We start from the raw sequence: 57,671 nt of genomic DNA, 5'->3' as shown, positions 1-57,671 counted from the left end.
GCTTGTAGGACTTGAGCATGCTCTGATAATCCACCCCGGCCACATCGGTCAATTCCGTCCCGATGATCCCGATAATATCAGGCCGGTGCTTGCTTAACACCACATTCAGGGCCTCTTCCAGATTGCGGTTCGCGTCAAAGATCACATCCATCTCCTGCAGCGCGGAGGTCTGAACGGCGATCGGCTCACGAAAGTGACGGGTCAGCAGCGCCTTGGGAAAAGCAGAGCAGCCCTGCGAACCGTGCATCAGCGGCATGGCACGGTAACAGCCCTGCAGTGCCAGCACGGCGCCGAGCGACTGGCCGATTTTGATCGGATTGACCGAAGCTGGCTTCTTCCTTCTGTTAACGGTCATAGGGAGGCGCCTCCTTATCCCATGGGGCCGGACTGGCAGCCAGCTTCCAGATCGGATTGGCCAGGGAATAGGTCAGCTCCTTGGCGAGCCGCAAGAGCCCTTCGTAACCAGCGTAAGCCTTGTGTCTCTCCTGGTTGATATCAATGAACGGAATCTGTTCCTTCATGGCCACGTACATATTACGGCCGCCTGCGATCATAATATCCGCTTTGCGTTCCCGCACCGTTTTGAGGATGCGGCTGGCTCCGCCTTCGGGAATATATTCGGTGTCATCCCCCACACGGTCGGCAATCCGCCGAACGTCATCTTCCGTGCTTTTGTTCGTGCCAACGCCCACCACCTGAACACCAAGCTCCTTAAGTGCAGAAATAACGGACCAGCTTTTGACACCGCCGGTATAGAGCACCGCCTTCTTACCTTTCAGGATCTTGCGGTATGGACGAAGATCCTGGGTAAGACGGGCCTCTTCACGTTCGGTCAGACGGTCTACCCGGCGCTCCATTTCGCGGTCATTCATCAAATAAGCCATTTGTCTTAGCGAATAGGTCGTTTCCTTGGCGCCATAGAATGAGCCCTCAAAGTATGGAATTCCGTATCTGGACTCCATTTCCCTGGCGAGTCCCAGCAAAGCCCGGCTGCAGACAACCATGTTCACCTTCGCACGGTGCGCCCAAGTAAGCTCCTTATAGCGGGCATCTCCAGTAATACGTGAGGTTACCGAAATACCTGCATTGTTCATCAGCTTCTCGATATCCCACATCTCACCGGCAATATTGTATTCACCTATTAGGTTGATACCCATGGACATCTCGGGAGCCGGTTCTCCGGTGCCGATAACATATTGCAGCAGCGCATCTCCGGCCAGCCGGTTACCGAGATTCTTGCTGCCGACAAATCCGGGACTGTTCACAGGGATGACCGGGATGCCGAGCCGCTCGGCTGCAGTCTTACAGACAGCATCCATGTCTTCACCAATCAGAGCAGTCACACATGTTGAATATACAAATATTGCCGGAGGCGCAAAGCGCTCGGCAATATAGTCAATACTATCCTTCAGTTTCTTTTCTCCGCCAAAAATAATATCGGAATCCGTAAGATCCGTAGCAAAACCATATTGAGACAGGGAAGGGCCGCTGGACAGGGTTCCCCTGCTCTCCCAGCTGTTCCCCGCACAAGCAATCGGACCATGGACAAGATGCGCAGCGTCCATAATCGGCAGCAGTGTAATTTGGGCTCCGTCGAAGGAGCAGCCTCCAGCCGCTTCACCCGGTTTGGGCCGTGGACAGGGCTTTACTTTTGGGGCCAGGCTCCCGCAAGCCCCGGAGTCAAATTCGTCTTTTCGAACAGGTTCCATCGGCTCTTCATCTCCTTCGCAAAAAGTTGCTTGCTTCACGCAAACCTTGCGCTGCTAAGACGGCCATTCTACATGATTGCCAAATTCCCGGCCTGCCCCGTCCCAGAAATTCGGCTGAAAGAATCCTTCGCCGAAATGTAGGGACCAGAGAACGCCGGGTGAAATCATTTTACATTTATTCTGCTTCAAGTAAGAATTTCTCACCTAACCAAATCATAGTTAAAGCCGGAGTGGTTACGGTCAAGCTCATCCAGCACGGTATTCACGATCAGGCTCAGCAGGTTCAGAGTACCCTGGTAACCGATAATAGGATAACGGTGCATGTGATGACGGTCTAGAATCGGGAATCCTACCCGGATCAGCGGTACACCCGCGTCCTTGGCGGCGAATTTCAGATGCGAGCTGCCGATAGCCAGATCAATCGGATCATTCAAGAGCAGCGAACGCATATGCCAGAGATCATTGCCGATGTACAGGGTAGCCTCCGAGCCATAAGGGCTTGAATCCAGAAGAGCCTGAGCTTCATCTTTAAATTTCACATCATTAAAATCCACATCACCGTTTGAGCAGACGATATGCACGGGTTCCATCCCCACTTCGAGGCAGAATCCAATGAGTCCGATCAACAGGTCAGGATCGCCTACGAGCGCAACCCTTTTGCCGTGCAGATAAGGGTGGCTGTCCGTCAGGGCATCCACGACTCGGCCCCGTTCTTCGGTAAGTGAAGCTGGAACCGGAAGACCCGTCAGCTCGCTGACCGCTTCCAGCAGCTTATCCGTACCGGTGATCCCCAGTGGTGTAGACATTGCAGTGATCGGCTGGTTCCAGGTTCCGCTGATAAAGTCCTGTGTCTTTTTCAGGGTGTATTTTTGAAGAGACAGCGAGCCCAGCGCATTGGCCGCCAAGGGCACATCAACAAGCTTCGTACCGCCGTAATAATATTCATACTCGCCTGTTGCCGGAGAGTCATAGTTGCCGCTGTGGTCACCAAGGATCGTATATTGGGTGTCAAAGGCTTCAAGAATTTTGCGGATTTCCGCAAAGTTGCCGGTGTAAGGCTCAAAACCAAGCATTACATTCAGCTTCTCACCGGATTCCGTACCGCTTCCAGGGCTAGCCTTAATTCCAGAGCGTTCATACAGGTAGCTCAATATGCCTTTCAGCATGGAATCATAGCCGGTGATATGCGAGCCGACAAAGCTCGGTGTATTACAAAAGGCTACCGGAAACTCTTCCGTGATCACGCCTTTAATGCGGGCATTGCCAATAAAAGACGAAAGGTCGTCACCGATAACTTCAGCCATACAAGTTGTACAGAGGGCTACCATCTCCGGTTTGTAAAGGGCAATACTGTTCTCCAATCCGTCGATCAGATTGTTCATGCCGCCGAATACTGCTGCATCTTCGGTCATGGATGAGGAAACCGCAGGCGTAGGCTCTTTAAAGTGGCGGCTGAGGTGACTGCGGAAATACGAGTTGCAGCCCTGCGATCCATGAACGAATGGCAGTGTTTTCTCGAATCCGAGGGCAGCCATCACCGAGCCGAGCGGCTGGCAGGCTTTATGCGGATTGATCACAACCGCTTTACGGTCAAAGTTCTTTTCCATATATTCTGCAGATTTGGAGTAGGCCAGTGCTTCCGCTGTATTCTGCTCGCTGCAGGGTGCCTCAAATTGCTTTTTATTTGCCCGCTGCTGAACGTAGCGTTCCTCTGCAAATAGCGAGTTGTAGTCTGGAATATCCAGTTTTTCCTTACTCATACGCCCGCCCCCTCCTTCTGCGCTTTTTCCTTCTTGCTGATCAGATTCCATACCGGACTGTTCACGGTCATATCCATATCCTTGGCAAAAATCTTAAAGCCGTCAAACCCGTGATACGGACCGCTGTAATCCCAGGAATGCATTTGGCGGAACGGAACGCCCATCTTGTGGTACACATACTTTTCTTTGACGCCTGAGCCTACCAGATCGACATTCAATTTCTGAGCGAGCTCTTCCAGCTCATACGCAGTCGGGTCATCCATAATGATGGTTCCTTCCTTCATCATCGGGAAGGTCTTTTCATAGTCATCCTTATGGGCAAATTCATAACCGGAAGCTACGATATCCATGCCCAGATCTTCATAAGCGCCGATCGTATGGCGGGAACGCAGTCCTCCGATCATCAGCAGAACCTTTTTGTTTTCCAGACGCGGTTTGAATTTATGGATGATTTTATCCATTTCCGGTTGGTGTCTGGCAATCATTTTCTCACAGTTCTCCTGAATCGTTTCATCGAACCGGGCTGCGATCGCACGAAGGCTCTCATAGGTCTTAGTTGGACCAAAGAAATTGTATTCCATCCACGGAATATCGTAGGCCTTCTCCATATGCTCCACCATATAGTTCATCGAGCGGTGGCAGTGGATCAGGTTCAGCTTAGCCTTATGGGCAATTTCCAGTTCGTTCAGAGTACCGTCCCCAGACCACTGAGCAATGACGCGAAGGCCCATTTCTTCCAGCAGAATCCGCGAAGCCCATGCATCGCCGCCGATATTATAATCGCCGATGATATTGACATCGTATGGGCCGGTTTCAGCCAGCTCAGCTTTGCCAAGTACGAAATCACGAATAGCATCATTGGCAATATGGTGACCCAGCGATTGGCTGACACCACGAAATCCTTCACAGCGTACCGGAACAATCGGCATTTCCAGTTCTTTGGACATTTTTTTGGATACCGCTTCAATATCATCGCCGATCAGACCGACCGGACATTCGGATTGTACTGAGATCCCTCTGGCAAGGGGGAACATTTCTGTGATCTCACGCATAATCACTTCCAGTTTCTTATCACCGCCGAATACGATGTCCGTTTCCTGAAAATCACTGGTGATCTGCATAGCGGTAAAATTGTCGATCCCCAGCGTCCCGTTGGCATAGTTGCGGCGTGTACCCCAGCTGTACTGTCCGCAGCCGATGGGACCGTGGCTGATATGAACCATATCCTTGATCGGGCCCCATACCACACCTTTGGAGCCTGCATAAGAGCATCCGCGGGGCGTCATTACGCCCGGACGGGATTTAATATTAGATTTCAGGGCACAGGTGCCGCAGGATTGAGCTTCTTCGGTATTGATCTGGAAATGCTTTTCGCGGTCTTTCTTTGCTTTTTTGGGATAGGCTTCCAGAACCTCTTCTACTAATTTCTTATTCTCTTCGATATTCAGTCCCATTTATTGCCCCTCCTTATCGTGGTGCAGGACGCTTAAGCCGCCTGCGTGGCCATTAGCCACTGAAAGTTCATCCGGTGAAGACGTCTCTCCACTCCGTTCACCGGATGACTGGGTAATCACGGCTTGGGCAGTCTTATTGACCGGAAGCTTGCAGCTTCTTGATCGCTGCTTCTTCATCTTCGATGATACCGAATTCCATCAGCAGCTCTTCCAGCTCTTCCATGGAAATCGGAGTAGGGATGGTCAGCATTTTGTTGTTGAGGATTTTTTCAGCCAGGATTTCGTATTCCTTAGCTTGTTGATGGGCAGGGTTATACTGGGCTACTGTCATTCTGCGCAGTTCGGCATGTTGAACAATGTTATCGCGGGGTACGAAGTGAATCATTTGAGTGTTCAGGCGACGGGCAAGCTCCATGATCAGTTCATCTTCACGGTCAGTGTTACGGCTGTTGCAGATCAGCCCGCCCAGTCTCACGCCGCCGCTGGTAGCATATTTCAGGATACCGCGTGCAATGTTGTTGGCCGCGTACATGGCCATCATTTCACCGGAACAGACGATGTAGATCTCTTGTGCCTTGCCTTCGCGGATTGGCATTGCGAAACCGCCGCATACTACGTCGCCCAGTACGTCATAGGATACGAAGTCCAGATCCTGATACGCGCCTTCCTGCTCCAGAAAGTTGATGGCAGTAATGATCCCGCGTCCTGCGCAGCCTACGCCCGGTTCAGGACCGCCGCATTCTACATTGATGATGTCGCCAAAGCCGGTCTGCAGCACATCTTCAAGCTCCAGATCCTCTACCGAACCCAGTTCAGCCGCCAGTTCCAGTACGGAGTTCTGCGCTTTGGTATTCAGAATCAGGCGGGTGGAGTCTGCCTTAGGGTCACAGCCAACGATCATAATTCTTTGTTTGAATTTGGTGGCCAATTGGGCCAAAGTGTTTTGGGAAGTTGTGGATTTACCGATACCGCCTTTACCGTAGAAAGCTATTTGTCTCATGATTCATCATCCCTTCGAAATGTTTAGTTTTTCAAAATAAGAGCTGTACTTCACACTTTCGAGAATCGCTTCCTGTATTCCACCTTTACGGACGAGAGGCAAGACTCCGGTTTTGTTCAGGCTGGCACGCGGGCCATCCCCGATGCCGGAGCAGAGAAGAATGCGGCAATCACTTAGAATGGATATGATTTCTTGCAGCGTGGCGGCTTTATCACCGTTGCAGTCTGCTTTGCCTTGGCAATAAGCCTGTATCTTGCGGACACCGAGCAGCTGTACATCCGCTCCATCGGTATCGTATACCATGAATTCTGTCGCATGCCCGAAATGCTGATTGACCTTGTCGCCGCCCCGGGTAGCTACCGCGACCCTTACCTTCGAGGCATTCTCCTGCAGCCATCTGGCCTGTTTGGCCTGGACCCGCTCGCGGATCTTCGCATCAAGCTCACCTTGGAATAACGCTCTGGCCTCCTGGTTGATCACCGGGTCAGCCTCCATCCCTTCAAGAGGGAAATCCTGATTCCGGTCCTGGCCCAGCAGCCCGATAGCGTCAGCCCGGCATTGCCGGCAGTGGCGCATCACTTTCATGCCGTCGCGGCCAAGGAGTTCCTGCAGATTGTGCAGTTCCTTCGGACGGGGCGCTTTGCGGCCGTCCAGCTCGTACTGGCTGCCTGGTGCGATAATAAGCGGTGTGACGTTGTGTAGTGTAGCCCCGAGCTCTTTTACTCTTTTGGACACTGCGGGTAAATGATGGTCGTTGACCCCTGGAATCATAATGGAATTGACCTTGACGAGAATCCCCAGCTTTGCCAGCATTTCAAGACCGAGCAGCTGGCGGCTGATCAGCAGCTCCGCTGCCGCTCTTCCTTCGTAGCGCACACCTTCGTCGAACACCCAAGGGTAAATCTCTTCAGCGACCTCAGGATCAATGGCATTGATGGTGATGGTGACATGGCGGATACCAAGCTCCATAATCTCATCGATATGCCGGTAAAGCGTCAATCCGTTGGTGCTGAGGCACAGAGATACATCCGGCACGTATTCCTTAACCCGGGCGAACGTATCGAACGTCTGCTCAGGATTCGCCAGCGGATCGCCGGGACCGGCAATGCCGACTACCGAAAGCTGCATGAGCTGAGCAGCCACCCCTCTCACTTTACGTTCTGCCTGCTCCGGGGTAAGCACCTCACTGACCACTCCAGGCCTGCTCTCATTCACGCAGTCAAACTTGCGGTTGCAGTAATGGCACTGGATGTTGCAGGCGGGAGCTACCGGGATGTGCATCCTGGCATAATACCGATGGGCTTCCTCGCTGTAGCAAGGGTGGCGGCTGAGCTCCTCCTCTGCTGCACTTGATATACACGACGACGGCTGCATCATTTCCCACCTCCTAAAAGTTTTACGAGCATTGACTTCCCTGATGTGTCATCGAGTAAAACTCGCTTCGTAAGCATTTGCTTAAGTTTTACGGAGCCCTACTTCTTTGAATCAACTTCGCAGTAAAACTCGCTTCGTAAGCATTTGCTTAATTTCTAATAGAGTTTATCTGGCAGAGCCAAATGAATTAATGTTATATTACCTAACAACAAATCGTCTGACCGCTTTAATTAGTCTCATCATATTTTCATTCCAATACATCGTCAATTAGGTTTAGGCTTAAAAAGCCCTCATTTTCCTTTTGTTTGCAGTTTCGCCATATCATATGTTAGTTTATCTAACCTACATATATCATGTTTCCGTTTCCATTCTAGTCGTTATCTATTGATATTTATTCTCACAGGCATTGACAATGGCTCTCAAGTCATATATGATACTTTTAAGTCACACACGTAACCAATAAAATTTAATATATCCCGTAAAGGGGAGTAGCTGTTAGATAAAATCGTCAATACGAGAACGTGAGGATGTTCTCCGGTTTTATCGGCAATGAACTATTGTTAGCGAGACCTTTACCAATCAGGTTAGTCCTTTATTCCAAAGGCTGATCTGCTTGGTAAAGGTCTTTTTTATATAGTTTTGGTAAAAATAATGGTACCCCAGGGATTTAATGGTGGTACTTACATCCAAATGAGGAGGAAGCAGCAATGGATTGGGGATTATTATTAGAATACGGATGGGTATTGCTCGTTCTCGTAGCACTGGAAGGGTTGCTCGCCGCAGATAACGCACTGGTACTGGCAATCATGGTTAAACATCTTCCTGATGAGGAACGTAAAAAAGCATTGTTCTATGGGTTGGCCGGGGCGTTTGTGTTCCGATTTGGTTCGCTTTTTGTTATCTCTTATCTGGTGGACATCTGGCAGGTACAAGCCATTGGCGCGATCTATCTGCTGTTCATTGCCGGTAACCACATCTTCCGAAAAGTGCTGTTCAAGAAGCCCGTTACCGATGAGGCTGCCGAAAGCGGCAGTGAGAAAGCCGTTGAAAAGAAGAAGTCCAGCTTCTGGTTTACTGTACTAAAGGTCGAAGTGGCAGATATTGCCTTTGCCGTTGACTCTATCCTGGCGGCTGTTGCGCTTGCCGTTGCGCTTCCGCCAAGCGGACTCAGCAATATCGGGGGTCTTGACGGTGGACAGTTCCTTGTCATCTTCGCAGGTGGATTCATCGGATTGGTCATTATGCGGTTTGCAGCCTCCTTCTTCGTCAAGCTGCTCCACTCCCGTCCGGGTCTCGAAGTTGCCGCATTCTTTATTGTCGGCTGGGTCGGCGTCAAGCTGGCCGTCATCACTCTGGCCCATCCTTCGCTGGGTGTGCTGTCCGAAGATTTCGCCCACAGCACCTGGTGGAAGGCAACCTTCTATGTAGTGCTCGTAATTATTGCAGCCACCGGCTGGTTCATGAGCAGTCACAAGATTGAAGAGAACGTAGGCGAAAACCCGGTTCGTGAAGTGGATAAACAGCTTGGTAAATAAAAACATCGGCTGTATAGCCAAACACACAAAAGCCTGCATCCCGCCATCAGGCGGGGAGCAGGCTTTGTTGTGTTTCCATTTGCAGATTCAGCACTTCATGGACCATTAAATAAGCTATATCCATCCTGGCTATGCCTGCAGATAAAGCTAGTACTGGCGAATGTTCTGGCCGATCCCCTGGTCTACTCTGCCTTGCAGTTCTACAAGCTTCATCAACACGGTGGCGATGTCGGCTTTGGTTACGTTTTTTTGCGGATTGAATTTTCCGTTGTCTCCCTGTAATAACCCCAGCTTCACAACGAGCGCCACCGCACCTTTTTCCTTAATAGCAGCACTGTCACTAAGGCTGGTCACAGCGGTATCATTTACCAGGAACGAAGAGAGTTTATTGTATCTCAAAAAGGAGGCCAGCAGCACAGCGAGCTGTTCGCGGCTCAGCTTATTGTCAGGCTGCAGCACAGTTTCCCTGCTGATCCAGCCGTAGTTCACAGCAAAGCTTACAGCCGAATAATACTCATTGTCCGGGCTTACACCGGCAACGGCCTTGGGCTCTGTTGCATTCGAATATCCTGAATAGTTTGGATTTGAAGCTTTGGCGATGAAGTTAAACCAATCTCCTACGGTGATTTCCTGATCCGGATTTATTTTACCGTCTGCATCCGGGATAAGTACACCATACTTCACCAATTCGGTTAATGCTTTTTCCGCTGGATGGCCCTTGAGGTCAACTGCCGCAGACGCCGCTATATTCTGGCCATAATAGGTGTTAACCTGCACCCATTTACCCGTGGAGGCATCCAGGATGGAGTATTGATCTTGTTCATTGACCGGCAGTGGACTGTAGACGAGCTTAACCTGCGGTTCTACATAGACATTGTTGGTGTACATTCCACCTATACGGCTATATTGAAGCTTCAGGACATACCGGTCCTTATAGCTTTTCAGCGCCTCGCTTTGGGATATAGCCGGGGCGGGCTGCTCCTTTATCGTTACGAGATCATTGCGGCTCATTGCGGAATAGCTTTCGAGTCTGCCGTACATATCCATGACCAGCGTAATACCTGAGTCGCTTAAAGGGGTGTTCTTGTAATAACGGACAAATTGAAAACGGAAGCCTTTGCCATCCGGAAGCACACCCCACGTCCCGCCATGCTCTTCCAGCTTGAGAACGCTGCTGGCCTGATCGTACAAACGATTGACAAGTGTTATGGCTTGCTGCTTGGCTTCAGCCTGAGACAGCTTCTTTCCTCCGGCAGGCGCAGGCTGCGGCTTCACATTCGTGTTGCCGGTAAATTGCTCCAGCTGGAATTGGTAGATTTGGCCGGTTACTGCATCCACCTCAGCGTAAGAGGTAGGTGTAAATCCAGCCATGGGTGCGCTGCTGTTCTCACGCCAGGACAACCGCCAGACCTTTTGCTTCGTATTCGGGTAGACATTACCCTGCATTTGGTCGTTAAGCTTGCGTCCTGCCGGAATCGGCATTATCTGCTGTACAAGCTTTGCAGCTTCCGCGGCGGTAAGCTCCTTACCGGTACTGATCGCCTGGAATCGCTCCTTAGTCTGAGGCACAGCCTCATAGGTTACCGGTAAAGAGGAGACTTCTGTGCCTTCGTTGTCTGTTCTCTTACCGGTCTGGGCATCTATTGAATACAGCGACTGTTCCTGCGGACGCCAGCCCAATACCCATCGCTCCACAATACCATCCTTGTAAACCGGAATATAATAGAGCCCCAAGGCAAAGCTGTCCGTATACTTCTTCTGCGCCGATTCCATAGAAACGGCAGGTTTGGCCGATGGGTACGCCAGTCCGGGGGACGGCTTGTTAAACTGAGTGACATTGCCATTGCCGTCGACCGTAACCCAGAGCCGATCCGAAGCTGTAGGCAAGCCGTTTTTGAGAAGCTTGAAGGAGAAATTATATTGAACGGCTCCGAACAGGCTGCTCCCCGCCCCATTCATAGACTCATTATCCTGTAGCTGAATGTCACCTGTACCCAGGGAAGGCGCCGCTTTGGCAATAAACTTCTGCGCTTGCCCCAATGCCTCATCACGCGTTAGTTTAGGCGGGTAATAAGCATCTTCTTTCAAAAAAGGAAACGGCAGGTACGTGTTAATCAAGTCACCTGTGATCGCATCCACTTGACTCGAAAAACCATATCCCGAGTTGCCGATCTCATAACTCCACGAAATATTCCACATCATTTGATTGCCGCTGGCTGGCAGGGACCCGTCGCCCCCGAAACGGACATTGGATACGGTTGCATCCTTCAGAACGGGAAACAGCTCTCTCAGTTTGGCAACAGCCTGATCCTCCGTAATCTTGGCTTTGGAAGGATCCGGGGCTACTGCGGCTTGTCTTTGAGCTTCCGTAACCATTGGCACTGAAACGGTAGTATGGCTTGAATCCGCTGCGGCAAGTCCCCCGGGCAACAACAGAGCGAGGGCTACTGTAGTAATCAGTGCGGTTTTGACTGTTTGATGAATGAAGGGTGTACTGTACGGTTTACTTGCATGTCTATCCAAAAAATTCATCCTCCTCAATATGCTTCCATTATTCTATCTAAGTATAAGGATATGTGCATATTTTTTCCATATTTTATTTACGACAGGAAATTACAGCCTTATGCAAAAAAAAAGACCCCATCTGTCTTATCGATAGTGAGGCCTGCGTTGCGGCACAACAGATGAAGCATCGTCAAAGGATATTTATCTAGGCAGATGAACATTGAATTCCGTGCCTGAACCCAAAGTGCTGGATACGGTTATTTGTCCTCCATGAGCTTCGACAATTGCTTTTACAATGGCAAGTCCAATCCCTGCTCCCCCGGTTTTACGGCTGCGTGATTTCTCTCCCCGGTAAAATCGTTCAAAAATGTAAGGCAGCTCATCCTCAGCGATTCCTGCCCCCGTATCGGCAATACTTACTATGACCTCGGAGGGATTCTCCAAAAAGGTGATTTCTATTTGACCCTCTTTGGTAAATTTCAGCGCGTTATTCAACAAGTTGACGAATACCTGCACCAGCCGTTCATAGTCACCACTGACCCAGTGCTCCGTCTCCTCCTTCAGCGTCAAGACTACCTGGTCCAGCTCCGGTCTGCCCGCAACGGAATGAACTGAATCCCGGAGCACGTCATTCAGGCACAGGCGCTCAGACCGCAGCTGAAGCATCGGGTTCTCGGCAGCATTCAGCTTTTCCAAATCATCAATAAGCTGCACCAGCCGCAGGATTTGTCCATGACAGATCTGGAGCCTCTCAGGCGTGGCTTCCCACACTCCATCCTGAAAAGCCTCAATATAGCTCTGGACAGTGGTCAAAGGGGTACGCAACTCATGGGCCACATCGGCTGTGAGATTCTTCCGGAGCTTTTCTTGCTGCTGCAGCGTATCCGCGAGATAATTAAGTGCCTGTCCAACCTCATCAATTTCCGTCTGTCTACTGGCAGGCAGGGTAACTCTTTCCGTCAAATCTCCTTCTCTCATCCGTACCGCAATTCCCTTGATGCGCACGAGTGGCCGGCTTAGATCCTTGGCCATGTATCTGCTGTACAGATAGGCTCCGCCAAGCACCAGCAGCAGCGCACCCCATGACAGCCGATTGAACATCTGCAAAAAGTCACGGTTCTGCATCTGCTCTGCTCCGCCATTCCCCTGAATTTCGAGTGTACCCACATTCGCTCCGTTGCCCATCACCGAATAACGGCTGGCAGCCTCATCTGAAGCAACCGCCGACATCCCCATATTCCCTGTATCCCAGATGAGTTTCCCGGCCGCATCATAGAGGCGAATAGAATAATCCCGCAGCATGGCCTGATGAGACAACGACATTAACGTATCCATACTCCAGGAATTTGAGGAATCATAGGCTTGCTCCAGATCAGCCAGAAGGAATCCTGCCTCCGCGCGCTGCCGCGCCTCCACATACCTTCCGAAGGAGAAGCTCATGACCAGGTTAACCAGAAACATAATGATTAGCAAAGAGCATAAGGCCACACCTAAATGGGATAACAGGAGTTTGGTCCGTAATCCGCTTTTATTCATCCCGGTTCACCAAAAATTTATAGCCGACGCCGAATACAGTCGCAATATAGCGGGGACGCCTGGAATCATCGCCGATTTTTTGCCGCAGATTCTTGATATGCACATCAATAGTCCGTTCAAAACCGTCGAAATCATCCCCCTGGATCAGATTAACCAGCTCGTAACGGCTGAAGGCCCGCTTGGGGCTCCTTGTTAGACACTCCAGCAGCTTGAATTCAAGAGGAGTTAACATGGCAAGTACACCGTCCACTTTAACCTCATGCCGTTCAGCATCAATGGAGAGGCCGCCCCCTCCAAAGTTCAGAGCACTGCCTTGCATCTGATTCTGTGGGGGATGTGCTCTCCTGAGCAGGCTGGTTATCCGTGCCAGCAGTTCACGCGGACTGAAGGGCTTGGTCATGTAGTCATCCGCACCTCTCAGCAGACCGTCCACCAGATCATCCTCACTGCTTTTCGCGGTAAGCATAAGAATGGGAGTGCTTGAGCTGCTGCGGATCATGCGGCAGATCTCTTCACCGGATATATCCGGCAGCATAAGATCAAGAACCACCAGATCAGGCTTCACACGTTCAAAAAGCTGCAGCGCACGGGTACCGTTCTCGGCTTCGTATACTATATAATTGCTCTTCTCCAGATAGGCCCTAATGACCTCAAGAATATCCGTCTCATCATCCACAAGCAGAATGGTTGAAGTATTCATAGACGACCGTCCCTTCTATATAAAAAGACAGACCCCGCCCTTACGGGGCCGGAGGTCCATCTTCATTTTTTTATCATCAGAAATTCATCATACCGCCGCGTCCGGATGTACGGTCCATCATACCGCTCGTGTTAGTCCCTTGCCCGCTTCGGCAATGGTTCACCATATCTTTAACCTGACTGTCGGTCAGATCAGGATGCATCTGCTTTGCAAATGGCAGCATGTTTTCAAACCAGCTTTGTCCATCGTCATTGCTTGCCGCATACACGCTCGTGCCGATTCCCATAACCAATACTAATGCGATAATGCCTAACCCGATTTTTTTCATTTCGTTTCCCTCCTTCTTATGTATACAGCATATCCTAAAGTTGTGAAGAACTTATTTGCTTTTGGGGATAGACTGGACGATATTTGTGCCAAGCAAAAAACGGCTCATCTCTGAGCCGCCTTCTTCAACGCCGCCATTTCATAAACTTGTAATCCAGAACGTCCACCAGCAGGAACAGCACAAAGCCGACCAGGCTGAACAGCATAATACCTGCGTACATCTCCGGATAATCCAGCCGCAGCCAGGCATCCATGATAAAGAAGCCCATGCCGTGTTCCGTCCCGTAAATTTCGGTAAAAAACAGGACGGAAATCGCTGTTCCAAGCGAGATCCGGATCGTGCTGAGAATGACCGACAGTGCGCCGGGCAGCGTCACATTCCAGAATTTCTGTCCTGTGCTTGCGCCGATGCTGGTCAAGACATCATAAGTGCTTTCGGGGATCGCCTTGACACCGTCACGCACGGAGATGATGACCTGGAACAGCAGGATCAGCATGATCATCAGCACCTTGGAGATTTCGCCAAGACCGAAGAACAGCATGACCACCGGCAGGAGAGCAATTTTGGGAATTGGATAAGTCAGGTAAACCACCGGGTCCAGCAGCCGGTTCCACAGCTGTGAGCGGCCCATCAAGAGACCAATCAGCAGGCCGATCAGCAGCGCCAGGAGCACACCTTCGAAGATGCGCAGCAGACTGTACCCGACATTCAGCGCTACATCCCTGGCTCCCAGGTGGAACATGGCTTCATAGACTGCTCCGGGGCTGGGGAGAATCGGGTGATTCATCAGCAGATAGGCCATGTACCAAATGATGTTCATGCACAAAAAAACAAATAATAACCGCAGTAAATGTGGAAGACCCCGTTTTTTCACCATTTCGCAAGCATTACCTTTCTGATCCGTTTGCTCTGCTCAAAGAATTCATTGCTGTCCCGTTTCTCTTCATGCTTCATGGCAAACACAGGGGTATTGTCGAGAATTTCAGGAGTATCCTGTTTGGCGGATGGCATTACGATCACCTTCTGCCCGAGCAAAATTGCTTCCTCCACATCATGAGTAACAAATAATGTGGTTGCCGGATGTGCCAGCCAATTGTCCAGGAAAATCTGCTGCAGCGCTTCACGGGTAATGGCGTCCAGTGCGGAGAATGGCTCATCAAGCAACAAAATCGTTGGCCGAATGGCAAACGCCCTGGCAATGGCTACCCGCTGCTGCTGACCTCCGCTGAGTGAGAGCGGGTAGCGTCCGGCGAGTTCAGCTATCCCCATCGACTTCAGCCAGTGGGAAATTTCCGCTTCCATGACTCTCTTGCTCTCCCGGTCCGGACTTGTAATCCGCATAGCCACCCGAATGTTATCACGGACGGTTTTCCAGGGCAGCAGCCCGTAGTTCTGCGGGACAAGCCCGATCAGTGTTTCTTTGTCATGTACGGATTTTCCGTTGAACAGCAATTCACCCTCATAACTTGGAAGCAATCCCGCTACCGCGCGCAACAGCGTGGATTTGCCGCTGCCGGAAGGCCCGATAATCGTGTAGATCCCATGCTCAGGCAAGGTCAAGCTGACTTGTCCGAGCGCCGGTTGTCCGCTTGTATATTCTACTTGAAGGCCCCTGATGCGAAGGCCGCTATTTCTTAAACTGGACATCGGAGATCACTTCTTCAGCCGATATATTTTTGGTCAGCAGGCCTTTTTCCCGTGCCCAGGCGAACGCCGCTTCCACTTCCTTCACATCTACCTGGTTCGCCGGCTGGTATGCCGGCACTGTAATCTGATCCTTCAAGGTATCCGGATAGCCGACCTCCTTGATAATCAGATCGATATACTCTGACTGTTCATGTGATTTCATGTAGGCTACTGCTTCATCATATGCGGCGTACATATTTTGAATGGCTTGCCCCTTGGCATCAATCGCGCTTTGCGGGAAGGCCAGCACAAACGGATTCACTCCTGCGGTCTTGGTCGAACTGAGCACGCGCAGCCCCGCCGCTTTGCCCATAGTAACATAAGGCTCGGGTAATACAGCAGCATCGGCTTTATGGTTCTTCAGCAGTTCCAGACGGGTTGGGATTTGCGGCACTTCAGTCACCTTAATATCAGCTTCCGTCAGACCCGCCTGCTTCAGCATAGTAGCCACCGTATACTGGGTTGAGGTGTTTTTGGATAAAATCACTGTTTTCCCCTTCAAATCCTTCACATCCTGAATCTCGTCATTACCGGTCAGCAGATCGAATTCGCCAGTGGTAGTGCTCGTAATCTTCACATCCAGGCCCGCTTCGTTATAAATCGAGATGGCCACCAGATCGGCACTGATGCCATCCACCTTGCCGGCCTGAAAAGCCACATCCCGATCCTTGGCACTCTTGAAGGTCTGAATTTTGAGATTCACATTATGCTCTTTGTCAAAACCCTGCTCATGAGCCAAAATGAATGGAATAGCATCAATCGAAGGCAACAGTCCCAGGGTAAGTTCAGCAGTCTCTGCCGGTGCCTCAGTTGCAGCCGGTGTGTCTCCAGCAGCATTTCCTGTATCTGCCTTGCCTGTATTGTTCGTATTTGAGCCGCAGCCCGCCGCCACCATACTAAACGCAGCAACCAGCATTAACAGCATCATCAGGTGTTTCCAGTTTGTTCTCTTCATGTTCCTAGGTAGCCTCCATCTTCTCTGTTGATTGGTTTCTGAGCTTCTCTTCCTGCTTCAGGCCGGACTGGCGATATACGATCTGCACATGCGAATTAATTCACATAAGGATGTGTAACAAGTGGAAACGGCTGCCGGTCCTTTACTGACGAAATCCGTTTTGCGAGATCATAGGTTCGCTGTCCGTGTTCCGGGAAACTCAAGTAAAGCAATTTTACACCCATTACCCTATTTTGTATATTTCTAAATTTAAATAGTTTACCTATGTACTCTCCATGGCAAAAAGCTTACCCTTGCCGTTTAAGGCAAAGGTAAGCTGACACTCCACACTCCCGTTCTTTGCATTTGCGGTAAATCACAGTCATATAACCCCGCTGTCCACATTGTTCGGCTGCAATGCGGGTTGGAAGCCGTAAGGTTAACCACACCTTCGCCTAAGATATAGATAGTATCTCCAAAACTCCCAGGGATATTTGCCGACACCGCCTGTTCAGCAGCAACAAAAAAGCCCTCTTTCAGCCCGAAGGATAAAAGAAAGCTCTTGCTTAGTCCATTCGCTACATCGTTACCCCGGTAACACTCGTCCCGTTCTTCGTAATTTTGTAGCTAACCATTTCACCATTCCAAAAATGGAACTTCAGAATGATATCACCATTGTTGACTTCGTTAAAGAAGGCCGGTAGCAGGCTGATCTCATTCGTGCTGTAGGAAGGCGTGAATACATAAGCGAATTCCTTGTACGGCGTCCAATTTTGTGGACCCGCATTGCCGCCTGTGGAATACACAGCTTCCATCGTAGCCAGGGTAGTCCCATTAAAGACAGCAGGAATCTTAAATGAACTGGTAGTCCCTTGAACATTGCTTAGTACCGGCGTGTCATATAGAATCACGTTAAAGTTCCAGTCTGCCCCTTTGTTGAAGTGTGCAGTCAATACTGCATTCACACCGAGCTTGCCGGAGGATATAAGACTGGTGAGCCGGGCAGCCTTGAAGGTTAGCTGGTCGCCGCTAAGTGTATAATCAGTTCCCTGCACCAGCTGCTGACTCCCGAAAAAGATGGAGGACAGCGTATTTCCATTCAGGTTAAGCTTCACTGTCATGTCTTTTGCAGATGCACCCTTTTTTAAGTTGATGAGATCGCTTTCAGCAGTAGATGAACGCTTGCTCCAGCTGGTTTTCATCATATTGTATAGCTGAGGATCAGACCATTGATAGGTGGTACGGCCAAAGTGCTGGCCATTATCCCACAGCATCGGCGTAATTTGTTTGGACTTCAGATAGTAGGCCAGATATTCAAAAAATTTCAATTTCTCGCCTTGTTCAATCACACCTGTGTTCTTGTCAAATCCAAGCAGACCGTATTCGCCTACGATGACCGGAATTCCTTTAGCAGTAAAGGTATTATATACATTCGTGAAAGTGGTATTAATGTCATTCTGGGTATCCGTATCGAATTTGGTATATCCCGCAATGTTGACGCTAAACGGCCAGAAGCCATAATAATGCACGGTCGCGATCAAGTTGGAATCGTTCAGCTTCGTGATTGTATTGTTCAGCGAATCCATGCGGGTCTGGGTTGGAGACGTTTCCAAAGTAGGGAGCACAAGCGGACGGGTGGCATTCATTCCACCGGAGTTTCTGACAATGCTGTGGAAAGATACATTCAGCTCGTCCAGCATCTGGAGCGCCTTGTTCTCATCGGTAGTGCCTCCATCGCTGAAGCGCGGCTCATTGACGCTCTCAAACATCAGTTTACTGGAGTGGTTCTTGAACTTACTTGCGATTTGTGTCCAAATAGCGTTGTAGCGGGCTAACACTTGATCATGCTGCTGCTCCATCTTGCTGATCCACAACCATGAATCGTGATGGAGGTTGATCATAACATACAGATTTTCGCCAATTGCCCAGTCCACGACCTGCTGAACCCGGGTCAAATAGGCCGGATCAATCGTATATCCCGGAGCGGCTCCAACATGAACATCCCAGGTTACTGGAATGCGAATGCTTTTGTACCCTTGGGCAGCAATCTTCTTAATGAGTTCCTGAGTAACAGCCGGATTGCCCCAAGAGGTCTCATCCGCCCCCGTTGCATCCAGCGTATTCCCCAGGTTCCAGCCTGGCTGCATCGCATCCACATAAGATTGCAGATTTGCGGCTGCAGCGTTGGTGTGCGGTGCCTGTTCCGATGAATCAGCGGATACCGCAGGTGTAACCATGACAAGCAGTAAAACGGCGATAAACGCAAGTGACAGGAACGATTTCTTTTTAGCCATAAAAAGTTGTTTCCTCCCTTATTGTTTTTTGAAACCGCTTACGGAAATCAATATAGCACCTTTTTCAAATGGAAAATATCCCAATAATTAGTGTAAAAACCAGTCAGAATTATAGGTTTCCATTTTTTTACGGGGAATCCGTCCGAGTTCATGCTTTTTCCAATTCTTGTCCACCCTCATTTATGCTATAATGAATCAAAATTACACCGATGAAGAAACCCCTCCCGCATCCATCATCCATCGATAATTTATTATGATTAGCTGAGGAGCTGTGACGATGAGTGACCCCGTACTTCAACAAATACTTACTGCTATAACTGGTGTACAGTCTGACTTAAGTGACATAAAATCCGAGATTAGTGGCATGAAATCCGAGATCAGTGACATGAAGTCTGAGATCAGTGACATGAAATCCGAGATCAGTGACATGAAATCCGAGATCAGTGACATCAAATCCGAGATCAGTGACATGAAATCCGAGATCAGTGACATGAAATCCGAGATCAGTGACATCAAATCCGAGATCGCCAGCATTAAGGAGGACACCAAGCTGATCCCGCTGATCCAGCAGGCCGTATCGGAAGTGAATGCTGAAGTGATTGCCACCCGTGACACCATAGAGCGTATCGAAGAAACGCTGCGGGGACATGACGTCACACTTGACTTGCTGTCCAGACGATCCATTGACCAGGAAGCGGCATTGAAACGGATCAAATAACAGCTCTGTCCTATAAATTAGTTCAAGCGGCTGCCTCCAAACGGAGGCAGCCGTTTTTTGATGACAGCTGCCTTTCGCTACTTTCCCCCTACACTTCAGGTACAATCAACATTGTCTCCACAGAGTGGACACATATCTTTCCAACAGATACACTTCCCTTTATCTACGCAAATTGTTCACAAATTTCTGTCTGTTTCAGGCGGACACATCTTTCAATATCGTTTTTATGTGCTATAATGAAAGCGTAACCAAAAGGAGCTTTGAACCATAGATTTCATAGCCCAAGGAGGATGGAAGAAATGCTGGCAGGACTTAAAGAACTTAAGAATTGGGTATCGGGAATGTGGCAGCCATGGATGACCTCGGAAGAAGAGGATTACTGGAAAATCGAATATTCGGCAGAACGTCACCTGCATACTCCACCATCGCCAAGCCCGCTCTCCTATCAGGAAGAGGCACGGATCAAATCGGTGAAGTACCACTAAAGTTTCAACTAAACTAACCAACATGGCCATAAAGGATGGCTCTAAATATAAAACCGCGTAAACCGGAGAAATTCCGGCTTACGCGGTTTTTTATATCCATTCTATCTCCTATCCATTTTCCGGCTCCATATGGTACCAGTCATTCGCCTCTTGCAAAACCTGTTTACCTCCCGCTCCCATAAATTCCTTGAAGAAGGAATCGAAATAATCTATGGTCTGGTCCCCGGTGATGATGGAAATATAGGCTTTGTTTTTTAATTTGATCAGCCCAGCGCTGTACTTCATGAGTGAAGGGGTGGAAACCTTCATGGCGTTGTATATCCCATTCTTGTCCAAGCCTAAGGTTGAGGCCCACTGCTCTCTGCGGCCCATAGGCTTGCGCGGAACGGTCATTCCGATTCCGGCGCCAATCCGGTTGGTGTAGTTGGTGATGGCATCAAATGGAGAAAGAATCATGAAATCACCCTTGGACTTGTCCGACCATTCCCAGTGTACTCCCTGAATCCCGTACAGCATGGACATCGCTTCGTCCTCATCCGGATTCGCACTGACATAGTCCAGAATTTGCAGAATTTTCTCCAGCTTCCCCGGCTCCTTGACGGCATCGGCACCAATCGCCGTGAAGCTCATCAGCATATCATAAGCCTTCGAGCCGCTTTTCCCCTGAGGGCCGGTCACAGGCTGTCCGAATATGATCCTGGCGTCCTTGTTCTTGGCTGCAAGCTCCCGTGCATTGAACGTGGCCTCTACAGGTACCTCTTTACCTGTTGGATCTAAATCCATGTAATCTCCGGCCTGAATCCAGTGATAATAGTTGCCCATCGAGGTCATCCCGATTCTGCCGTTGATAAAAGCATGGGATAGGTGTTTGTAGCCGCCCTTATTCTCTCCGGTGATGAATTCAGGATCAATGATACCGTCTTTATACCATTTTCGCAGAAGCCCCAGGGCTTCCTTCATCTCCGGCTCCAGAGCCCCAATGACCAGGTTCTGATCCTTAACATTGAAATACAGCTGGTCAGCAAAAACAATCTGTCCAAACGCCCCAAAAACAACATTCATCCCTTCACTGGAAAGCCCATAGGTATCCTTCTTGCCGTTACCGTCCGGATCATTGTTCGTGAAGGCATACAAGACTTTCTCAAACTCCGCCAAGGTCTCTGGAACCTTAAGCCCAAGCTTATCCAGCCAATCTTTTCTGTACACAACTGGGATTCTATAGATATTCGTCGGATTCACTACAGGGATCCCATAGAGCTTCCCGCCGATTTCCCCATAGTTCAAATATCCGGGTGCATTGTGATGGATCGCCTGCATGAGGTTCGGTGCATTATGGAGCAGAATGTCCTTTGGAATTTCGGCAAGCGCTCCCTGCGACTCGTATTTCAAAAGATCCTGCGGCTGCCTGATCCGAAACAGGTCCGGAATGTGCCCTTGTGCGAGCTTCAGGTTCAGCAGCGCTTCATATTTATTATTTTCGAGATTCCAGACATCCAGGTCCACCTTAAACTTATCCTCGATATATTCAATCATTTGTGCATCTGCGGGAACCGGCTCATTCTGATGCATCGTCCAGGAGATGGTGTAGGCGCTGTCCCGCGCAGGTGCCGCTTGAGCGGTTTCTCCGGTATCCCCGGGAGCTTCACATCCACCGACAGCAGACATCAGCATCATCAGCAGCAACAGGAACGAGAGCGATTGAAGACGGTTCATTTTCATGTCCACGGCCTCCTATGACTGCTCCATTAATTGTCGTATATAGTGTTTAGGGGTATAACCGTTCTTCTCTTTGAATTTTTTGATAAAATAAGCTGTCGTACCATATCCAACGGTATTTGCAATTTGTTCAATAGTCATATTGTGGTTAGCCATTAGCTCCAGGGCTTTTTCCATCCTTTTCCCGGTCACATATTCAATATAGTTCATCCCGGTTTCTTCCTTGAATATCTTACTGAGATATTTGGCGCTTAGAAAGACCTTGCCCGCAACCGTATCGAGTGAAAGCTCCTCCGAAAGATGTGAGCTGATATATTGCTTAACCGCCTCAATGCTCTCGCTCGTCCGATTGTCGCTCCGCTTCTCCATATGGCTAATACACACTGCTATGGAATCGGTCAGCCATTCCCTATAGCCGTTGATATCATAAATGGAAGTATATTCATTGTATAAGTTTATTTTGACATGATCCGATGGAGTATACCTCACACTTATTAGATAATCCGAGTATACCGATACCGTATTCAGCAATATAAAGCGGCAGTAATCTGCAGAATACACCCCTTCCCGCATCAGATCCAACAGATGGTCAACGGCTGCAAAAGCACCCTCAATATTCCTTGCCTGAAGCTTTTCTTTGAATTTCAGCAGAACCGCCTGCGGGATTTCGTTAGGACTGACCTCCCTCTCCAGCAGGCTTGTATCCTTAATAACGGAAACCTCAGGCAGGAGGAATCCATATTTAGCAAGAATCTTCGCTTCACCAAAGCTCTTATGCACCTCCATAAAACGCCCCACCCAGCAGCCCAGGGAGATTTTGAATTTCAGGTCAAAGCTGCGTTTCACCTCTGAAAGAATGAAGCCTGAAATCTGCTCCAGCAGTCCTTCCTCCGCCTTGTCTGTACACACAATAACCGCTACTTTTTTATCCGGAAGCTCTTCCGCAATGATGTGGCATCCAGCAAAATCCGCAGCTTCCAACTGATTAATCATCCGGTAGAGAACAAATTGCGCGGTTTTGGAATGGAGCGCTTTGAAACCCGGGCTAAACGGGTCTATCAGCATGCAGCAGTAGCGGGTATACGCTATGGGAATATGGATGGATTGCAATTGCTCTACAAGTTCCTCCTCACTGTAGCTGTTATTCAGGAGATTGAGCACGATATTATGCTTGATGACCGGACTGTTGGCTTGCAGGGTTTCTTCGAGGCTGCTCACCTTGCGGGTCAATTTGTTGATGGCTGTATCAATCAGCGTGTATTCATTCAGCCCGGCATCCGGGGTATTGTCGAACATGCCTTTCATTTTGTCCCTTAAGCGCTTCAGGGGGTCATAAATGGCGACGGTGAAAATACCGGACAGGACCATACCTACGATAGCCGCCAGCAGACAAATCAGGAGCACCGTCCTCTGCAATAGAATCGATTTCTGATAGTAGTTGTCTGTAGGAGTAATGTTATATATTTTCCAGTCATTGGATGGAAAGGTGTGAAAAGAAACCTCATGGGACCCCCGGTTTATCGTATCCGTGAAGCTTTCAGCTACCGCTGTGGAAGACAGAATTTTGTTGATAAGTGAGCTGCTTCCGGCGCTATGGCCCAGTATTCCTTTGTCCGCCGCAGAGATGATCGTCCCGCTTGGCCCCATAACAAAAGTGTTCTTATAATCAGATGGCATAATATGCCGGATGATTCCGCTGATGGCCTCCTCCTTCATATCGACAGCAATCATCAGGTCGCAATCGGCACCGGTGGAGTGAAAAGGATAGCTATGTGCGTATGAAATCATAGGGTCCACTAGGCTATCGTCTGACAAACTCCTATTGATGTCCTGGGGTGCCATGCGCGCTTCGGTCCACACAAAGCTTGAATCACTGTTCTGCAGACGTTCCATCCAGCTTACTGCCGCGGCTGCAGCTTCACGCTCCTGATCCAAGTATCGCAGCCCGGAATCTGACGAAATCATGATCTTTTGCTTGGGATAATACAAATGAACCGCAGAAACAATGTCCACATGATCCGCGACTTCATTCTTAAGCAGGTCCTGCAGATCCAGTACAGTACCATGATTGCCCTGCAGGGTATCTTTGGCAAATATATCAATGCTGACAGGTTCACCCAGGGAAAGATCCAGATAGATTTGCTGCACCCGCTGAAACACAGACGATTCGATATAGTTGGCCGCACTCTCCAGGATAATCTGATTCTTTTTTTGGATTTCTTCATTGTAGTTCTTAGGAAAATACATATAAAAGATGGAGCAGAGCAAAAGGACAATGACCATCACGATCGTTACATAGGAAATAGCGAGGTTGGCAAAAGCAGAGTTCCCGTTTTTTTTCATCGTTGTTGTCTCCGGATTCGAAAGTGTTGAAGCATCTTAACCATCTCCTAATCTTATTGGAAATATGTTCACAGAGCGTTATACATGGACCCTGTTTATGTAAAGAAGCCTGATTCTAAAGAGAACATACGATTTTTATAGAATAGGGAAATTGTTGTATTGAGGCCCGGATCACCCGAATGCTACAGTGATGTCGAACTAAAACAGAGGAGTGATACATTTTGAGAATGGGATTTAGGAAAAAGCAAGTATCAGCAGCTTTGGGTCTGTCATTACTTTTAAGTTCCATAAGTGGAATGGTTGCGAGTGCGAATGCGGCTCCCATCCCGGAATCAGTGGCACTGCCACCTGCACCGGCCTGGGGGTATTATGTAGACAATTACAAAAACAATACTTCCTCCAACAAAACGACCCTCTCAAACCCCGCGATCGGGACTCTTTCCGGTTTTGAACAACTGTGGACTCCTGGTGCTACCTGGGATAGCACGAAATTGAACAGCAGCGTGCTGGATGCCAACATCCAAAAGGTGGTAGACATGGCCGCCAAACGAACCTCCAGTGAAGCTGACGCAGCCTACCTGGATGACCGGAGAAAACAGAGCTACAGCGTCATGGACGGCCTGGGTTCCCTTACCGATATCTACAGACTTCATGTGGGAGCAACGACAACAATCACCGGTATTCCCGCAGATGCCACAACGGTTAAATATGAGGATCAGGGAAACGGCGGAGAATATGGTTCAGGCGATCCGAATTCCAGTCTCGGCAGCATCGTGAGCTTGGTGAATACCTTCCGCAACAGCAGTGCTTCAACTAGTCCGTCAAAGACCTATTATAAATATCCCCGCCCGTTTCGCTGGAGCAGCCCGGCCATTGTAGTGCCGTCCCTTGTTCCTGCAATCAATGCTGACCCCAGCAACGACGGCGGATTTCCAAGCGGCCATACCAATGCCGCCTACCTGAGTGCAATAGCGATGGCCTATGCTGTACCGGAGCGGTTTCAGGAACTACTTACCCGGGCATCGGAACTTGGAAACAACCGTATCGTTGCCGGTATGCACTCTCCGCTTGATGTAATGGGTGCACGGGTCATGGCTACGGCGGTGTCTGCTGCTGCGTTGAATGAACCGAACAACAGTCTTTTGAAAAAGACGGCGTATAACGATGCGCATAGTCTTTTGTTGACACAGACCGGCACAGCTGATGACCGGTTCAGCAATTACGCCAAGAATAAACAAGACTACACAGAGCGATTGACCTACGGATTCAGTCCGATCGATTCCACAACTAAGCCAGCGGTGGTTCCAAAAGGCGCAGAAGTCCTGCTCGAAACACGCCTGCCGTACCTGGACGACACGCAGCGCCGCTGGGTCTTAGCCACGACCGGGCTTCCCTCCGGCTATCCTGTGCTTGATGACCCGGAAGGATGGGGACGGCTTAATCTCTTTGCCGCAGCAGATGGCTATGGTGCTTTTGCGAATGACGTTACAGTGACCATGGACACTTATCAAGGCGGCTTCAATGCCCTGGACCGCTGGCGGAATGACATTTCCGGCACAGGCGGGCTGACCAAAAAGGGAACGGGGACGCTCAAGCTTCAGGGGAACAATAGTTATTCCGGAGGTACACAGCTGAATGAAGGTACGCTTGAGGGAAATTCGGCGGCAGCTTTCGGAACCGGCGATGTGAACAACCACGGGGGAACCCTGATTCAGAATGTTCCTGGACAGATGACCATCGGCGGGAATTTCAGTCAATCTGCCGGCGGCACACTTGAACTGAACCTTAGCAGTACAAACGATCTGCTCGATATTAAGGGCAAAGTACAGGCTGGCGGTACATTACGTCTGAACTTTTTGAATCATTACGTACCTGACGGTGTGATTACACTCATCACCCATGGTAAGGATCAGCGGAGCGGAGAATTTTCTTCCGTAGAGACAACGGGGCTGCCCAGCCAATACAAAATGAAGGTCATCTATAACGCTAACAGCATCCAGCTCGCTGTAGACCTCGAGGCACCAAGCTGGCCGGCAGACGCCAAACTGACCGGTTCAAATAGTACCCAATCGGGCCTTACCTTGAATTGGCCGGCGGCGATAGACAACGAAGGGGTAGTCAGCTACAGCGTATATCGTGACAGCACACTGCTTCACACCGTAACCGGTGCTACCTACTCCTATAATGTAACCGGATTGACTCCAGGCACAGCCTATTCGTTCTCTGTCATCGCTTATGACCTTACGGATAACTCAAGCCGTCCTTTAAAATCATCCTTAAGCACCATTTCCAGCTCTTCTTCTGGCGGGAATGGTCCAGTGGCAACGCCAACACCTTCCCCAGTGCCTTCGGCTGCTCCAAGTCCCGCATCCAGTCCGGGGACAGATAACGGAAAGCAGAGCCTATCGGTAACGGCAACTGCCGATTCCAGCGGGAAAGCAGAGGCAACGATTAAGGATTCCCAAATTACTGACTTGTTGACTAAGGTCAGCTCTTCTACCGCAGCAAAGATCTCAGTACAGCTGAATGTGGGAACCGTAGACCATGCAAAGTCAGTTGGAATCATACTTTCCAAGGATGCCATCAGCAAACTGTTCGAGAGTAAAACTGCTGAAGTGGAACTTGTAACCCAATTCGGAAGCATATCCTTTAACAAAGCCGCCTTGGGGTCGTTGAAAAACGCCGGGGGAGACAGTATCCGCATGGGAATCGCTCCAGCAGCTACTGCCGGCCTTTCTTCTGAAGCAGCAAGTCTGGTCGGCACACGGCCTATGCTGGAGTATACCGTTCAGTCTGGCGCTTCAAGCCTGACCAGCTTTGGAGGCGGAAGCCTCAAGATCAGTATTCCGTTCAAGCTCGCCCAAGGTGAAGATGCTAACGCCATTACCGCCTATTACATTGACAGTAGCGGCAAGCCTAATGCGGTCGTTAAGTCGGGATATAACCAGGAGACAGGAACTGTCTCATTGTTAACCAATCACCTCAGCAAATACGCCGTAGGCTATAACAAAATCAGCTTTAGCGACACATCCGGTCACTGGGGCAGCAGCTATATTACCTACCTGGCTGCGCACCATATTATTTCCGGTACAGGCGCCAACACGTTCGCACCCGATAAGGGAATCACCCGGGCAGAATTTGCCAAAATGCTGGCAGGACTCGCCAATGCGGATGTCTCAGGGTATTCCTCCTCAGCGTTTACCGATGTCAAAGCCGGTGACTGGTACCTGCCTTATGTAGCGTGGGCTGCCGCGAATAACATCGTGAATGGGGCAGGCAACCATCATTTCAATCCGAATGCCTTCATCAGCCGCGAGGAAATCAGCGTCATGATCGGGCGCTATGCTGATCTTGCGGGCTACGCGCTGCCTGCCAACAGCAGCAGCGCAGGCTTTGCAGACAGCAGCAGCGTTAGTGCGTGGGCCGTGGATGCAGTAACTGCCTTGCAGAAAGCAGGAATCCTGTCCGGCAAAGGCAATAACACATTGGATCCTAAAGGCGGCGCAACCAGAGCTGAGGCCGCTAAAATGATGACAGTGCTTTTGCAAGGAATGATTCAATAGCTTCAACAACCAGGGCGATAGCCAGCAAATCACAGATTAATTTATTTAATCGGATTGCTGGCCATCGTCTTTTTCTAGTTTCAGCTACTCTCTCACCAAACAAAAATAAACCTCCTCTCCTCCCGAAGGATGAAAGAAGGTTTAGCAGCGTTAAATATCAAGTGCGGCATGATATCCTTGATAGATTGCAGTCGTAATCGTTGATGCCTTAACGCAGTCCCCAATTTGGGCAACATAAGGTGCGCAATCCAATAACTCATCTACTACATTTCTTCTAGCTCGTTGTCCAAGCGCACAAATGACCGAAGTACCCGGAACAAGAACCTCTTCCCCATTTGGCTCCGCGCAAACCACACCTTCTTGTGTGACACGCAGCCCTTTATATCCTAAATGCACTTGAATGTTGTTCTTTTCAATTTCTTTCAGCATAATGGGACGATGTCTGATATTAGCATCTGGAGCCAGCTCCGTTCTCATCTCTACCAGATGGACAGTCTTACCCTCCTGGGCAAGGTGAATGGCGGCTTCACAGCCTGCCAGACCGCCTCCCAATACGATTACGCTATCACTGACCTTGTCCTTCTCCAGATAATAGTCATTCACAACGACTACGTTATCTCCGTTTAATCCAGGGATTGGAGGAACAATGGCTGCGGAACCGACGGCAATAATTAACGCATCAACCTCTTCTTTCTCAGCATACGCTTTAGTCACAGGTGTATTCAAACGAATCTCAACACCGGCGTCCTTGGCGAGTTTTCCGAGAGTTACTCCCAACTCATACATCTCATATTTAAATGGAATGGCCTGTTCACCCCTCAAGATACCCCCTACGTCATCAGACTTCTCACATAAAATGACTTGATGTCCGCGTTTAGCTGCGGTAAGCGCGGCATACAGTCCACCCGGGCCTCCGCCAGCTACCAAAACCTTGCGTGAATTAGGAGAAGGATATATTTCGGTTCCATCCATTTCACGACCAATGAGCGGGTTAACTGTACAGCGTCTTGTGGATGTTTCGGCACGTTCTGCCATACAGGTAAAGCATCTCAGACACTTGATAATATCCTCATTCCGGTTGCTCATCACCTTTTTGGGGAGCTCGGGATCCGCCAGGAGGGCACGGGCCATTTCTACAACATCCGCCTGACCGCTGGCAATGATTTCTTCCATTTGAGCAGGGTCATTTAATCCGCCAACCGTTGCAACCGGAACACTAACATGCTTCTTGATCTCTGCCGCAAGATAAACATTACTGCCATGAGGCAAGAACATAGAAGGGTGTGTGATACCAAACCCTGTCTGATACGTTCCGGCAGATACATGTAGCAGGTCGATCCTTGATTCCAGTAATTTAGCAATTTCAATCCCTTCTGTCAGATCATAGCCGCCTTCAAACAACTCGGAGCCACTCATTCTAAACTCTATGGGAAAACCAGCGCCAACAGCTTCACGGACACTGTCAAGAACCTCCTGGGCAAAACGCACCCGATTCTCCAAAGATCCGCCATACTTATCCGTTCTGCGATTGAAATGAGGAGAAAAGAACTGATTAATCAACCAACCATGCCCGCCATGAACCATAATCATTTCAAAACCTGCTCGCTTTGCAAGTCCCGCACAGGTACCATAAGCAGCTACAATGTCATCAATCAGTTCTTGCGTAAGCTCCTTAACTTCTCTGCCGTCTGGGCGCACCCCGGGGCTGGGGCCCCACTGGGCAAGTCCTTGTTTCTTATTTTTATCAGTCAGATAAGTTCCTGCATATTGACCCGAATGGGATAGCTCCACACTGGCAATGGCCCCGTGACGGCGGATAGCATCTGCTGTATACGTAAAGCTGGCCAAAGAATCCACTGTTCCCAAATCCAGATGATACATATGAGAAGCTTCTGTCTCGGGGTGAACTACAACTTCACTGACTGTAACTGAGGCAGCGCCGCCTTTTGCTCTTAATTCATAAAAAGCAGTAGATTTGGGACCAATAGTGCAGTCAGCTGTAATATCTGTTCCTCCCATAGGTGCGCCAAACATTCTATTTCTAAAAGTCACATTACCGATGGTGATGGGCTTGCTTAAGTTTGGATATTTTCTATGCATGCTTTCTTACTCCTTCTCTGTTGATGATTCTTCTTACATTTAAATGATAGCTTTCTGATTCTTATTAGCAGCCGTCTGCTGATACTTGACGGCCCACTTATATACAAAGGTCAGGACAAATCCGGTGATGCCAAAAACAGCCGCAATGACAAAGGCTCTCTGGTAACTACCGTCTACGCTGTATACATTCTTCATAATGGACGGCCCAAAATATCCTGCGATTGCAAATCCAATGAACATAATGCCATAATTCACACTGTTATTTTTTGCACCAAACTGATCTGCAGTAAATCCGGGAAATACCCCCATCAGTGAGCCAAAGCTTAATCCGATCACCGAAATACCGATATAAAAGGTCGCCACACTGTTTTCTCCGGATAAATACAGTAAGGTGAGTCCGATTACCGAAAAGAGAGAAGAAATGGCCAGGGTATTGATTCGACCGATTTTGTCTGAAATATAGCCTGCAATGATTCGTCCACCCGTGTTAAAAAGAGCCAATATGGAAACAGCGGTTGTAGCGGCTGCCGCAGACAGGCCAACCATTTTCTGAGCGATAGGTGAAGCTTGGGATGTACACATTAGTCCGGCAAAAGCTCCACTGATCAATAACGCGATCATTACATAAAATAGCGGATTGGCAAGCATGCCTTTCCAGTCCTTGTCATTCTTCAAAGAGCGGCCAACATGTACAGCCTTCGGTGACCATCCGGACGGAACAAAATCAGATGGGCATTTCTCGATGAAGAAAGAAGCAGCACATATAATCACAAGAAATGCGATACCGAGTATAATGAATGCCGTTTTTACACTGGAAGTACTTATTAATCCGTTGGCAATCGGAGGGATTATCACTGAGCTCAATCCATAAGCAGCCGTGGTTACACCGCCAACCAAACCCCGTTTGTCAGGAAAAAACTTAATCGAGTTGCTGATCGTGCATCCGTAAACCATTCCTGTACCAAGGCCGAGTACGATACCGTAAGCAAATACCAGGAAGCCTACAGATGTTGCAAACCCTGATAAAAGCATACCGCCTCCAAATAACAAGCCCCCTGCAAAGATTACTTTCTTGGGTCCAAATCGGTCATTGATCCACCCACCAGAAATCATCGTGATAGGCCCTACTGAATTTGTAATGGTAAAGGCAATAGCCAAATCCCCCGGTGTTAAAGTACGTCCTGTGACACTGCTCAAATACGCAGCCATTGGGGCAGCAAATACACTCCATCCGTAAATTGATCCAATACACAGATTAATAAAGCAGCTTGCAATCAGAATAATCCATCGCTTTTTCGTAAGCTCCACTGAGATTCTTCTCTCCTTCAAATTGTATTGTGAATTTATTCACACCATTTGAGTACATATTAACACAGGATTTTATTTATATCAATATAAACATGTATGTATTTATATGTCCTAAAATACATGTTGTGCGAGCCTTGTATCAATCCTTATTGCGAGCACCAAAATATGCTATACTTAACAAATCAAAAAGACGAAATGTATAGGAAGAAGCGAGCCTTATGAGAACTTTAAAGTATGCCATTTTGGGGTTACTAAATAACGAGCCTATGACGGGTTATGATATTGGTAAAGAATTCAGCAAAGATTTAGGTGAATTCTGGAATGCAAAGCACAGCCAGATCTATCCGGAATTAAAAAAACTGTTTGACGAGGGACTTATCGTTTACGAAATCCAAATTAGCGGAGAGATCCTGGAGAAAAAAATGTATTCGATTACGGAGGAGGGCAAAGAAGCTTTTTTGAAATGGTTAAAACAAGCGGAGCCTTTAGAACCCACTCCCAAAGATGTGTTTCGGCTTAGAATGTACTTTTCGAATCATCTGGATGTGCCAACCCGGATACACCTCTTAGAGCATCAGTTGCTTCAGCATCAGGAGCGGCTGCAACATTTACGCAAAAACAATGAACGTCACCAAAGTATTCCACCACATGATAGCGTGGATTTTGGTGATTATTTCATATTGGATGGAGCTATTTTACGTGAAACGGTAACGATACAATGGCTGGAAAACTTCATTCAATATTGCAAATCGTTGTAACAGATAAGCATACAGAAAAACCTTCCCTCATCCCGGAGGATAAAAGAAGGTATAAGTCTCTTTTCTGAGGCAAGACAGCTATGAACGTATACAGAATTCCGTCAGCATAAAGTATCATGCTCATATATTTTGCTGGGGCGGCCCCACTCAAAAAGGCTCAGTCCGATCTCACGGAAACCATATTTTTCGTAATATTGAATATGATCCGTAGTTAAGTAGACCTTTTCAACCCCCAACCGGCTGCCTGCTATTTTCCTTGCGTGCTGCAAAGGCATGGCTCCTAGAGCCTGCCCCCGCTCGTTCTTGTCGATGAACAACGGTCCGATCCAAGGTGATAAATCTTTTCGAACCAAATATTCCTGTTCATTCAATTGATAGAAGCCGATAATCCGGTTGTTCCTTAACATTAAGAAGGTCAATGGTAAAGCGTCCACTGTAGATAAACTTTCTTCCATTTGAGCGATCACGATGTCCATTACGGCTGGCCAAGATTCAGAAATGTATGTGATAAAGGTTGTTCAGGGCATTCCTTAAGGGATTGGATCACTGGATACCCATCTATAGATGTAATCGTTGATGTAGGGGCCGTATAAATTTTCATTTCTGTGCCATTAAATATATATCCATTCGCGAAGTGGCTCCACCCAAGCTTTTCGTAATAGCCGTCCAGATCGGTACAGAGATACAGGTTGTCATGTCCCAATTCCCGGGATTTCTGAAGTGCATGTTGCAGTAGTTCGGCTCCCATCTTTTGTCCTCTAAACTCCGGTACCACATACAAACAAGCAAGCCACGGAAAAACATCTTGGCGGCTGATCAAGTCATTCCTTAGCAACGCATATGTACCAATGATTGAGCCATTTTGTATGGCAATATAAAAACGCGGCAAGCCATCCTCCGTTTTCATGGAATGAAGCATACAGTCGTAATAGAATTGATAATTCAGATCGCTTCCCCACTCGCTCCAAAACAATTGGACAGCGCTTTCAAAAAAATCCTTTTTTTCCTTAAGTTCATATATCCGGAACACCATATCCCCCCACTCTGTTTGTCCTTAAGAATAAATCCTTCCAGCTGGCTCTATTCAATGATAGCTGATTCTCTGTCGTGCCGGGTCATTTCATGAAGAAATCTCGATAATAACGTTATCCGCTATGACCGTGAATTCCACTAATGGACTGTCAAATAAAACGTTAAGCTCAAACCCGGCTTCTGTGGAGTACACTTCATCGTACAGCCAGTAACTGCCTGCACTTAAGTCTGAAGGTTGTAGGCACTTCACCCCTGTAAATGTTACTTTGATATCGGTTTGATAATGGTAGCCCCCTCTACAATCCAGGTTCATGATGAAAATGTCCGTAGAAGGTATTTCGATTGAAGTTACTTTTGCATCATGTATCAAATCATGCTCATTCGCTTATCGTACTCACTTCGTCACTGTTCAGCCATTGGTATGATTTCACGGTTTCTCATATCTTAGATTAAACTTTCAGAATATCTGTCATTAACCAGTCGTTATAATTCCCATCTTTCGAAACAAACCATACATTGTTATACACCCTTGGCTTATATATCAAATTTTTATTTCTTAATAAGCAACTCATTCCAAAAATAGGAGAAGCATTTCTAATTAATAGTGCCGTAGGATATGTATTTTCATATTTTAAAATCTTTTTTTCTTTTTGTTTTAATAGATGATTCAGGGCACTAATAAAATTTTCATAAATCTCTATTCCATGCAGATCATTATTAGATCTACCTAATATCATTTTGGCTTCTTCAGAATCATAAAATAAGTGTGCTACTTCAAGTCCTAATAATTCGCCCTTCAAATTTTCCAAGACGAAATCCGGACTCTCTCTTTTTTCTACTAATTTAAGTTGATCCTTATGGTTTAAGTTGAATAGGTTTAAAAATATGCCAAGTGCGGCATTCTCCAGAGCATATTTTTCGTCGCTATGATTCTTCATCTTTTTCCCCTTTTGTAATCAGTTAACTCTTTTATATTCTTAATAACTGCATAGCCGTCATAAGTCACTTCATCTCTAATCTCATCTAGCTCAATTTGATAATTGCCTGTAAAAATTTCTTTCCTATCTTTCATGTTTGTATAAGATATTGTGAATTCCACATTATAAATATAGTTCAATTCTCCATAATCTAATATTGTCATTTGGACAGAAAAATTAGAACCCTTATGTAAAAGACTGGTCATTAGACTCTTTATGTTTTTTAATACACTATCATTGGCAGAGATCCGCTTTATTTCAGTGATATCTAAAGTATTCAAACAATCTTCAAGTACTTTTGGGTAAAATCCAAGGAGCTCATCTGCATAAAAACCATCGGTTTTCACTGCCCCCATACGCTGCTCAATATCTTGCTTGAAATTTGGCCATTCTCTAATATCACTTAAGAAATACGTCTCTCCAACCTTCTCAACCGAATAAATCCAATGAAATTCCTTTGATGTTCCTTGCTTCTGGGGATAATTAATCGCAATATTTTCAGTAGCTTCAACATCATATTTATTCACATCCGTATAATAAGCCCTATAAATATATGAACTTATAAATTTCTCAGTGATTTTTCTATTAAATAAGTTATTTATGAGCTTCTTTTGTGACACATACAAATTACTATTTGTTAAAAGATTGGGTTCAACAATTGAAAATGTATTATTATTTATTGATTCAACAAGATTAATTTGATAATCATTAATTAATTTATTTATTTTTTGCATTGTATTATCAGGTTTATTTTCAGAAAAGATGATTTCATTTTCTTGTGATTTATCACTTCTGTTTACATGACTAGTTCTGTTTGTATTATCAATGAAACTATCGTTACTGCTACAGGCTGTAAATACACAAAAAAACAGGACCAAAACTAATGTTTTCCTCATCAAGTTTCCTCCTGTTTCGTATTTACATATCCATTAGATGCCGACCTTACATCACTATAAAAATATAATAAGTTGGGTAATTCTGCCTTTTCTAAATCATTAATATTGTTTTTGTATTTAATTAGTAAATCAAGAGATTGACGATAATAGTCCAAATGGTATTCATTTATTTTGGTTCGTTTTACTTGTGCGATATAGGTTTCCAAATCTGAGATTTGAGTAAATAAATATTCACGTATTATTTCAAATGTCCTTTGATCAAGTTCATTGATATCCGTCATGTTCCTTACATTCTCTTCAATCTTATGGAGCCATTCATAATCTCTTTGAAATATTTGATAAATAGGTTCCAGAAATGAATAAAGTGTTTTGTATCGTCTTTTTTTGAATAAAAAGTGCGTGATATTAAGAAACATGTACATCCACCACCGTCTTATGTTTTCAATATCTTCTGGGAGTTTTATATAACGTTTCCGTATTCCTGACGTTCAAGGGGCTTAAGGGCTCTACCTTACATATTCATTATATTTTAAAAGATGCTGGATTGCTTCACTCTGATAAAATCCATATTCCCAAATATCCCTTCTGTCGCTAAGTAATATCCATCACTCTTAGAACCCAAGCACCAAGTGGCTTCGCTTTTCTCAGAATCTATTCATACGTATCGCTGATTCTTATATATCCGTTTATTTGTTCCCGGGTCCTTTGAAATATGCCTGATCTATTATTATAATTCCCTTCTGCTGTTATTATTTTATCCTGTTCTACTCTTAATACCACTCCGATATGATCATTCGGTCCATTCCCCACAATATTATCAAATACGATAAGATCCCCTTGATCTGGGATGAACGATGGATCACTTATAGGATAATAAAAGCCATTTAACTGTCCCCATTCTAACCAAGCTTCTACCCATGCAAAATTACGTGAAACCGGCTCTGGATATCGTACAGGTAACTTCAATCCTGCCTCCGTACAACAATGATATACAAATGCAGCGCACCAATCGAAACCAATATTTGGATTATCTCTTGGAAAATACCTAAGAATGGGTTCCAAATCCGGACCGTATTTATCTTCATTTCCGATCAACGGTCTTGCAGCTAATTCTTCAGCTATTTCAGCCAGAGTCTCTCTTCTGCTCATGGTTTCACCCTCCGTTTGTATATAAGGCCACTAATTTTTCAATGACTGAATGAACTTCTGTTGAATCTTTAATAACAAAAAAATAATCTACTTCTCCCTCTGTGGGGTTAGAAATATTGTCTTGTTTTGATTCTGCATTTTGTCTGTTTAGCACTTCTACAAAATTGGAGGCCGTTCGAAATATCGCTTTACTACGAGTACTCTTATGGATACGTTCCTCCAGAATGAAATCAGGGAAATCGAAATAGACCAGTACGGTTTCAAATCCTTTATCATGAAAATAAGTTAGTAGTTTGGAACGACCTATCGTATTTCGGTTTGAATTACTAAGGATGAGGTGAAGCTCCGTCATCTCTACAGCATAATCTACAATTGTATTCGTTATCGCATATTTTATTGTGTTTGGTCCCTGTGTTGGACGTAGTGATTTATAGTAGGTATTGATGAATTCAGCATGGGTATCTTGATCAATCACGATTGAGTTATTCAATTGTTGTTCTAGTTCTTTAGCAAATGTAGTTTTTCCACTGTGCGTTTTACCTACCGTAATAATAGCGAGTCGCTTCAAGAATACTCCCTCCAATTCATCTGAGGCCGCGAAGAAGTTAGGTTCGCAGATTATTCAAAAACAAACTTTACCCGTTGATCTCCGCACCACTTTTCTCTTATCCCATCATAGTAAACATCTACATTATTATTTATGATTTCTTTATAAGTGCCAGCTAATTGAGGATAGTTACGTCCAATAAACTTTTCCAAAGTAGGCCCTGTGTTTTTTCCTATTCTAACTTTATCTAAAAATACGGGTATGTCCTTATCCAGAGCATGAATCATTAAATCCACATCTGTTATTCCGGGTAAAATCGGAGTGATAAATACCCAAACCTTAATCCCCATTCTATGTAGCTCATTGGCTGTCTGTATATTGCTCATCAGTGTATAATCATCAACCTTCTTCAACTGTTCCAGGTTAGATAAACCTAACAGCAGAGTGAATTTGTCTCCCATAGGTTTAACCACATCGAGATCTCTATAAATTAGTTTTGACCCGGCTTTAGTTGTGACCATACACTTCACGTTTAACTTACTTAATTCGATTAGGCATTTCCTGGTTAACTGATATTTCCGTTCAATTTCCATATAAGGATCACACTTACTTCCCAAATATACGATATCTTCTTGATTCCAGTGAATGAATTCTTCATATAAAATATCCGCAATATTGAGTTTAACATTCAAGTTTTTATTCCAGTTTTCATCTTCTAGCTGGAAACAATAAGGGCACCCGATAGTACATCCATCATACGGATCGATAATTGGTAATGTTCCTCCGTCAGGGGGATATTCATATGTCATTGCACAACTAACACATATTTCTTTAAGCATTTCGGGCCATCTCCATTCGTCCGTTTATGAGACGATGGTACATGAATCCCGGAAAAAAATATAGACTTATAATAACCATTCTGTTATGATGTTGAATAAGGTCTTGAAAAAAATAGTCATACAAACCCTAAGATTCTAATGATCTTAGGGTTTTATTTTTTTGTTTAGGTTGATTTCGCATTACAGATCAAGACTTAATCGAATCATATCCCTACATTGTATTCCGTTTTCATAAATCTCTTCCTTATAATGCCTTACAAAGAAATCCCGGTCTATTCCTGTTATTCGAAAACCACATCTTTGATATAGCATGAGCTGATGTACACTGGAGTTTCCGGTTCCGATTTCAATGGTTTTAGCCTTTTCTTCTCTCGCCTTATCTATCGAATATACAATTAATTTCTTTCCTATTCCTATCCCCTGATAGTCTTCCTGTACCGCGATATTTACAATTTCTATGGTTTCAGGTCGAGTCCTAATCAAAACCAAAACTCCAATTATTTCTTCGTTTATTAGAGCTACTAAGCATTGTCCTCTTCCCAAATATTCCTTAACGATTTCCTTCGACGGATCAGCAAGAAGTAATAGATCAAAGGGGATTTCTTCGTTTGAATTTAGTGGTCGGATCTTAATTTCCATGAATTTTCTCCTTTGGCACGCTTCGTGAATACAATGTTATCTGAACTCTGCATTTTTATAATAGTCCTGACTGAGGAGCTACTGCGATCAAAAGTGTCACGTTTTCATATAACTACCTACTAATCATAATATTGTGCCTGTGCCTCCCACATCGAACTATAATCCTGTCCATTCTTCACGAGCTGGTCATGATGCCCGTACTCCACTAACTCACCTTCTTTAAAAAAGGCGACCCTATCACAGAACTTACAGGAAGATAAACGATGAGAAATATAAATAACGGTATGCTTTTCTGTCATGCGGTTAAAATTAGAATAGATTTTGTATTCTGCATATGGATCAAGGGCAGCCGTGGGCTCATCCAAGATTAGAATAGGGGATTTTTTAAGCAAAGCCCTGGCCATTGCCATTTTTTGACCTTCTCCCCCTGAAAAACCCGTCCCCTCCGAATCGAATGTTTTAAATACCTGTGTGTCTAGCCCCTTTTCTAAACCACCGATTTTTTCTTCAAGCCCGACTTGCTTCATCATCGATAGCATTTCTTCTTCTGCATCTAAAGTAAACTTCAAGCTCAAATTATCTTTTATTGAGAAAGAAAATAACTTATAATCCTGAAAGACTACACCCAGGGTCTTCATATAATCTTTGTATTGGTATTGTTGAATGGGATATCCATTAAGCAAAATCTCACCCTGTTCGGGTTCATACAATCGGCAGAGTAATTTAATAAAAGTCGATTTCCCTGCACCATTTTGTCCGACGACTGCCAGATTCTCACCACTTTTTATCGTAAGAGACACATTTTTCAAGGAATAGACCTCACTCCCTGCATATTTAAAATAAACACCTCTGAACTCTATCTCAGCTTCTGTCAACTTCCCAATCATTCGTTCTCCACTTCTCATGGTTGCAGGAAGACTCTCAAATTCTCTGAAAACCTCAAGATACCTGCACATTTGTCGAAGCTCAACATAGGCATTGAACACCACAGATACTTGTGCGGAAAAGCTGTTGGCAGCTGCAATATACATTATGAAATCACCGATTTGAATCCTTCCACTCACTACCTTAACAATCATGTAGCAATAGATCACCACCATTTGCAGTTGAAGATTAATACTCGTTAACCCCTTGTAACGCCCAACCTGTCCGTATAATTCTCCAAATCCCCGGATCGTATCCTTGTGATATGCATCTACCTTTTTCAATATAATAGGTGCCATTCCATACAGACGAACATCCTTGGCCATGGAAAAATCGGTTGCCAGCCTGGAGTAATAACCAAATTTACGATTTAGCGGGGCCAGTATTTTGTAGAATTTGAACTGGGTCTGCTGTGATTTCTTGAAAATATAGGTATTCAGCAAAATCATCCCAAGAATCAATAAAATAGTTCCTACATTTACTGTGGAGATCAGAGCGGTCAATGCCATAAGGGATAGAGACGTTTGAAGAAGCATTCTCATGCTGGTCATCATTTTGCGTATAACATCCTGCTGCTGAATCGGTGATAATGCCTGCTCCTTCAAATCTAGAACCTTAGCATTCTCTAATCTTTCAAAATCGAGATTCATAATATGTTTGCCGACATGAAGCTCCAAGCCATCCATTACTTGCAGATTGGCCTGTTCCATTTTTTGATCCAAATAACTCTGGAGTAACCCAAAAATGGCATTACCTACGGCCAGAATACTAATCCATAGAAGTAATTGCGTTTCCCGCGCTTCCCCCATAAGTTCGTCAATGATATACTTGGGTGCAATAATATTGATAAAGGGAAGAAATGCACTACACAATGCAACCAATAACATCAGAGGGATATACGTCTTAGAGTAGGAATTAACCAGCTTCCAAAAATAAACGACGACTTGCGAATCCTTCTTCAGTTCAGGGAATGGGTTCATATTCTTTATTTTCACTCCCTTTGTAATATTGTGCTTGAACCTGAAACATTTGCGCATACTTTCCATTCCGCTCTAGCAATTCTTTATGTGTGCCCCGCTCCGCAGTTTCACCCCGTTCCATCAATAGAATCTGATCACAGAATCGGGTACTGGACAAACGATGTGAAATATATAAGGCCGTGCGATCTCCAATCATTTCATCAAAACTCTTATATAAACTGAACTCTGCTAGAGGATCAACCGCTGCGGTGGGTTCATCTAATACAATAAGATCTCCATTTTTATATAAAGCACGGGCTAACATCATTCTCTGATTCTCTCCGCCAGACCATTCAACCCCTTCATCATCCAAAAATTTCTGCAAATGAGTGTTAATGCCGTATTTAAGTGTTGAGATTTTCGGGCCTAAACCCGCCATTTCTAGGCAATTGTGAACCTTTCCAGCATTGAATTCCCCGTTCTCCTGAAGAGAGACATTCTCAGCTACTGTAAAGGCCAGCACTCGAATTTCTTGAAATACAGTAGACCATAAATCCCAGTACGCACTTTGAGAGAAGCGCTGAATATTGATTCCATTCAGTGTAATCTCTCCGCTGTCCGGTTCGTACAATCTGCAGAGCAGCTTGATTAATGTTGTTTTCCCTGCTCCATTATGACCTACAATGGCAAGCCTCTGGTGAGCAGGGATTATAAATGATAAATTTTCGAATACTAGCCGGCCGCTGTTAGGATAACCGAAGGAAACATTTTTAAATTCTATGGTGTAGGGTCCTGACGGAATCGGCAGCCTGTCCCCTTTCTCCTCTCTCTTAGTAGGTTCAAGAAAACTGCGCAGTTCCTGTATGTACAGATTCTGTGTCCGCAAATGGGCAATATCTTTTATCGTTCCCCGGAGAACAGATGAGAAACCCGCTACAGCTCCGGTGTACATAGCAAAATCACCTACCGTTATCCTGTGATGGACATATAGGTAGGCTAAATAACTGTATACACTTCCCTCCCTGGCGAAACGAATGATGACGTCCAATACATCACTCTGAAAATAACGCTTGCTTATGTTGTACTGAAGTGTCCTTCTCTTATCGGTAACTGCCTGGAATAGAGAAACAAAGTGCTCGTTAAACGAATAGATTCGAATCTCCTTCCCGTAAGCAAAGTCCTGCATCACATCCGAATAATAACGTTTTTCACGGTCCAGCACTGATTGTCGTTCTTGCTCATATTCATATTTCTTTGCCCGTAGTGAAAAAAAATATGAACCTGCAACCGATCCGATTAAAAAGAGAATAATCCACATCCCTAGCCTGGAAATTACTGTGAAGTATCCAGAAAGAGCAATAATCCCCCCCAGTAACGAAAATAACGTATGGAATAAACCCTGAAAACCATTCTCTACACTTTGCAGAGATCTCTTAGCCTGTTCCATTTGATTGAGGAATACCGGATCTTCCGTATTTTTGAAATCCGCATTCAGATTTTGCGCGGTATGGGCATGCAACTGTCTAAATACAACTTTCATCAGCTGGGTTTGACCTATATTTTGCAGATAGGCAGTTAAAAAACCAATGGTACTTGATAAAACAAACATGAGTGCAATTAGTAATATAAAACGAAGGGGTCTTTGCTGTCCCATTAATTCATCGAGAATGAGTTTAGGAAACAATAGCAGAATAAAGGGCTGAAGAGCAGTAAGCAGAGTGACTATCGAATAATAGTTAACCGAAAGCTTACTATGAATCCACGCTGTTGAAAGGACATATCGTATGCTGGAACCAGTGGAAGATTGGAAACTTGTTTTGAGCATTGTCACGCTCCTCTTATTCACTAATTAACAAAAATCTTTATTTATACTCCACCTTTACACAAAGTTATGTAATATAAATATTTCTTGTATATATTCTAACAATGTTATTATTTGGAAACTATATAAATTTATTAGGACTCATAAGATTATTTAATGGTAATTCAATGAACAGAAACCTTTAGCAGACAAAATAAAAAAGGGCTTTCCCATATGCCATGAAATGGCTTTGGGACAGCACCTCTAAATATAACCTTTCTTACACTTTTGGTTTTCTACAATATCTTTCCGTGGTTTATTAACTTTGCTTATTAGAAATTTCATCTAACGTTCTTTCATTCACGAACCCGAGAACTTTAAGTGAGCGCAGCGAACGGGGGAAGACTTAGGCCTTCAGGGGTAATCGTCTGATTCTACCTCTTGGCTTCTTATCTCCGGGCGATCCAGTGCCACAAGGCTATTGTCCTAGCCCAGATTACATATGTCATTCAGATAGTCTTTCTTAAGCAAGGCATATATCACAACATCCACAAACCGGTTCCCCCAAAAATAATGTTCCTTCAATACCCCTTCTTCACAAAACCCCTTTTTCTCAAGCACCTTCCTTGAACTCAAATTCTCCGGCTCTACAAATGCTTCGATTCTGTTCAATCTAAGTTCGTTAAATCCGAATTCAATGATCTTTTGATTCGCCTCGGTCATAATACCTTTGCGCCAATATTCTGGAGTGAGTTCATATCCAATTTCAGCTTTAGAATGTTTTTTCATCCAACCATGAAATCCACAGGTTCCAATGACTCTGTGATCTGACTTCAAAGTTATTCCCCAGCGAAAGCCTTGATTTTCTTCGAATTTTTGATTCCAGCGCCCAATTAATGCTTCTGCTTGATTGATAGTAGTAAAACTCTCCAAATCATAAAACTTCGTAACTTCATCCAAAGAGAAATATTGAAAAACTTCCCTGGCATCGTCTTGTTTAAGTTGTCGGAGTATTAATCTTTCTGTTTCTAATATAGGAAATTGAGACATCTTCTTCTCCCTTCAGGGTTTGGGTCATTTCACCTAACGCTTTTTTTGAAGTCAAATTCATCAATAATTTCTTTAGTACCATCCTCTTTAACCACCATCACTTGCACATCTTTAATCGGACTAATTGCATACCAAAACCGCTTACCCTCTTCAACATCAATGATTTGCGCAAGCTCTTCACCTGCATATACTTCTCTTATCGAATCTCCACTTATTGTACCTGAGTATATAAAAGGGGGTTGATTCATTGAAGACCATTTCATCGGGGAGTTCCATTCCGCACCTCTTGTTTGTATCCAACTCCATTGTTTATCCCGTTTCTCCAAATAAGCTATAAATATTTGTTCTCCACGTTTATTATTTTCTTTAAATACAGCCACCGCATCATCTTGATGTACCACATTAAACTCCTTGTGAACGAGCTTATAGGAATAATTTTCTTCTCCTTTATGGAGTTGCTCCAACTTTTCATGAAAAAAAGCTTCAAATGCTTGTGGCTGGGAACAACCAACCATTATAGATATTAAAAAGGCTGATAGGCCTAAATATAACAATCTCAATCTCAATCTCATTTCTCCCCCTTATCCATAAATCATTAAGATTTATTGTTAAGAAATACGGTCTTGTTGTAATGGTTACCTTGCTTTGCCTTCACACCTCTTTGAACGTACTTTCAAAATACGGCCCTTCAATGCCATTAATATAGTTTGTTATCATCTTTCGCATGGGTTGAGGAAGCAGATTATGTACATCCATCTCACTTAAAGGTATCCAATAAAATTCCAAATGACTCTCTTTTGATTCTGGATTCTTTCTACGATCTACATTTTCCAATGTAGTAATAAAAACATGATTGATCTCTTGATGATAGGTTCCCTCATCCTCATGTCCAGCTTCTACCGCTCCAATGTAAGGACCAACCTGACTTATTAAACCAAGTTCTTCATATATTTCTCTATACAAAGAGGATTTAATACTCTCATGAAATTCAACATGTCCTCCTGGTAAAAATGTGTTATCCATTCCTAAGCAATGTGCAACTAAAAGATGGTTATCAGCTAATATGACTCCTCGTGCGAGCACATGATATTTTTGTGTTTGTTCTTTTTTTACCATTCCATAGTCTCCTTCTCTTTTAAAACCCTCATTTTTATAGAGTTCCAATATCTGTATATTCAGTTCAGGAAAATGACCTGGATGATATATGACTACATCAGACGAAACAAATAGGTCTTTTCTACGGATAAATATCATTTCACTTATATTTTCAATAATCGCTTTGTTCATCTCACTCATCCTTTCGGAGTCCGCGAATTCACATCTAACTTTGATCTTCCTATTTTCTCCTCCAGTATATCAGCCATTCAAAATATTGGGAATTAAAAAGGAGCCTTTAAGGTTTTTCACCTCAAAGGCTCCAATGCTTGTGGAGTCATCTATTATGCTGTCAATGTATTCAGAAAGCCAATGCAACAATTGTGTTGATGGGTGGTACATTCGTGAGCGGCTATTCCCGTTTCTTCCCAACTGCACCGAGATATATCACAAATTCATCATCACCATCTAACTCTAAAATCTCATCAATCAACTTTTGATCATAGATTCCAATGGCGCAAGCACCTGCACCGATAGATTCACTGGCTAAATAAAGGTTTTGACATACATGTCCAGCATCGATGAGGATTTTTTTGTGAGCTGAAATATCATACTTCCATTCGGAGCGATAGGGAGTTGTACTCCATGCAAACAGTACAGAGGCCTTTTTTGCAAAGTTAGGGACAAATGGCTGATCCAAAGTAATCGCATCAATCTTCTGTTCAATTTTTTCTAATTCAAACATGAATAAGAGCTTATGTTCTACAGGAAGGTATCTGTAGATTCCTTGCTCAATGCCTTCTACCCGCATAATAAACAAATACGTTTCAAAAGTGTGTGTTGCTCCACTGCATGGGACAGTTCGAAGCGTAAGTCCGTTCTTATTCATACCGGTTATCCCTTGGGTAGCCCATAATAAATAGGATAACTCATCCAGACTTAAAGTCTCCTCAGAATAAAACCTCGTACTTCTTCTTTGATCTATAATATCAAAAACGTTTTCTTTACATACAACGTCTTTGCTGATCTTTGGCAAATCAATAATTACCGATTTCGGATCAAAGGGTTTAACAATTGGTGGTTGTGCAAGTCCTTTGATCTTATCTGTTTTTATATGTTTGAATTCATGAAAATTAGATTTCAGAAAGTGCCTTTGTTGTTCGTATCTTTTCATAACTGATCCTCCTGAATTACCTTTTATAGCTTTAATTTATCATGTCATAAAAATTAGATGGTGATCGAACGCACTATTCAGTTGTTTTGGGTGAGCAAACTTCAATAAACCTCCCCTCAACCCTAAGGGTGAAAGAAGGCGTAAACGCATCGCTTCTGTAGCAGGGCAGCTATACTCTTCAGCTGTTTCCGCTTCCCCTATAGCTGCTGCAGACCAAGGACCTTCAGGTCCGCCGCATGAATATGCAATTAACTAACATTGTAGGGATCCTTTACTTCTCCTTATTCATGGTCCTTAGTTTTTGACTTTAGATCATTTAATGACCGCTGAAGATCATCCATCTTTCTTAGTCCAGAATATTGATTTCCTATAATTCCAGCCAATCCAATTACCAAGATAACTATAAGGAGTAAAGTCATTTCGCTATCTCCTTTCATTGTTAGGTTCAAAAATTCATTGCGTATCTTTCAGATAACGTTCTTGTATTCACGGATACGAGAGGCTAAAGGCGCGAAAACGCCGGTTCGAAGACTTAGCCTCTCAGGAGTCGATCGTTCCGGAGTTCTCGACGTACCACAAGCGCGATACGGTCGGATGGTGCGGATGTGTCCGGATGATTCCACTTCCTACTACTGAGATGCCTCGTCGATTCACATCGAACATCGACCGGACCGATGCCTGAACATGGTGTTATCTGATGCCGACTTTCAATTTCTTTAGATCCATTTAAAAAATGTTTTGTGATTCACTTCAATATTGTTGTTCCTCGCCCATTCTATTAAGGTATTTATTTCCTTATTGGTGTTACTAAATTTAAAACATAAACCTATTGGGACAATTCTATTCCTCTTTGGTTTAATTCCGATTACGCCATTACGTTCAATATTTATTTGGCTTATTTCACTGGCTTCAAGTTGATAGTTTTTGATAATTAATACTTTATTATCGAGTTGCAATAGCTTGGGTTTAAGAAGTCTCCTTGTAACAGCTGCAGTAATAATTAGTAGATAGACAATACTAAAAGCCAAATAAAGTAGTTTATTGGATCTATCGCTTGTAGCAATGATATTAAGAATACATAATAAAGTCAGGATCGACATGCCGATAATTAACCTAATATTTAAAGGGTATCTTATATTTATTTTCATTTATTTCCCTTTCGCTTTCAAGATAACGTTCTGTATTCACGAACCCGTAGTGTTATCTGCTGAATTGCTTTTTCGAAGTCAATCGCACGGACCAAGACTCCTAGGGAGCCATAGCCTGAATCTTATGTTATGCGAGGGCCGAATGGCCCAGCGGGGAAATAGTGTTATGTAATGCGTGTGCCATCCTTGATCCGCTCCAGAATATCAACTATCCTTAATCCCTCAATATCATTGATATGAATTCCATAAAGTTTATTAATCTTAACATTTGCATCAAGTATTAATATATCTGACCAACAGAAATCATATAATGAAGATTCATCCGAGATAAACATCTCTAAATAATTCATATCTAATACTTCATTAAAAAATTGAATTGCCTCTGATTCGAGATTATCAATTCTTGAAACGTTAGCAAACATTACCTCCATTTTCGTTCCTGGCCTTGGGAGATCTTTCCCTGCCGATTTATATTGTTCAAAATTTTCTTCAAGTCTTAAATATGCTTCTTTCTTTGAACTTCCATCTCCGTTCATCCAATACCAATTTACTATCCTAGCTTCCCATGGATACATAGTTAAGTTGGTACCAGTTAGATCAAGCATCTTCTGTTTCCTAAATTCAATTGGATAATCATGAAGATTCCAACTTGAGCTTCTATAAGATAAAAATTGCTTTAATACGGCTTTGAATGGCCTATTGAATTCTGAGATCTTATTCATTGAACTATGCTCTCCTTTCTGGTTTGCACAGATTTCACATAAGGTCTATATGGTGTTATAACAAATATTCTTCATGTATATTTGATCCCCATAACGAATCTCTTTTGGATAATCTTCGTTGTTGATCTCTAACTTCAGTAAATCATCATCACTCTCTTTTATTTTACTTTTAATCTCTGCCCTTGAGTGTATATTATGAAGTATGTTCCTTATCTGCTTATCATTCTGATGTTTAATTTCATAGCGGACTCCTAATTTCACCATGTTATGCTGATCCGTAAAGTCATTAAATAAATCTATTAATATAAAACTCTCTCTATCGTCTTCCGTAAAAAACACATAAACATCTCCCTTTCCTGCTCTGCTAGGTCCTTCGCCATATGATAAATACCGGTCACATAATTCCATAAAATTAAATCTTATAACTAATTGTCTCATTAATTCTTCTAAGCTAAAGACCTCAAACGTATCATCTATCAAATCAAAAAACGGTAGATAAAAAGAAAATTCAATATATCTTTTCATTTTAATTCCTTTCATTATTCCATAAAGTTAATTTCCGCAAAATTTAACATAACCTTCTGCGTTCACGAACCTCACTGGCTTAGGGGGCCGAAGTCCCGAAGCGTGAAATCAGACGATGTCAGTGCCCCCTTGAATTACTCACACAAATAAGACCTTCCGGATCTCTCTTCTGCAATTATCTTTAGTTGATTATTTCTATGTTCTAAAAATCTCTTCATATAGTTTATTAATATTATTCTTTCGATGATCCATCCCACAATTCCTAACGGGGCTGTAAATGTTAATGTATCTGTCATTACGGTCTTCCCGTTATATTCTTCAAATTTATGTTCATGCCTTAAACTTTTAAATGCTCCTTGCATCATTTCATCTACAAAATAATACGGTTTCTTGAATGCGGTAATTCTCGATGTTAACTTCTGTCTAATTAAAAAGTGAGAAGCCTGAAAGGTTACAATTTCTCCTTCATTTATCTTCCCGGTTATTGTGCCTGCTACTGCCTTTTCTTTGGTATGTTTCCAAACGGTTTGGGTATGTAATTCAATATCTCTGGCTAAGTCAAAACAATGAGATATGGGAGCATCTATAATAATTTCAGTCTTTACAGTAACCATACAGAACACCTCGCTCAATGAACATGATTTAATAAAGGCCTTCTTCTCACGCTCATATGCGTATAATGTTCAGTATAGCAACTATTCTAAATACTGGGAATAAAAATGGAGCCTTCAAGGTTGTTTAACCTCAAAGGCTCCAATCCTTTTGGAGTCATCTATTACTATTACAGCTGCTCATCTCCGTCTACGGACGAGATACAGGTCAGCAGTTCTCGTGCGGGTGTACGAGGACGGGGCTTAGGAATCTTATCCTGATCGAAATAACCAAGATGAAGCGTGCCGATGATTCTCTCGCCCGGTTTCACGCCTGTAATTCTGCAGAAATCGGGATCGAAATTATATTCATTCGTCTTCCACACTACGCCAATTCCCTGCTCCCATGCCAGCAATTGTATGTTCTGAATAAGGGCTGAGCCTGCACCCACAGCGTCTTCCCATTCCCGTTGTCTGGGATCGGCCTCGATAACAACAAGCAGATGAGCTTGAATACGCTCGCAGTAATCGTTCTGCAGCTTCTCTTCCCAGCGCTCCCGCTCGTCCTTGGAGAACGTATGCAGGACCCCATCAGCAAATCGCTTCCTTCCCTCTTCCATAAATAAGATGAATCGCCACGGCTCCTTGCGTGAATGTACCGGTGCCCATACGGCTGCTTCCAACAAATTTACGATCGTTTCTTTTGCCAGCGGTTTTTCATTGAACTGACGAATGGTTCTTCTTTCACGAATTAGCATCTCTATTGCGGATGTTACCATATCGGTTGATCCTCCCGTCGTATTCCCTTATTGGGTGAGCCAATGCACCGCTTCATCGATAATTTTACTTTGTCCGATCGGACCGCCCGGACCTTGGAACCACAAGCCGTAGTCAACGATATAGACATGGTTGTTTTTAACAGCCTTCAGGCTTTTCCACACTGCAGTTTTCTGCAACTCACTTGTTTCTTCCGGGTCTGATGACAGGAGGAAAATATGGTCCGGATTAATAGATGGCAATGACTCCATGGAGATAATCTGCATCGATTCAGCTGGATCAGGTATAGAAGAAGGTGGAGTAAGGGCGAGATCATCATAAAGAACCTCATAATTTCGTTTACTGTAATACCGCACTTCTTTATCGGATAGCCGTAGAAACATCACTGTCTCATCTCCGATAGCTTGTTTGATCTTCTCACGGGCTTTTGCAGCCTTTTTCTCATATTCTTCAATAACCTGCTTGGCTTGTTCCGTCCTACCTAACATTTCCCCCATTTTTAGCAAGCTCGTTTTCATACGAATAACGCCTTGCTCATCCTTCACCTTCTCTGCGAGCAAGGTGGGAGCAATTTTACTGAGACTCTCATAGGCATCACCCATGAAGTCCTGACCAATAATAAGATCCGGATCTGTCGCTAATATACTTTCAAAATTCGGATCCACCTGCCAACCCAAATTCATTTTCCCTTCCAATTGATCTGCCAGATAGGTAGGAAACCGATCACTGCCTTCTTCATTACTCGAAGCAGCCTGGGGTACAATGCCGAGGGCTAGTAAATAGTCCGTAACGGCAGGGAACAGCGAAATAATATGCTTGGTCTCGCCCTTAATGACAGTTTCTCCCCATGCATGCTTAATCACCCGCTCTTGTACGGCTGGCTGTTCTGTAGATTGTGCAACAGCGGTCGGTTGCGCACTGCTGCCGTTCTGTCCACTCCCGCTTGCTGGCGAAGTATTCTGAGAGGAGGAGCAGGCAGCTAATAATAGCGTAAGGCTGAGTATCAGTAGCATCGTAACGGATTGTCTCGATTTCATGAGCGTGCGTAAGTCTCCTTCTCGTTTATATTGATAATGATTATCATCATCAGTAGGATTATAAGCGCGAAGTTTATGCCTGACAATGGACAATTCTGACCTTCCTATAGTAATATCCTGACTCCCAGGCAGACTGATGCACACCTGTTTGAAACGGCCTGGCGATACCCCTACCTGCTTTTTGAATAAGCGATTGAAATAAATAACATCCGGGATACCTATACCTTCGGCAATTTCCTGCAGGGATGCGTCCGTACGCAACAACAGCTCTTTGGCTTTGTCCATTCGAATCCGGGTTAAATATGTGATTAGACTGCTTCCAGTCTCTTTCTTGAAGATTCTCGACAGATGCCCTGCGCTGCAGTCCAGAAGTTCCGCCATTGGATCGACCATAATCGGTAGTGCATAGTTTTCATGAAGGTAACGAACAGCTTGGGCGACCAGATTGGGCTTGGCAGTTTGAATATCCTGCATACTTAGCTGTCTCATCAATTCGTTAATAAATTGGTAGAATAGCGTTTTCACCTGAAATTTGGCACACTCATCCGTCAGCCTCCAATATTGGTCTATTTTTTGGACTTTGTCGTATAAGTCGACGGGATAGACAGGGACAAGAGCATACTGAACATGAAATGGAGCATGTTGCCTTAATAGCGCTTGAATCTCACGGCTGCCCGACAAAGACAGGTTAGCCCGATAGAGTATTATGTAATATTCGAAGTGATTATCCGTGAGGGAAATATCCAAACATACTCCCTTACCTCCATGCAAGACTTGCATCTTATCAACTACGTACGTGGTGCCGTCCAGCGTAACTGCCGCACTTCCCCGTATCGTATATAAAAAACCGCTGACAGGCAATCGATAGGCATTGACTTGTTCGCCGGCACGTAACACCCTATGCCGTACATCCCATATTTTGATCGAGGCCAGATTCCAAAGCCTAATATGCTCTTCTAAGTCCATCGCTTCACCTTCCATAGAACTTTATGTATGCTAAAACCAGCAAGAAATGCTTACATTTATACTAATACTCATTCTATCGATAATCATTCTCAACTACAATGGATATCTTACTACTAGCATGGAGTGAACAAACAAAAAACCTCCCCTCACCCCTAAAGGTAAAAGAAGGCGTAAACGCGTCGCTTCTGTAGCACGGCAGCTATATCTTCAGCTCCCCAAGCTTGATCAGCTCGACAACCGCTTGCGAACGGCCTTTGACGTTTAGTTTTTGCATGACGTTGGAGATGTGATTGCGGACGGTTTTCTCACTGATGAATAACAATCCGGCAATATCCCGTGTGGTTTTGTCCTGCACAAGAAGCTCGAATACTTCGCGCTCACGATGCGTCAAGAGAAATTTGCTGTGATGTTCGTTCCCTTTCAATGGTGTCACCCCTCCTTGCCCTGGGTTTGTTTGGTATAACAAGGTAAAGGGATACAGTCAAAATCATTTTATGTATGGGGGGTGATATTGGTGCGGTGACTGCCTTAAAATGGGCGGCTGCGCCTGCTTGTCCATCAGAAAGCACACCTGTTACATATACCGGTCCGTCACGCCCTTGCGGTCACGCCGGTTTCTCCGGTAATGCTGGTGCAGCTTCAGTATATTTTATGAAATGGATTCCATAGCAAGCTTTATATTCGGAGGGCTGCAAGCGAACAATATGCTAAAATAGAAGAACTATATCTCTTGTCCCAGGAGGCGGTCCGATGGCCAATATCAAAGAAATTGCCCGCATTGCCGGGGTTTCCGTAACGACTGTATCACGCGTGCTGAACAATCATCCTTATGTAAGCAAAGACAAAAGAACAGCCGTGCTGAAAACCATAGAGCAGCTGAATTATACACGCAATATGAACGCTGTTCATCTGATCACGGGCCGCACCGGGGCGGTTGCGGTTATTCTGCCGATGATCAATTCCTTCTATTTCTCGGTGGTAATGGACGGTCTGGCGCAAGCAGCGCTGATGGCGCAATATCGTCTGATTCTGTGCCAGACCAACTATGTCCCCGAAGAGGAGCTTAAAGTACTGAATATGCTGCGTAACAAAGAAATTGACGGAGTAGTCATTGTCTCGACTGCGCTGAAGCCTGAGATGATTGAGCCCTACTGTGCTTACGGACCGATTGTAACCTGCCAGAATAGCGGGGAACGCCCGTACTCTTCCGTATATATAGAGCATTATGCCGCATTCCGCCACGGGCTGGATTATCTGCACAGCAAGGGACACCGCAAAATCGGTTATTGTGAAGGCCGGGAGAACGGCAGCAGTGCCTCTATCCGCCAGAGTGCTTTTCAGGATTTTCTTGCGGAAAAAGGGCTGCCCTTCGATCCGGAGTGGATGATCTTCGACTGTGTGCGGGAAGAGGACGGTGCGGAGGTGGCCCGGCGTCTGCTGGATATGCGAAGCCGGCCTGAAGCGATGATTATTTCCGGCGATCACGTGGCCGCAGGCCTGATTATTGAAGCCCGCAAGCACGGCCTCAGCATCCCGGAGGAGCTTGCAGTGATGGGGTTCGACAACCAGCCAATCGGACGGTTGCTTGAAATCACAACGATTGACAACCAACTCTATCAGATGGGTTCGGCGGCCTTCGAAATTGTCCATAAGCATATTCACGGCAGCAGCCTTCCGGTGACCCGCAAACTGGAATATCGGATCATTGAGCGGTCTACGGTGTAAAGCCAAGGTGTGTACAAGCTTCGGATAAAGATCCGCTTGGGGTGCGCCTGAACAGGATATTCCATTGCACAAACTGCAATGAGTTTCCCAGACCTCAGCTTCTTGTTCACCCCCTTCTTACACACAACATTCTACTCCCCTGTCACTTTCTCCTCACTTCTGCTCTGACATCCCCTAGCAATTATCCGGCTGCTCCTCATGCGCGCGTGATATTTCATGCAGTGACAACACAGTGATATAAATCACATTTTTATATTGACAGCCCTTGCGCAGACACTTATGATAAATCCAGCACTAGTGATAACGATTATCATTTGCATATATAAAAAAGGGGTGTTTTGAGTGAAGTATAGTTATGCGCTTCCCGCCGGCCTGATTGCGTCCTCCATTCTGTTTGCCGGCTGTGGGGACAATGGCAACAATAATAAAGGAAATAACTCCAATAATGAGGCAGCGGCCACAGCTGCTGCAACGAATGCTCCAGCAGTTAATGCCGAAACTTCTGCCGCCGCTGCTGACTTCACCTCTGCCATTGAGCAATACCGTGCTTATGTCATTGAACAAAGCGATGCTTTTGTGAAGCAGACTGAAGGTTTTACCGATGCTGTCAAAGCCGGAAAACTGGATGAAGCCAAAGCGCTGTACGCTCCAGCCCGCATGTATTACGAACGGATCGAGCCGATTGCTGAGGCGCTTGGAGATCTGGACCCGAATATCGATGCCCGTGAGAATGATGTAGATCCGGCTGAATGGCGGGGGTTCCACAAGATTGAACAAGCACTCTGGCAGAATAAGACCACAAACGGAATGGCCGAGGTGGCAGATCAGCTGTTGAAGGATGCCCAGCTGCTGCGAGCCAAGGTCGAAACGGTGGATATTGACGAAAGCCTGCTTGTTACAGGAGCTGTCGAGCTGCTGAACGAGGTGTCCTCCTCCAAGGTAACCGGTGAAGAGGAACGTTACTCCCATACGGACTTGTATGATTTTGTTGCCAACGTGGAAGGTGCGCAGAAGATTTATGAGCTGCTGAAGCCCGAGCTGGCCAAGAAAGATCCGGCACTGGAAAAAACGATCGGAGACAAGTTCACCGCTCTGCTGGCCGAACTGGCTCCTTTTAAATCCGGGGACGGATACGTTTCCTATGAAACTCTTAAAGAAGATGAAGTACGTAAATTAAGCCAGAATCTCGACGCTTTGGCGGAACCCCTCTCCAATATGGGGACCATTCTAGGAGTGTGACCGGCATGAAAAAGAAAGTAAACAACCTGTACGATAACGGGCAGGAAGCCATAGAAGAGGTTAAGAACGGAACCAAGAGTGGACAAATCTTCGATAAAAAACTAAGCCGCCGCGAGATGCTGCGGCTTACCGGAGCCTCCGGCCTTGGACTATTGCTGGGCGGCGGCGGGGTTAGCGGTATATTGGCGGCCAGCGGTGCAGTCCATCCGGCCGCTCCTGCACCGCAAGCCTCCAGTGAGGATATCATCCCGTTCTACGGCAGCCATCAGGCCGGAATTCTGACTCCTGCGCAAAATTTCCTCTGCTTCGCTTCATTTGATCTGACGACTTCCAGCATCGCCGATGTCAAAAAGCTGCTGCAGTCCTGGACCACGGCTGCGGCTGCCTTGACCTCAGGAACCCTGATCGGCAACGCCAATGAAAATCCAAACCTGCCTCCATCCGATACAGGAGAAGCCGACGGGCTCACCCCCTCCAAATGTACGATTACTTTTGGGGTGGGCCCTTCATTATTCGACGGACGTTACGGACTTGCTTCGAAACGTCCGTCTACCTTCGCCGATCTTCCGGCCTTTGCGGGAGACAGTCTGGATCCGCAGTGGTGCGGCGGCGATCTTTGCGTGCAGGCCTGTGCGGACGATCTGCAGGTGGCGTTCCACGCCATCCGCAACCTGGCCCGCATCGCTAGAGGAACCGCCGTACTCCGCTGGACACAGGAAGGTTTCCAGCGCACTGGCGGTGCCGACCCCAAAGGCGGCACTCCGCGCAATCTGCTTGGCTTCAAGGATGGCACGGGCAACCCCGATGTTACCGATGCGGCCGAAATGCGCGAGGTGGTCTGGTGCGGCAGCGAAAGCCCCGCCTGGATGAACGGCGGCACTTACATGGCCGTGCGCCGGGTGCGGCTGCGCATTGAGGTATGGGACCGTTCCTCGTTAAGTGATCAAGAGGCCACCTTCGGACGCCACCGTAAAAGCGGCGCACCTATCGGAGCTACCGATGAATTCGCCAAGTTGAACCTGGATGCGGCCGATCCTGCCGGGAAGCCGGTCATCCCGCCCGATTCCCACTCGGCACTCGCCCATGGGGACGGCACAGTCAAAATGCTGCGCCGCTCTTATTCTTTTTCCAGCGGCATGGATCTTACCACCGGGCAACTGGATGCGGGTCTGCTGTTCATCAGTTTCCAGAAGGATCTGGTGAAGCAGTTCGTGAGCATTCAGAAGCGCCTCGCCAAAAATGACCGTCTGAACGAATACATGGTACATACCGGCAGCGCGGTATTTGCCTGCCTGCCGGGCGTTCGCGAAGGCGGATACCTCGGAGAAGCCCTGCTGGGCTGAGTACGCGAACAAAAAAAAGATAAACGGGGGTCAATCGCAGTGAAGGATAAGGCATATACAACCATAGAAGAGCACAAACCCGACTTCCGGCTTACCCGGTTAAAATGGAAAGGGGTACTCCCGATGTTGTTGTTGGTACAGAAACTGGTGCAAAAAGTCCCGGGCGGATGGCTGCCGAAACCGCGTCAGCGTCTGACTGTACCGGAAGCGGGCAGGAAGACGCAGCGCTACGGGCTGCACGCAGCCGTGTTGCTCGGCTGCCTGTGCCTGCTGCTGCTCAGCAGGCCAGCAGCCACAGCCGCGGCGGCGGGCACGCCGCTGGACGAGCTGCTGCCGCCAGTCGGCAGCGCGCTCGTCGAGGCCGGCCAGAGCCGCTGGGACGCGGCCGCCGCCGATGTTGACACGTTCGCTGCGCTGTGGCGCACCGCGAACGCCGGCACGCCGGACCCGGCACTCGCCGGTCCGGCTTCCGCTGTGGACGCCGCGCTCGCAGACGCGGCGGCGGCCCTTGCGGCGGGCGGCGAAACGCCCGCCAAAACCGCGCTGTCCACGCTTGCCAGAAGCGTGGATGCGTATGTGAGCGCCGCCTCCGGCACGGGCGGCGCGGACTCCAGCGCCGCCGGCCGTGAAGCGGCGGCGAAGCTGCTGCCCGCGGCAGAGCGCGTGCGGGAGGCGGCGCGCAGCGGCGACTGGGCTGCGGCCGCAGAAGCGTACCGCGCCGTGGTGAGCGGCTGGAAGCCGGCGGAGCGCGGCATCCGCGCCGATAATCCAGCCGTCTACGGCCTCCTGGAGACGAAGATGAGCCTGCTGCGTATCTCGCTGCAGGCTCAGCCGCTGCGCGAAGAAGCCGCACTGACCGAAGCGGAAGCGCTGTATACGCTGCTAGCCGATTATCGTGAAGGCAAAGCAGTCGATACCGAGAGCGCCTCCGCGGAGCCGGCATCGGTTGAAGCCCTGATCGGCTACCTGAAGCAGGCCTCCGCCGCAGCAACCGCGGGTAACAGCGCACAAGCAGCAGGCATCATGGAGCAGTTCATCACGGCCTGGCCTTCAGCCGAAGGCAAGGTGCAGATTGCGTCGCCCAAGGCCTACGCGAATATTGAAAATGAAAGTGCAGCGGTCACGGGCGATCTTCTCTCCAATCCGCCCAAACTCGATCAGGCGCTGGCGGCCATGGATAATATGCTCTCTGAGCTGACACCGCTGGCCGGAGAAACAAGCTATACAGCCTGGGACGCTGCACTGATTCTGCTGCGCGAAGGTCTGGAGGCCATTCTTGTGCTCGCCGCTCTCCTCTCGTACCTCAAGAGGGAAGGTACTCCCGGAACCCGGCGCTGGATCTGGTCGGGGGCCGCAGCCGGACTTGCCGGCAGCATCCTGCTCGCTGTCATCTTAAGTATGACCATCTCCAAAGCGGCTTCCGGCGGAGCACGCGAGCTGATTGAGGGCATTACCGGGCTGTTTGCCGTGGTGATGATGCTCACGATTGGCCGCTGGCTGCACGGCAAGTCCAATACGGCAGCCTGGAACAATTATGTAGGCCATCAGGTAGACGGTGCGCTGGCCCGGGGCAATCTATGGTCCTTGTTCCTGGTAGCGGCTTTGGCCATTTTGCGTGAAGGTGCGGAAACCACTATCTTCTATGTGGGAATGGCTCCTTCCATCGCCGTTTCGCAGCTGTTGCTCGGGATTGGGGGCGCGCTGGCCGTGCTGATCGTCCTGGGTTATGCCATTATCGCCTTAAGTGCAAAATTGCCGATTGCCGCCTTCTTCCGCATAGCCACAGTGCTAATCTACTATTTGGTGTTCCGCTTCCTCGGCGAGAGCATTCATGCCCTTCAGGTAGCAGGCAGTCTTCCTGCACATGCGGAGAACGCCTTGCCTTCCATCGGCTGGCTCGGTTTGTTCCCGACCTGGGAAACCCTGGTGCCACAGCTCCTCATGCTGGTCTTCATTCTCTGGGAGCTGCTGCGCAGCAGAGGAGCAGCCGGCAAGTCACGGACAGCCGAATAGCGGCAAATTGCGGAACTGCCTGGTATAACAACGCGTTTCTTGATTACGAGCCTTCTCAAGTTCACGTTCTACAGTGTGATTTATCAGAATCCTATCTACTCTACAACCGCCTCCATGGAGTTAGCATCACGGACTACAAATCCGCTATTGCGCTCTGTGGAGGTTTTTTGCGGTGTTGGTGATCGGATAGCACTTACGGATTTTATGAATAGATGGGCTTGCAGCTCAACAATTCAGATGGTTTCGGTTGGCGATTGCCTTAGTTTCCAGGTAACTTAGGTGGAATTTCTCCATTTCGTTTTGTTCTGTAATCTCCCCGAAGGTATTCAGTTGGAAAAAGTCCACTTATTCACTTCAAAATCACTGAATGACGTGGAAATGGAGGTAATTAAATCTACTTTTGGACTTCCGTCAAGAAAGTGGACATAAAAAAATAGATTTATGCGGTCTTTTTCTTTTGAACTTCGCTGCAAATTGGACAGGGGAAAGATAACCCAGTGCACTGTGGATTCGCTTGCGGTTATAAAAAAACTCAATATACTGGAACATCTCATCCTGCGCTTGCTGTTTTGTTTTGAATTTGGTGCAATAGACAAACTCTTTCTTTAGGATGCTATGAAAGGATTCGATACAGGCATTGTCATAGCAATTCCCCTTGCGGCTCATGCTCGCCTTCATATGGTATTTGTTCAGGCGTT

General features: G+C 46.2%; 51 protein-coding genes (1 of these 51 running past the window's edge). 10 read left to right on the top strand and 41 right to left on the bottom strand.

Annotation, left to right across the window (positions count from 1 at the left end):
• The 6 genes from nifN to nifB all read right to left on the bottom strand — a co-directional run.
• A protein-coding gene (gene nifN, locus A3844_RS07575) for a nitrogenase iron-molybdenum cofactor biosynthesis protein NifN (RefSeq protein WP_074084158.1) crosses the window boundary here: on the bottom strand, window positions 1-355 show its beginning. Its footprint begins 974 nt before the window's first position; 355 of the gene's 1,329 nt are visible here — the first part of the coding sequence; it begins with the start codon at window positions 353-355; the stop codon falls past the left edge of the window.
• Window positions 345-1,709, bottom strand: coding sequence for a nitrogenase iron-molybdenum cofactor biosynthesis protein NifE (nifE, locus tag A3844_RS07570; protein ID WP_074107061.1), 1,365 nt, complete (start codon window positions 1,707-1,709; stop codon window positions 345-347). The genes nifN and nifE overlap by 11 nt, the downstream gene beginning before the upstream one ends.
• Before the next feature lie 200 nt (window positions 1,710-1,909).
• A complete protein-coding gene (gene nifK / locus A3844_RS07565; RefSeq protein ID WP_074107060.1) occupies window positions 1,910-3,469 on the bottom strand; it encodes a nitrogenase molybdenum-iron protein subunit beta in 1,560 nt (519 codons plus the stop codon).
• Window positions 3,466-4,923, bottom strand: a complete 1,458-nt coding sequence (gene nifD, locus A3844_RS07560) for a nitrogenase molybdenum-iron protein alpha chain (RefSeq protein WP_074107059.1) — start codon at window positions 4,921-4,923, stop codon at window positions 3,466-3,468. Before nifD ends, nifK begins: the two co-directional genes overlap by 4 nt.
• Before the next feature lie 133 nt (window positions 4,924-5,056).
• A complete protein-coding gene (gene nifH / locus A3844_RS07555) occupies window positions 5,057-5,923 on the bottom strand; it encodes a nitrogenase iron protein (protein ID WP_074084154.1) in 867 nt (288 codons plus the stop codon).
• A gap of 6 nt (window positions 5,924-5,929) precedes the next feature.
• Window positions 5,930-7,300: a nitrogenase cofactor biosynthesis protein NifB gene (nifB, locus tag A3844_RS07550; protein ID WP_074107058.1), complete on the bottom strand. Its 1,371-nt coding sequence runs from the start codon at window positions 7,298-7,300 to the stop codon at window positions 5,930-5,932.
• Window positions 7,301-8,004: 704 nt separating this feature from the next.
• Here nifB and A3844_RS07545 point away from each other — a divergent pair.
• Window positions 8,005-8,832, top strand: coding sequence for a TerC family protein (locus tag A3844_RS07545; RefSeq protein WP_074084152.1), 828 nt, complete (start codon window positions 8,005-8,007; stop codon window positions 8,830-8,832).
• Window positions 8,833-8,979: 147 nt separating this feature from the next.
• On the opposite strand, the gene A3844_RS07540 is transcribed toward A3844_RS07545, so the two are convergent.
• From A3844_RS07540 to A3844_RS07505, 8 genes are all read right to left on the bottom strand, one after another.
• Window positions 8,980-11,355: an S-layer homology domain-containing protein gene (locus A3844_RS07540; RefSeq protein ID WP_074107057.1), complete on the bottom strand. Its 2,376-nt coding sequence runs from the start codon at window positions 11,353-11,355 to the stop codon at window positions 8,980-8,982.
• Between the two features lie 183 nt (window positions 11,356-11,538).
• On the bottom strand, window positions 11,539-12,873 hold the full coding sequence (locus tag A3844_RS07535; protein WP_074107056.1) for a sensor histidine kinase: 1,335 nt from the start codon (window positions 12,871-12,873) through the stop codon (window positions 11,539-11,541).
• Window positions 12,866-13,573 (bottom strand): response regulator transcription factor, encoded by a 708-nt coding sequence (locus tag A3844_RS07530; protein WP_074100600.1) that lies wholly within the window; start codon window positions 13,571-13,573, stop codon window positions 12,866-12,868. The genes A3844_RS07535 and A3844_RS07530 overlap by 8 nt, the downstream gene beginning before the upstream one ends.
• A gap of 76 nt (window positions 13,574-13,649) precedes the next feature.
• Window positions 13,650-13,901: an FAD/FMN-containing dehydrogenase gene (locus A3844_RS07525; protein WP_074100599.1), complete on the bottom strand. Its 252-nt coding sequence runs from the start codon at window positions 13,899-13,901 to the stop codon at window positions 13,650-13,652.
• Between the two features lie 124 nt (window positions 13,902-14,025).
• Window positions 14,026-14,778: an ABC transporter permease gene (locus tag A3844_RS07520; protein ID WP_083606747.1), complete on the bottom strand. Its 753-nt coding sequence runs from the start codon at window positions 14,776-14,778 to the stop codon at window positions 14,026-14,028.
• Window positions 14,772-15,548, bottom strand: coding sequence for an ABC transporter ATP-binding protein (locus A3844_RS07515; RefSeq protein ID WP_074100597.1), 777 nt, complete (start codon window positions 15,546-15,548; stop codon window positions 14,772-14,774). Before A3844_RS07515 ends, A3844_RS07520 begins: the two co-directional genes overlap by 7 nt.
• On the bottom strand, window positions 15,529-16,542 hold the full coding sequence (locus A3844_RS07510) for an ABC transporter substrate-binding protein (RefSeq protein WP_083606746.1): 1,014 nt from the start codon (window positions 16,540-16,542) through the stop codon (window positions 15,529-15,531). Before A3844_RS07510 ends, A3844_RS07515 begins: the two co-directional genes overlap by 20 nt.
• A gap of 557 nt (window positions 16,543-17,099) precedes the next feature.
• Window positions 17,100-18,815, bottom strand: a complete 1,716-nt coding sequence (locus A3844_RS07505; protein WP_074107055.1) for a cellulase family glycosylhydrolase — start codon at window positions 18,813-18,815, stop codon at window positions 17,100-17,102.
• Between the two features lie 277 nt (window positions 18,816-19,092).
• On the opposite strand from A3844_RS07505, the gene A3844_RS07500 reads away from it, so the two are divergent.
• On the top strand, window positions 19,093-19,533 hold the full coding sequence (locus A3844_RS07500; protein WP_143192033.1) for a histidine kinase: 441 nt from the start codon (window positions 19,093-19,095) through the stop codon (window positions 19,531-19,533).
• A 299-nt stretch (window positions 19,534-19,832) separates the two neighbouring features.
• The gene (locus A3844_RS07495) at window positions 19,833-20,018 is read left to right on the top strand and encodes a hypothetical protein (protein ID WP_074084143.1); all 186 of its coding nucleotides are present in this window, start codon (window positions 19,833-19,835) and stop codon (window positions 20,016-20,018) included.
• Between the two features lie 108 nt (window positions 20,019-20,126).
• Here A3844_RS07495 and A3844_RS07490 read toward each other — a convergent pair whose 3' ends face one another.
• Both A3844_RS07490 and A3844_RS07485 read right to left on the bottom strand, forming a co-directional pair.
• A complete protein-coding gene (locus A3844_RS07490) occupies window positions 20,127-21,737 on the bottom strand; it encodes a type 2 periplasmic-binding domain-containing protein (RefSeq protein ID WP_074107054.1) in 1,611 nt (536 codons plus the stop codon).
• 12 nt (window positions 21,738-21,749) lie between these two features.
• On the bottom strand, window positions 21,750-24,077 hold the full coding sequence (locus A3844_RS07485; RefSeq protein WP_074107053.1) for a helix-turn-helix domain-containing protein: 2,328 nt from the start codon (window positions 24,075-24,077) through the stop codon (window positions 21,750-21,752).
• 227 nt (window positions 24,078-24,304) lie between these two features.
• On the opposite strand from A3844_RS07485, the gene A3844_RS31770 reads away from it, so the two are divergent.
• Window positions 24,305-27,640, top strand: coding sequence for an S-layer homology domain-containing protein (locus tag A3844_RS31770; protein ID WP_083606745.1), 3,336 nt, complete (start codon window positions 24,305-24,307; stop codon window positions 27,638-27,640).
• A 150-nt stretch (window positions 27,641-27,790) separates the two neighbouring features.
• On the opposite strand, the gene A3844_RS07455 is transcribed toward A3844_RS31770, so the two are convergent.
• Both A3844_RS07455 and A3844_RS07450 read right to left on the bottom strand, forming a co-directional pair.
• Window positions 27,791-29,740, bottom strand: a complete 1,950-nt coding sequence (locus A3844_RS07455; RefSeq protein ID WP_074107052.1) for an oxidoreductase — start codon at window positions 29,738-29,740, stop codon at window positions 27,791-27,793.
• Between the two features lie 39 nt (window positions 29,741-29,779).
• Entirely contained in the window at window positions 29,780-31,048 is a 1,269-nt protein-coding gene (locus A3844_RS07450) for an L-lactate MFS transporter (protein WP_074107051.1), read from the bottom strand.
• 218 nt (window positions 31,049-31,266) lie between these two features.
• Here A3844_RS07450 and A3844_RS07445 point away from each other — a divergent pair, with 218 nt between their 5' ends.
• Window positions 31,267-31,806, top strand: a complete 540-nt coding sequence (locus A3844_RS07445; RefSeq protein WP_074084138.1) for a PadR family transcriptional regulator — start codon at window positions 31,267-31,269, stop codon at window positions 31,804-31,806.
• Between the two features lie 101 nt (window positions 31,807-31,907).
• Here A3844_RS07445 and A3844_RS07440 read toward each other — a convergent pair whose 3' ends face one another.
• The 22 genes from A3844_RS07440 to A3844_RS07330 all read right to left on the bottom strand — a co-directional run bounded on the left by A3844_RS07440 (window position 31,908) and on the right by A3844_RS07330 (window position 51,077).
• A complete protein-coding gene (locus A3844_RS07440; RefSeq protein WP_083606744.1) occupies window positions 31,908-32,282 on the bottom strand; it encodes a GNAT family N-acetyltransferase in 375 nt (124 codons plus the stop codon).
• On the bottom strand, window positions 32,282-32,839 hold the full coding sequence (locus A3844_RS31765) for a GNAT family N-acetyltransferase (protein WP_083606743.1): 558 nt from the start codon (window positions 32,837-32,839) through the stop codon (window positions 32,282-32,284). Before A3844_RS31765 ends, A3844_RS07440 begins: the two co-directional genes overlap by 1 nt.
• Window positions 32,840-32,926: 87 nt before the next feature.
• The gene (locus A3844_RS33395) at window positions 32,927-33,208 is read right to left on the bottom strand and encodes a DUF4085 family protein (protein ID WP_074107050.1); all 282 of its coding nucleotides are present in this window, start codon (window positions 33,206-33,208) and stop codon (window positions 32,927-32,929) included.
• Between the two features lie 79 nt (window positions 33,209-33,287).
• Window positions 33,288-33,776: a hypothetical protein gene (locus A3844_RS07425; RefSeq protein ID WP_074084136.1), complete on the bottom strand. Its 489-nt coding sequence runs from the start codon at window positions 33,774-33,776 to the stop codon at window positions 33,288-33,290.
• Window positions 33,773-34,711, bottom strand: coding sequence for a TcaA NTF2-like domain-containing protein (locus A3844_RS07420; RefSeq protein WP_074107049.1), 939 nt, complete (start codon window positions 34,709-34,711; stop codon window positions 33,773-33,775). The genes A3844_RS07425 and A3844_RS07420 overlap by 4 nt, the downstream gene beginning before the upstream one ends.
• Complete coding sequence (locus tag A3844_RS07415) at window positions 34,711-34,992, bottom strand: hypothetical protein (protein WP_143192032.1); 282 nt, start codon at window positions 34,990-34,992, stop codon at window positions 34,711-34,713. Before A3844_RS07415 ends, A3844_RS07420 begins: the two co-directional genes overlap by 1 nt.
• Window positions 34,993-35,362: 370 nt before the next feature.
• Window positions 35,363-35,860, bottom strand: coding sequence for a CHAP domain-containing protein (locus A3844_RS07410; RefSeq protein ID WP_074107047.1), 498 nt, complete (start codon window positions 35,858-35,860; stop codon window positions 35,363-35,365).
• Window positions 35,861-35,864: 4 nt separating this feature from the next.
• Complete coding sequence (locus A3844_RS07405) at window positions 35,865-36,428, bottom strand: ATP-binding protein (protein ID WP_074107046.1); 564 nt, start codon at window positions 36,426-36,428, stop codon at window positions 35,865-35,867.
• 50 nt (window positions 36,429-36,478) lie between these two features.
• Complete coding sequence (locus tag A3844_RS07400; protein WP_074107045.1) at window positions 36,479-37,246, bottom strand: SPL family radical SAM protein; 768 nt, start codon at window positions 37,244-37,246, stop codon at window positions 36,479-36,481.
• A 180-nt stretch (window positions 37,247-37,426) separates the two neighbouring features.
• Entirely contained in the window at window positions 37,427-37,879 is a 453-nt protein-coding gene (locus A3844_RS07395; RefSeq protein WP_074107100.1) for a GNAT family N-acetyltransferase, read from the bottom strand.
• Between the two features lie 125 nt (window positions 37,880-38,004).
• Window positions 38,005-39,789: an ABC transporter ATP-binding protein gene (locus A3844_RS07390; protein ID WP_074107044.1), complete on the bottom strand. Its 1,785-nt coding sequence runs from the start codon at window positions 39,787-39,789 to the stop codon at window positions 38,005-38,007.
• The gene (locus A3844_RS07385; RefSeq protein ID WP_074107043.1) at window positions 39,773-41,593 is read right to left on the bottom strand and encodes an ABC transporter ATP-binding protein; all 1,821 of its coding nucleotides are present in this window, start codon (window positions 41,591-41,593) and stop codon (window positions 39,773-39,775) included. Before A3844_RS07385 ends, A3844_RS07390 begins: the two co-directional genes overlap by 17 nt.
• Before the next feature lie 462 nt (window positions 41,594-42,055).
• Complete coding sequence (locus tag A3844_RS07380; protein ID WP_074107042.1) at window positions 42,056-42,619, bottom strand: GNAT family N-acetyltransferase; 564 nt, start codon at window positions 42,617-42,619, stop codon at window positions 42,056-42,058.
• A 29-nt stretch (window positions 42,620-42,648) separates the two neighbouring features.
• Window positions 42,649-43,185 carry a hypothetical protein gene (locus A3844_RS07375; RefSeq protein ID WP_244169721.1) on the bottom strand — a complete coding sequence of 179 codons (537 nt, stop codon included), beginning with the start codon at window positions 43,183-43,185 and terminating at the stop codon, window positions 42,649-42,651.
• Window positions 43,186-43,270: 85 nt separating this feature from the next.
• A complete protein-coding gene (locus A3844_RS07370; protein WP_244169720.1) occupies window positions 43,271-43,906 on the bottom strand; it encodes an NUDIX domain-containing protein in 636 nt (211 codons plus the stop codon).
• A 220-nt stretch (window positions 43,907-44,126) separates the two neighbouring features.
• Window positions 44,127-44,888, bottom strand: coding sequence for a SagB/ThcOx family dehydrogenase (locus A3844_RS07365; RefSeq protein WP_074107040.1), 762 nt, complete (start codon window positions 44,886-44,888; stop codon window positions 44,127-44,129).
• Between the two features lie 1,312 nt (window positions 44,889-46,200).
• Window positions 46,201-46,758: a hypothetical protein gene (locus A3844_RS07355; RefSeq protein ID WP_074107038.1), complete on the bottom strand. Its 558-nt coding sequence runs from the start codon at window positions 46,756-46,758 to the stop codon at window positions 46,201-46,203.
• 45 nt (window positions 46,759-46,803) lie between these two features.
• Window positions 46,804-47,283, bottom strand: a complete 480-nt coding sequence (locus tag A3844_RS07350; protein ID WP_074107037.1) for a hypothetical protein — start codon at window positions 47,281-47,283, stop codon at window positions 46,804-46,806.
• A 134-nt stretch (window positions 47,284-47,417) separates the two neighbouring features.
• Window positions 47,418-47,897 (bottom strand): SRPBCC family protein, encoded by a 480-nt coding sequence (locus tag A3844_RS07345; protein ID WP_074107036.1) that lies wholly within the window; start codon window positions 47,895-47,897, stop codon window positions 47,418-47,420.
• A 167-nt stretch (window positions 47,898-48,064) separates the two neighbouring features.
• The gene (locus A3844_RS07340; protein ID WP_074107035.1) at window positions 48,065-48,652 is read right to left on the bottom strand and encodes a nitroreductase family protein; all 588 of its coding nucleotides are present in this window, start codon (window positions 48,650-48,652) and stop codon (window positions 48,065-48,067) included.
• A 27-nt stretch (window positions 48,653-48,679) separates the two neighbouring features.
• Window positions 48,680-50,653: an AraC family transcriptional regulator gene (locus A3844_RS07335; RefSeq protein ID WP_074107034.1), complete on the bottom strand. Its 1,974-nt coding sequence runs from the start codon at window positions 50,651-50,653 to the stop codon at window positions 48,680-48,682.
• A gap of 199 nt (window positions 50,654-50,852) precedes the next feature.
• On the bottom strand, window positions 50,853-51,077 hold the full coding sequence (locus tag A3844_RS07330; protein WP_019908812.1) for a helix-turn-helix domain-containing protein: 225 nt from the start codon (window positions 51,075-51,077) through the stop codon (window positions 50,853-50,855).
• Between the two features lie 326 nt (window positions 51,078-51,403).
• Here A3844_RS07330 and A3844_RS07325 point away from each other — a divergent pair, with 326 nt between their 5' ends.
• The 5 genes from A3844_RS07325 (at window position 51,404) to A3844_RS07310 (ending at window position 56,973) form a co-directional block, all read left to right on the top strand.
• Complete coding sequence (locus A3844_RS07325; protein ID WP_074107033.1) at window positions 51,404-52,378, top strand: LacI family DNA-binding transcriptional regulator; 975 nt, start codon at window positions 51,404-51,406, stop codon at window positions 52,376-52,378.
• A gap of 342 nt (window positions 52,379-52,720) precedes the next feature.
• Window positions 52,721-53,617 carry an iron uptake system protein EfeO gene (gene efeO, locus A3844_RS07320; protein WP_074107032.1) on the top strand — a complete coding sequence of 299 codons (897 nt, stop codon included), beginning with the start codon at window positions 52,721-52,723 and terminating at the stop codon, window positions 53,615-53,617.
• Window positions 53,618-53,622: 5 nt separating this feature from the next.
• Entirely contained in the window at window positions 53,623-54,960 is a 1,338-nt protein-coding gene (gene efeB, locus A3844_RS07315; protein ID WP_083606742.1) for an iron uptake transporter deferrochelatase/peroxidase subunit, read from the top strand.
• Between the two features lie 104 nt (window positions 54,961-55,064).
• Entirely contained in the window at window positions 55,065-55,361 is a 297-nt protein-coding gene (locus A3844_RS33390; RefSeq protein WP_244169719.1) for a hypothetical protein, read from the top strand.
• A gap of 73 nt (window positions 55,362-55,434) precedes the next feature.
• Window positions 55,435-56,973 (top strand): FTR1 family iron permease, encoded by a 1,539-nt coding sequence (locus A3844_RS07310; RefSeq protein ID WP_244169718.1) that lies wholly within the window; start codon window positions 55,435-55,437, stop codon window positions 56,971-56,973.
• Between the two features lie 411 nt (window positions 56,974-57,384).
• On the opposite strand, the gene A3844_RS07305 is transcribed toward A3844_RS07310, so the two are convergent.
• On the bottom strand, window positions 57,385-57,671 hold a 287-nt coding region (locus tag A3844_RS07305), incomplete at its 5' end, for an integrase core domain-containing protein (protein ID WP_143192031.1).

The organism is Paenibacillus helianthi (genome assembly GCF_001909055.1).
Taxonomy (GTDB): domain Bacteria; phylum Bacillota; class Bacilli; order Paenibacillales; family Paenibacillaceae; genus Paenibacillus_AQ; species Paenibacillus_AQ helianthi.
Note: the sequence above shows the minus strand (reverse complement) of the source record. Positions and strands in the feature narration are given on the sequence as shown.

What these genes read in the sequence shown, in the direction of transcription:
- A3844_RS31770 (WP_083606745.1), top strand. Translation starts at nt 24,305, where the DNA reads ATGGGATTTAGGAAAAAGCAAGTATCAGCAGCTTTGGGTCTGTCATTA.
- A3844_RS07545 (WP_074084152.1), top strand. Translation starts at nt 8,005, where the DNA reads ATGGATTGGGGATTATTATTAGAATACGGATGGGTATTGCTCGTTCTC.
- A3844_RS07345 (WP_074107036.1), bottom strand. Translation starts at nt 47,897, where the DNA reads ATGGTTACTGTAAAGACTGAAATTATTATAGATGCTCCCATATCTCAT.
- A3844_RS07385 (WP_074107043.1), bottom strand. Translation starts at nt 41,593, where the DNA reads ATGCTCAAAACAAGTTTCCAATCTTCCACTGGTTCCAGCATACGATAT.
- A3844_RS07485 (WP_074107053.1), bottom strand. Translation starts at nt 24,077, where the DNA reads ATGAAAAAAAACGGGAACTCTGCTTTTGCCAACCTCGCTATTTCCTAT.
- A3844_RS07420 (WP_074107049.1), bottom strand. Translation starts at nt 34,711, where the DNA reads ATGAGGAAAACATTAGTTTTGGTCCTGTTTTTTTGTGTATTTACAGCC.
- A3844_RS07335 (WP_074107034.1), bottom strand. Translation starts at nt 50,653, where the DNA reads ATGGACTTAGAAGAGCATATTAGGCTTTGGAATCTGGCCTCGATCAAA.
- A3844_RS07455 (WP_074107052.1), bottom strand. Translation starts at nt 29,740, where the DNA reads ATGCATAGAAAATATCCAAACTTAAGCAAGCCCATCACCATCGGTAAT.
- A3844_RS07355 (WP_074107038.1), bottom strand. Translation starts at nt 46,758, where the DNA reads ATGAATAAGATCTCAGAATTCAATAGGCCATTCAAAGCCGTATTAAAG.
- A3844_RS07525 (WP_074100599.1), bottom strand. Translation starts at nt 13,901, where the DNA reads ATGAAAAAAATCGGGTTAGGCATTATCGCATTAGTATTGGTTATGGGA.
- A3844_RS07415 (WP_143192032.1), bottom strand. Translation starts at nt 34,992, where the DNA reads ATGACGGATATCAATGAACTTGATCAAAGGACATTTGAAATAATACGT.
- A3844_RS07340 (WP_074107035.1), bottom strand. Translation starts at nt 48,652, where the DNA reads ATGGTAACATCCGCAATAGAGATGCTAATTCGTGAAAGAAGAACCATT.
- A3844_RS07535 (WP_074107056.1), bottom strand. Translation starts at nt 12,873, where the DNA reads ATGAATAAAAGCGGATTACGGACCAAACTCCTGTTATCCCATTTAGGT.
- A3844_RS07365 (WP_074107040.1), bottom strand. Translation starts at nt 44,888, where the DNA reads ATGAAAAGATACGAACAACAAAGGCACTTTCTGAAATCTAATTTTCAT.
- A3844_RS07515 (WP_074100597.1), bottom strand. Translation starts at nt 15,548, where the DNA reads ATGTCCAGTTTAAGAAATAGCGGCCTTCGCATCAGGGGCCTTCAAGTA.
- A3844_RS07530 (WP_074100600.1), bottom strand. Translation starts at nt 13,573, where the DNA reads ATGAATACTTCAACCATTCTGCTTGTGGATGATGAGACGGATATTCTT.
- A3844_RS07350 (WP_074107037.1), bottom strand. Translation starts at nt 47,283, where the DNA reads ATGAAAAGATATATTGAATTTTCTTTTTATCTACCGTTTTTTGATTTG.
- nifE (WP_074107061.1), bottom strand. Translation starts at nt 1,709, where the DNA reads ATGGAACCTGTTCGAAAAGACGAATTTGACTCCGGGGCTTGCGGGAGC.
- nifH (WP_074084154.1), bottom strand. Translation starts at nt 5,923, where the DNA reads ATGAGACAAATAGCTTTCTACGGTAAAGGCGGTATCGGTAAATCCACA.
- A3844_RS07370 (WP_244169720.1), bottom strand. Translation starts at nt 43,906, where the DNA reads ATGAACAAAGCGATTATTGAAAATATAAGTGAAATGATATTTATCCGT.
- efeB (WP_083606742.1), top strand. Translation starts at nt 53,623, where the DNA reads ATGAAAAAGAAAGTAAACAACCTGTACGATAACGGGCAGGAAGCCATA.
- A3844_RS07500 (WP_143192033.1), top strand. Translation starts at nt 19,093, where the DNA reads ATGAGTGACCCCGTACTTCAACAAATACTTACTGCTATAACTGGTGTA.
- A3844_RS07490 (WP_074107054.1), bottom strand. Translation starts at nt 21,737, where the DNA reads ATGAAAATGAACCGTCTTCAATCGCTCTCGTTCCTGTTGCTGCTGATG.
- A3844_RS07390 (WP_074107044.1), bottom strand. Translation starts at nt 39,789, where the DNA reads ATGAACCCATTCCCTGAACTGAAGAAGGATTCGCAAGTCGTCGTTTAT.
- A3844_RS07380 (WP_074107042.1), bottom strand. Translation starts at nt 42,619, where the DNA reads ATGTCTCAATTTCCTATATTAGAAACAGAAAGATTAATACTCCGACAA.
- A3844_RS33390 (WP_244169719.1), top strand. Translation starts at nt 55,065, where the DNA reads ATGGAAAGGGGTACTCCCGATGTTGTTGTTGGTACAGAAACTGGTGCA.
- A3844_RS07325 (WP_074107033.1), top strand. Translation starts at nt 51,404, where the DNA reads ATGGCCAATATCAAAGAAATTGCCCGCATTGCCGGGGTTTCCGTAACG.
- A3844_RS07400 (WP_074107045.1), bottom strand. Translation starts at nt 37,246, where the DNA reads ATGCTTAAAGAAATATGTGTTAGTTGTGCAATGACATATGAATATCCC.
- nifD (WP_074107059.1), bottom strand. Translation starts at nt 4,923, where the DNA reads ATGGGACTGAATATCGAAGAGAATAAGAAATTAGTAGAAGAGGTTCTG.
- A3844_RS07445 (WP_074084138.1), top strand. Translation starts at nt 31,267, where the DNA reads ATGAGAACTTTAAAGTATGCCATTTTGGGGTTACTAAATAACGAGCCT.
- nifK (WP_074107060.1), bottom strand. Translation starts at nt 3,469, where the DNA reads ATGAGTAAGGAAAAACTGGATATTCCAGACTACAACTCGCTATTTGCA.
- nifB (WP_074107058.1), bottom strand. Translation starts at nt 7,300, where the DNA reads ATGATGCAGCCGTCGTCGTGTATATCAAGTGCAGCAGAGGAGGAGCTC.
- A3844_RS07425 (WP_074084136.1), bottom strand. Translation starts at nt 33,776, where the DNA reads ATGAAGAATCATAGCGACGAAAAATATGCTCTGGAGAATGCCGCACTT.
- A3844_RS07410 (WP_074107047.1), bottom strand. Translation starts at nt 35,860, where the DNA reads ATGAGCAGAAGAGAGACTCTGGCTGAAATAGCTGAAGAATTAGCTGCA.
- A3844_RS07510 (WP_083606746.1), bottom strand. Translation starts at nt 16,542, where the DNA reads ATGAAGAGAACAAACTGGAAACACCTGATGATGCTGTTAATGCTGGTT.
- A3844_RS07495 (WP_074084143.1), top strand. Translation starts at nt 19,833, where the DNA reads ATGCTGGCAGGACTTAAAGAACTTAAGAATTGGGTATCGGGAATGTGG.
- A3844_RS07440 (WP_083606744.1), bottom strand. Translation starts at nt 32,282, where the DNA reads ATGGACATCGTGATCGCTCAAATGGAAGAAAGTTTATCTACAGTGGAC.
- A3844_RS07520 (WP_083606747.1), bottom strand. Translation starts at nt 14,778, where the DNA reads ATGGTGAAAAAACGGGGTCTTCCACATTTACTGCGGTTATTATTTGTT.
- A3844_RS07505 (WP_074107055.1), bottom strand. Translation starts at nt 18,815, where the DNA reads ATGGCTAAAAAGAAATCGTTCCTGTCACTTGCGTTTATCGCCGTTTTA.
- A3844_RS31765 (WP_083606743.1), bottom strand. Translation starts at nt 32,839, where the DNA reads ATGGTGTTCCGGATATATGAACTTAAGGAAAAAAAGGATTTTTTTGAA.